This is a genomic window from Melioribacter sulfuriphilus (assembly GCF_052656625.1).
The window spans coordinates 315,254-372,924 of record NZ_JBQXXK010000004.1 but is presented as its reverse complement, the minus strand read 5'-3'; the positions used below and the strand labels follow the sequence as shown (position 1 = coordinate 372,924).

Annotated in this window: 37 protein-coding genes; 23 read left to right on the top strand and 14 right to left on the bottom strand. The window is 37.7% G+C overall.

Going from position 1 to position 57,671, the window contains the following annotated elements:
* Window positions 1-57 precede the first annotated feature (57 nt).
* From ACUN8G_RS07155 to ACUN8G_RS07130, 6 genes are read right to left on the bottom strand one after another with little or no spacing between them, the layout of a single operon-like run.
* Window positions 58-1,200: a response regulator gene (locus ACUN8G_RS07155; RefSeq protein ID WP_437347719.1), complete on the bottom strand. Its 1,143-nt coding sequence runs from the start codon at window positions 1,198-1,200 to the stop codon at window positions 58-60.
* A gap of 24 nt (window positions 1,201-1,224) precedes the next feature.
* The gene (locus ACUN8G_RS07150) at window positions 1,225-2,043 is read right to left on the bottom strand and encodes a response regulator (protein ID WP_437347720.1); all 819 of its coding nucleotides are present in this window, start codon (window positions 2,041-2,043) and stop codon (window positions 1,225-1,227) included.
* Complete coding sequence (locus tag ACUN8G_RS07145) at window positions 2,036-3,928, bottom strand: ATP-binding protein (protein ID WP_437347721.1); 1,893 nt, start codon at window positions 3,926-3,928, stop codon at window positions 2,036-2,038. The genes ACUN8G_RS07150 and ACUN8G_RS07145 overlap by 8 nt, the downstream gene beginning before the upstream one ends.
* Window positions 3,925-5,019: a cytochrome c3 family protein gene (locus ACUN8G_RS07140; protein ID WP_437347722.1), complete on the bottom strand. Its 1,095-nt coding sequence runs from the start codon at window positions 5,017-5,019 to the stop codon at window positions 3,925-3,927. The genes ACUN8G_RS07145 and ACUN8G_RS07140 overlap by 4 nt, the downstream gene beginning before the upstream one ends.
* Entirely contained in the window at window positions 5,019-6,254 is a 1,236-nt protein-coding gene (gene nrfD, locus ACUN8G_RS07135; protein WP_437347723.1) for an NrfD/PsrC family molybdoenzyme membrane anchor subunit, read from the bottom strand. Before nrfD ends, ACUN8G_RS07140 begins: the two co-directional genes overlap by 1 nt.
* A complete protein-coding gene (locus tag ACUN8G_RS07130) occupies window positions 6,254-7,156 on the bottom strand; it encodes a 4Fe-4S dicluster domain-containing protein (RefSeq protein ID WP_437347724.1) in 903 nt (300 codons plus the stop codon). Before ACUN8G_RS07130 ends, nrfD begins: the two co-directional genes overlap by 1 nt.
* A gap of 250 nt (window positions 7,157-7,406) precedes the next feature.
* Between ACUN8G_RS07130 and ACUN8G_RS07125 the strand changes: the two genes are divergently transcribed.
* On the top strand, window positions 7,407-9,455 hold the full coding sequence (locus ACUN8G_RS07125) for a bifunctional 3-deoxy-7-phosphoheptulonate synthase/chorismate mutase (RefSeq protein WP_437347725.1): 2,049 nt from the start codon (window positions 7,407-7,409) through the stop codon (window positions 9,453-9,455).
* Between the two features lies 1 nt (window position 9,456).
* Here the strand turns inward: ACUN8G_RS07125 and ACUN8G_RS07120 are convergent, their stop codons facing one another.
* Window positions 9,457-9,984, bottom strand: a complete 528-nt coding sequence (locus ACUN8G_RS07120; RefSeq protein WP_437347726.1) for a hypothetical protein — start codon at window positions 9,982-9,984, stop codon at window positions 9,457-9,459.
* A 78-nt stretch (window positions 9,985-10,062) separates the two neighbouring features.
* Between ACUN8G_RS07120 and ACUN8G_RS07115 the strand changes: the two genes are divergently transcribed.
* From ACUN8G_RS07115 to fucP, 13 genes are all read left to right on the top strand, one after another.
* Window positions 10,063-11,511: a PQQ-dependent sugar dehydrogenase gene (locus tag ACUN8G_RS07115; RefSeq protein ID WP_437347727.1), complete on the top strand. Its 1,449-nt coding sequence runs from the start codon at window positions 10,063-10,065 to the stop codon at window positions 11,509-11,511.
* A 187-nt stretch (window positions 11,512-11,698) separates the two neighbouring features.
* Complete coding sequence (locus ACUN8G_RS07110) at window positions 11,699-14,095, top strand: glycoside hydrolase family 94 protein (RefSeq protein WP_437347728.1); 2,397 nt, start codon at window positions 11,699-11,701, stop codon at window positions 14,093-14,095.
* An 8-nt stretch (window positions 14,096-14,103) separates the two neighbouring features.
* Window positions 14,104-15,063: a glycoside hydrolase family 130 protein gene (locus ACUN8G_RS07105; protein ID WP_437347729.1), complete on the top strand. Its 960-nt coding sequence runs from the start codon at window positions 14,104-14,106 to the stop codon at window positions 15,061-15,063.
* A complete protein-coding gene (locus ACUN8G_RS07100; protein WP_437347730.1) occupies window positions 15,047-16,147 on the top strand; it encodes a carbohydrate-binding family 9-like protein in 1,101 nt (366 codons plus the stop codon). The genes ACUN8G_RS07105 and ACUN8G_RS07100 overlap by 17 nt, the downstream gene beginning before the upstream one ends.
* A gap of 44 nt (window positions 16,148-16,191) precedes the next feature.
* On the top strand, window positions 16,192-17,475 hold the full coding sequence (locus ACUN8G_RS07095; RefSeq protein ID WP_445480920.1) for a glycoside hydrolase family 125 protein: 1,284 nt from the start codon (window positions 16,192-16,194) through the stop codon (window positions 17,473-17,475).
* 3 nt (window positions 17,476-17,478) lie between these two features.
* Window positions 17,479-20,061 carry a glycoside hydrolase family 3 protein gene (locus tag ACUN8G_RS07090; protein WP_437347732.1) on the top strand — a complete coding sequence of 861 codons (2,583 nt, stop codon included), beginning with the start codon at window positions 17,479-17,481 and terminating at the stop codon, window positions 20,059-20,061.
* A gap of 176 nt (window positions 20,062-20,237) precedes the next feature.
* Complete coding sequence (locus tag ACUN8G_RS07085) at window positions 20,238-23,201, top strand: TonB-dependent receptor (protein ID WP_437347733.1); 2,964 nt, start codon at window positions 20,238-20,240, stop codon at window positions 23,199-23,201.
* Window positions 23,202-23,253: 52 nt separating this feature from the next.
* Complete coding sequence (locus ACUN8G_RS07080) at window positions 23,254-25,032, top strand: T9SS type A sorting domain-containing protein (protein WP_437347734.1); 1,779 nt, start codon at window positions 23,254-23,256, stop codon at window positions 25,030-25,032.
* Between the two features lie 95 nt (window positions 25,033-25,127).
* Window positions 25,128-26,318, top strand: coding sequence for an MFS transporter (locus ACUN8G_RS07075; RefSeq protein WP_437347735.1), 1,191 nt, complete (start codon window positions 25,128-25,130; stop codon window positions 26,316-26,318).
* 25 nt (window positions 26,319-26,343) lie between these two features.
* Window positions 26,344-27,453: an ROK family protein gene (locus ACUN8G_RS07070; RefSeq protein ID WP_437347736.1), complete on the top strand. Its 1,110-nt coding sequence runs from the start codon at window positions 26,344-26,346 to the stop codon at window positions 27,451-27,453.
* Between the two features lie 18 nt (window positions 27,454-27,471).
* Window positions 27,472-29,814, top strand: a complete 2,343-nt coding sequence (locus tag ACUN8G_RS07065; protein WP_437347737.1) for a glucosamine-6-phosphate deaminase — start codon at window positions 27,472-27,474, stop codon at window positions 29,812-29,814.
* 228 nt (window positions 29,815-30,042) lie between these two features.
* Window positions 30,043-31,836: an L-fucose isomerase gene (locus tag ACUN8G_RS07060; protein WP_437347738.1), complete on the top strand. Its 1,794-nt coding sequence runs from the start codon at window positions 30,043-30,045 to the stop codon at window positions 31,834-31,836.
* A 5-nt stretch (window positions 31,837-31,841) separates the two neighbouring features.
* Window positions 31,842-33,140 (top strand): L-fucose:H+ symporter permease, encoded by a 1,299-nt coding sequence (fucP, locus tag ACUN8G_RS07055; RefSeq protein ID WP_437347739.1) that lies wholly within the window; start codon window positions 31,842-31,844, stop codon window positions 33,138-33,140.
* Here fucP and ACUN8G_RS07050 read toward each other — a convergent pair.
* Genes ACUN8G_RS07050 through ACUN8G_RS07040 form a run of 3 tightly spaced genes read right to left on the bottom strand, consistent with a single transcriptional unit; the run spans window position 33,127 to window position 39,015 of the window.
* Complete coding sequence (locus ACUN8G_RS07050) at window positions 33,127-35,337, bottom strand: alpha-L-fucosidase (protein ID WP_437347740.1); 2,211 nt, start codon at window positions 35,335-35,337, stop codon at window positions 33,127-33,129. The genes fucP and ACUN8G_RS07050 overlap by 14 nt on opposite strands.
* A gap of 1 nt (window position 35,338) precedes the next feature.
* Window positions 35,339-36,763, bottom strand: coding sequence for an alpha-L-fucosidase (locus ACUN8G_RS07045; RefSeq protein ID WP_437347741.1), 1,425 nt, complete (start codon window positions 36,761-36,763; stop codon window positions 35,339-35,341).
* Window positions 36,764-36,780: 17 nt separating this feature from the next.
* Complete coding sequence (locus ACUN8G_RS07040) at window positions 36,781-39,015, bottom strand: glycoside hydrolase family 20 protein (RefSeq protein WP_437347742.1); 2,235 nt, start codon at window positions 39,013-39,015, stop codon at window positions 36,781-36,783.
* A gap of 222 nt (window positions 39,016-39,237) precedes the next feature.
* On the opposite strand from ACUN8G_RS07040, the gene ACUN8G_RS07035 reads away from it, so the two are divergent.
* The 7 genes from ACUN8G_RS07035 to ACUN8G_RS07005 all read left to right on the top strand — a co-directional run bounded on the left by ACUN8G_RS07035 (window position 39,238) and on the right by ACUN8G_RS07005 (window position 50,394).
* Entirely contained in the window at window positions 39,238-41,166 is a 1,929-nt protein-coding gene (locus tag ACUN8G_RS07035; RefSeq protein WP_437347743.1) for a sodium:solute symporter family protein, read from the top strand.
* Window positions 41,167-41,177: 11 nt separating this feature from the next.
* Window positions 41,178-43,694: a carboxylesterase family protein gene (locus ACUN8G_RS07030; protein WP_437347744.1), complete on the top strand. Its 2,517-nt coding sequence runs from the start codon at window positions 41,178-41,180 to the stop codon at window positions 43,692-43,694.
* 8 nt (window positions 43,695-43,702) lie between these two features.
* The gene (locus ACUN8G_RS07025) at window positions 43,703-46,642 is read left to right on the top strand and encodes a GH92 family glycosyl hydrolase (protein WP_437347745.1); all 2,940 of its coding nucleotides are present in this window, start codon (window positions 43,703-43,705) and stop codon (window positions 46,640-46,642) included.
* Between the two features lie 62 nt (window positions 46,643-46,704).
* Window positions 46,705-47,886 (top strand): ROK family transcriptional regulator, encoded by a 1,182-nt coding sequence (locus ACUN8G_RS07020; protein ID WP_437347746.1) that lies wholly within the window; start codon window positions 46,705-46,707, stop codon window positions 47,884-47,886.
* 9 nt (window positions 47,887-47,895) lie between these two features.
* The gene (locus tag ACUN8G_RS07015; RefSeq protein ID WP_437347747.1) at window positions 47,896-49,791 is read left to right on the top strand and encodes a sodium:solute symporter family protein; all 1,896 of its coding nucleotides are present in this window, start codon (window positions 47,896-47,898) and stop codon (window positions 49,789-49,791) included.
* A 68-nt stretch (window positions 49,792-49,859) separates the two neighbouring features.
* Complete coding sequence (locus tag ACUN8G_RS07010; protein ID WP_437347748.1) at window positions 49,860-50,108, top strand: glutaredoxin family protein; 249 nt, start codon at window positions 49,860-49,862, stop codon at window positions 50,106-50,108.
* A gap of 13 nt (window positions 50,109-50,121) precedes the next feature.
* Complete coding sequence (locus ACUN8G_RS07005; protein WP_437347749.1) at window positions 50,122-50,394, top strand: co-chaperone GroES; 273 nt, start codon at window positions 50,122-50,124, stop codon at window positions 50,392-50,394.
* Between the two features lie 63 nt (window positions 50,395-50,457).
* Here ACUN8G_RS07005 and ACUN8G_RS07000 read toward each other — a convergent pair whose 3' ends face one another.
* Genes ACUN8G_RS07000 through ACUN8G_RS06990 form a run of 3 tightly spaced genes read right to left on the bottom strand, consistent with a single transcriptional unit; the run spans window position 50,458 to window position 53,171 of the window.
* A complete protein-coding gene (locus ACUN8G_RS07000) occupies window positions 50,458-50,781 on the bottom strand; it encodes a cupin domain-containing protein (protein ID WP_437347750.1) in 324 nt (107 codons plus the stop codon).
* 3 nt (window positions 50,782-50,784) lie between these two features.
* Window positions 50,785-51,948 (bottom strand): thiamine pyrophosphate-dependent enzyme, encoded by a 1,164-nt coding sequence (locus tag ACUN8G_RS06995; protein ID WP_437347751.1) that lies wholly within the window; start codon window positions 51,946-51,948, stop codon window positions 50,785-50,787.
* Window positions 51,945-53,171 (bottom strand): mechanosensitive ion channel family protein, encoded by a 1,227-nt coding sequence (locus ACUN8G_RS06990; RefSeq protein WP_437347752.1) that lies wholly within the window; start codon window positions 53,169-53,171, stop codon window positions 51,945-51,947. The genes ACUN8G_RS06995 and ACUN8G_RS06990 overlap by 4 nt, the downstream gene beginning before the upstream one ends.
* A 96-nt stretch (window positions 53,172-53,267) precedes the next feature.
* Between ACUN8G_RS06990 and ACUN8G_RS06985 the strand changes: the two genes are divergently transcribed.
* Entirely contained in the window at window positions 53,268-54,185 is a 918-nt protein-coding gene (locus ACUN8G_RS06985; RefSeq protein WP_437347753.1) for an EamA family transporter, read from the top strand.
* A 19-nt stretch (window positions 54,186-54,204) separates the two neighbouring features.
* Here ACUN8G_RS06985 and ACUN8G_RS06980 read toward each other — a convergent pair whose 3' ends face one another.
* The gene (locus ACUN8G_RS06980) at window positions 54,205-54,996 is read right to left on the bottom strand and encodes an alpha/beta fold hydrolase (protein WP_437347754.1); all 792 of its coding nucleotides are present in this window, start codon (window positions 54,994-54,996) and stop codon (window positions 54,205-54,207) included.
* 64 nt (window positions 54,997-55,060) lie between these two features.
* On the opposite strand from ACUN8G_RS06980, the gene ACUN8G_RS06975 reads away from it, so the two are divergent.
* Window positions 55,061-57,499 carry a sigma 54-interacting transcriptional regulator gene (locus ACUN8G_RS06975; protein WP_437347755.1) on the top strand — a complete coding sequence of 813 codons (2,439 nt, stop codon included), beginning with the start codon at window positions 55,061-55,063 and terminating at the stop codon, window positions 57,497-57,499.
* Window positions 57,500-57,671 lie beyond the last annotated feature (172 nt).

Below are 57,671 nucleotides of genomic sequence, written 5' to 3'. Positions count from 1 at the left end.
AGCAATAAAAATGTTGATTAAAAAATCCCGCAGATTATTTCCTGCGGGATTGAAGAATTATTTTTCGAAAAACGTGCCTACAACCAGATACCAGTCTTTATCTTCCAGATTTTCAATTCCGCTAAAAGAATTCTCTTTCCCGTTAGCGCTTTTGACTTTATCCTTGAAAGTTTCGAGATATCTATCGATTTCCTCCTGATAAAAAGCCACCGCGCTTTTCCCGATTTTTAGTTCGGCAAGTTCGGATTCGAGATTATCTGCATCGAGTGTACAAATCCAGTATTTGCCGTAGGGAGTAATATCGAGCAGTTCGATATTTTCTCGCAATTCGTTATTAATTGCTTTTACCATACCGCTTAAAGGCGAAACAAATTTGATAACGCGGTTTTTCTGAATCAGGCTGAATAATGTTTGCCCTTTCTTGATATTCATACCAAGATTCGGAAATTCAATATTATCAATTCTTCCTACAATTTTTTTTGCAAAATCATCAATTCCAATCCGAGCTTCACCGTTTTCGGTAATGGCAGCCCAACAGTGATTATCGGAAATAAACACTCCGCCGGGTATCGAAAATTCTCCCTGTCCAATTTTTTCGGTTTCCGGTAGGTGAGAAATATGAACTCGAGGTTTGAGCTGTTTCTTTATCCGCTCCTGCCTTTTGATAAGACATTTTTTTGTGAAATCAAGGAGCTCATCTTCGGTAAATGGTTTTTGAACGTAATCCATTGCTCCGTATTTCATACACTCGACAGCCGATTCAACAGTTGCATAACCGGTTATGATAATTACATCGATATCCGGTCGTAAGTGTTTAATTGTTTTTGTTACCTCGACTCCGTCCATTTCCGGCATTTTAAGATCGGTAAAAACAAAATCGTAATGATGACTCTGTACAAGAGTAGTTGCTTCGTGACCTGAATTTACTGTATCGACGGAGTAGCCGTCAAGTACCAGTATTTTCCGAAAACTGTCGAGCACTACGTCTTCATCATCGACACAAAGAATACGAGCTTTCGGGTTTGGAACTTCTGCTCTTTTTAACGTTTTGACTTCTTTGCCGTAGTCGACCTTTATGACTTCAGCAAGCACCGCTTCTCTTTCTTTGCGGAGTTTTGCATCTTCATATTTTTTGATAAATAATCTGACTATTACATCCACAATTATCAAAATGATTAAAAGTAAAACGAATAACGACATATCTATTTCTCCTGTTGTTAAAAATTATCTGTCGGAACTACACGGAATTAAGTTTTCGTTTTCCTCCTTCAAATTCAGCGGAATCACTTTATAAAACCATCCTTCGAAATATGGGTCTTTTTCGATCAATTCAGGATTTTCAATGAGCTTTTCGTTGCAGTCAATTATTCGACAGCTTAGCGGCATGATAAAAGAATGGGTTAAACCGTCATTGTCTGTAATATAAGCTGAGACAGCCGCCTGGGAAATTTTATCGTTTATTTGAAACAGCTCAATTTTTCTAACCCCTCCTGTTAGTTTTACAAACAAGTCCGTCACACCTGTAACAAAACTTCCATAGCTAAATTCTTCGCTGATAATATTAACCGGCAAATCGGGTCTTATCCACGAGCCATACCCGAAACGGTAGTACGTAGAAGGGCACTGCACATAAAGTAAATCGTTTTTGTAATTAGTTCTTCTGTATTTAAGATTGCAATAGGCTATGCCTCTTTTTATAGCGGCCGAAAGTTCATCAATAGTAAAGGGCTTGGGAAGAAAGTCAAAAGCTCCAAGCTTAATCGATTTGACTGCCATCTCGGGCGTAGTATAACCCGTAATCATTATAACAGGCGCTTCGTACCTGATTGCATTGAGCGACATTAGGACTTCAAAGCCGTCTTTGTCGGGCAGCATAATGTCGCAAATAATCAGTCTGTACCGATTACTTTTTATTTTTTGAATTGCTGTATCATAAGTCTCGGCGGAATCAGCCGTTAGATTATTAAGTTTGGATATTTTAAATATCGAGTCAATAATGACGGTCTCATCGTCAACTATCAATATGTCGAAATCACTATTCATAATTTTCGGCCGGAAGTTTAATTGAAAAAGTTGTCCCTTTGCCGGTATCGCTTTTAACCGAAATAGCGCCGTCGTGATTGTCGATAATTCCCCAGACTACGGATAATCCGAGACCGGTTCCCTTTTGTCCCTTAGTTGTAAAAAAGGGTTCAAATATACGATTTAAATGTTCAGGTGGAATACCGCATCCATTGTCAGAAATTTCGATCTCGACGAATTTTCTATTGCCGGCATTGTCGATTCTTTCCCACCTCTGCCAGTCATCGTTGAACGAAGCGCACATTTCTACATAGCCTTTACCGGGTACTTCGAATTTGAATACGGGTCCGCCACAAACCGGACAGCTTAAATTCCGATCTATTAATGAGACGTCGCAAATTGGACAATGAATACTTATGCGAGAATTTTTTTCGATTGGAATTCCGAAGTAATGCTGCGACCTGCCGTAAATTGGGTCGATGAATACATTGCCTTCGTTATCGCCCGATTTCATTTTTACTCGAATGGACGACATTCCGGCTATTTTATTTTCGTTGTCGATCAAATTGTGATTCTTTGGACAAAGTGCCCCTTTGATGTGCATGTAGCCTTTAGGTGGAAGTGTCATTTGTTTTGTTTTTATTATTATTTCACCGCCTTTACTACCGATGGCGTCGATTGCGTTCAAAATAAGATTTAACAAAACCTGCTGTATTTGATTCTGGTCGGCGGCTATTTGTGGTAAATTATTTTCGAGTATTTTTGTCAGTTTAATATTGTTGAGAGCAAGTTGATTATGAACTACCGATTCTGTCCTTTCGATTATCTCATTGATATTAATAAGATTTTTTCTGGGCGAGGACTGCCTTGAAAAATCGAGTAGGCTTTTTACAATGTCCCTGCATCGCATCGTTTCCCTTACAATTACCTGCAGATCTTCCTGCAATTCGGGATTATCTTTAGCTCTTTTCATCAAGTAACTGCTGTAAGTAAGCACTCCGGTTAAAGGATTGTTAATTTCGTGTGCTACGCCTGCTGCAAGCTTGCCCAGAGAAGCCATTTTATCCGATTGGAATAATTGCTGTTGCGTTTCGTAAAGTTTTTTTGTCATGTTATTGAAAGATTTAGCAAGATATCCCAATTCGTCGTTACTTATCTCTTTAATTTCATAAGTTAAATTTCCGGCGGCAATCTGATTGGTCGCTTTTACCAGCTCTTTAACGGGATGGTCTACCCATCTTTTGACAAAAATGCTTATGATAATCCCAATTGAAAGAATTGAGACGATTGTAAAAATTAATTCCTGGATTTCGTTTCTTTTTATAGTGGCGTCTATTTCCTCGAGTGAGATCGTAATGTCCAGAACGCCGAGAACCGAAGCTTCTTTAGGGTGAGCATGACATTCGGCTTCGTAACACGATTTCTCGTTATAAATTGGATTAATTATCCCCATGATTCGCTGTGAATTATCGCCGAGTTTGAAAATACGCGTTCTTTGTTTCATAGGAAGGCGCTCGAGCGGTTTATTTTCAGCATGACATGCATAACAACTCTCGGCTTTTTTATCGAGCATTTTGCCCAGATCTTCCGGATTACTTGAATAGATGATTCTCCCTTCTTTGTTGTATATTCTGATATTGTGGATTGTTTTATCCTGTCCGATCGTCTTTACAATTTCGTCCACATAATCTCTTTGATTGAGCATCATTCCGTATCGTGTACTGTTTTTAATAGTTTCGCTCAGTTGATTTGCATGACGTTCCACTTCGGCAAGAAGACGATTAGACTGAAAATTTATTTTTATATAAGCGTATACCCCTATTATCGAAACGACAGTTAGACTTACAATCAAAATTAATTTCAATCCAATTTTTCTAAAAAAATGTATTTCATTGAGTCCGTTCATTTTTTAATTACCTTTCCGGGTTTATCGTTGGGATACGATTTATCGTCGTGACAATTTTCACATGTTTTATTCTGGTACGACGTATCCTGATGACAGTTCTCACATTCGAATTCAACGTGAACCTCGTCGAGAATTAATCCTGTTACCTTGTGGTCGAAATTATCAGTTGTCCAGATACCGTGGCAGTTTTTACATTCTTTATTAAGTCCAGTATATTTACCTTTGGTTACGTGACATCTGGAACATTTTAAGTCGGAATGGAATTTTGAAATATCGAAACCGGTGCGTTGTTTATGATTGAACATCGTTTTTTCGACGTTCGAGTGACATAAGTAACATGATTTTTGATTCTCCGTATCGTGACACTTATTACATTTTGAATGCAGTATTGCTGGCGATTGTTTAAGCGCGGATTTATTAATAGCATGGCATTTTACACAACTCTCGTTTTTATGGCAGTCACTACATTCGAATCCGAAGGTTTTATTGTGTTCTTCATGGTAAAACGTAACCAGTTTTCCTTTTGAAAAATTTGTGTTATAAACTTTCTTGACAGGGGCATTGATTTCCGGGTGAATCGATTTTTTCTCGTAAACTTTATATGCCTGATTCTTTTGCGAGCCGACAGGCGCATGACAGCTGATGCATTCGACGTTACCACTCCACTCTCGATGACATGAGATACAAAGTCGATGGTAGGCAGCTTTGAGATCAGGTTTACTGATATCGTTTCTCTTGCGCTGTGGACTATGACATTTTGAGCAACTAATTATATTTCCAGGCGGATTATAATGGTGACAAATTCTGCAGTCACCGGACATAATTGACATATCCGAATGTGCATAATGGTCGAAAATAGACGGCTCGTAAAGATTTGTTTCTTTTATCTTATCAATCTTTATTATTCGTGAAGTTTCCTCGGGCTTCTGATCTATTCGTATTAACTCTTCTCTCGGACAATCTATCAAACATGGATTCTCTTTGGTAGGAATATCACATGAATGACATGTTTTACATTCTAAATTCAATTTAGAATGTTGTGCATACAGAAATAGAGGCGTCAACAATAAAACTACTATTATTTTTTTCATTATTTACCTCTGATAAAAAATTTGGTTTTGGATGCTATGGGTTGAGGCACCGATACTATTGGGAATACCATCACAAAAGCACGGAACAGAAGTATTTCGAGTGCCACAAAACCGAGAGTTACAAATATTTCCCCAATTGAAGGGAAGTATGGTGTGAATTTATACGGTGGATTGTAAGCTATTATAAAATTATTTATTCTGTTCAGGAGTACTCCGAATATTACGAGCGCAGAACCAATAAAAAGACCCGTTCGAGTTTTCGTGAGCTTAGGAGAAATAAATATTCTGAGTGGAACTATAATGCCAAAGAAAATTTCTATTAGGAAGAGAATACTTGCGGTGTTAATTTCATTTAGATAAACAAAAGTTTTACGAATTACCATATCGCCGAGTTTAAAAGCCAGATAGATACCAAGCAAAGGAGCAACCATAGTACCGAGGTTTGAAAGGATTTTCATTTCAGGTTTTAGGCCGAAAGACTTGGAGGTAATTAGTGACTCGAAAATCACCATTGGAAAACCAACCGAGATTGCCGAGAGGAGAAAGAGCAATGGCAGAATAGGAGTTTGCCAGAGGGGATGCATCTTTGGGCCGGCAATTACCATTAATGTACCGAGTGACGATTGATGCAAGCACGAAAGAACTACACCAGCAATTATAAATATAAACATAGTTTTATTGAGAGTTTTGTCGAGTATTCTCAACAACGAATCAATCGGTTTATTAAGTGATGAGAGGAAGCCCGGCAGATTAACCCTGCCAATAAATCTTTCAGTTACAATCGGTATAAATTCGATATAGAGAACGGTAAGATATGCCATTACGCACATACCTACTTCGAACAAAACAGAATTTCCGTTCCACATAATGAGTGGATGCCATATATAATACCAGCGACCGAGATCCATAGCAACGCTGAGCGCAACGAAAGTGTAGCCCAGTAGAGCTGTCAGCAGAGCGGGACGAACAATGGCATGATATTCCTCTTTGTGCATTATGTGACCCAGAGCAGCTGTAGTAAATCCACCCGCAGCCAGTGCCACTCCAGCTGCAACATCGATTCCAATCCAGATGCCCCACGGATACTGGTTACTCAAGTTGGTCACAGCTCCAAGTCCGAAGAATAATCTTGCAAGTAAAAAGAGAATTCCTATTGTCGCAAATACAAAAATGACAATTACACCGGGAGTAAAATATTTTGTTTTGAGTGCAGTCGGTTTCATAAAATCTTCCATTATTCTTCCCCCTCCTCAGATTTTTTACGATTTTTATTAATCCACATTACGCCGCCGAGCAAAGCATAGAGTGCAATTGGAGGTAGAAAATAGGCGAATATGCCGTGTTGAATTGCTTCTGTAACACCTGGTGCAGGGCTATTCCCCAGTTTAGGAAATTGTAAATCCTCAAATTTTCTGCTTGCAAGATAGAGCCAGGCAGTGCCTCCAACTTCTGTTTCGCCGTAAATATGATTGATATATCTGTCGGGATAGAGTTCAATTTTTCGCCGTGCAACGTCAATCAAATCTTTTCGCCTGCCATAGGTGAGGGCTTCCATCGGACAAATTTCGACACAAGCGGGCAATTTCCCTTCTTTAGTTCGACTGAAACAAAAGTCGCATTTTTTAATTTCGGGTTGGATTGCTTTATGAAATTCAAAAGATGGAATTTGGAATGGGCAGGCAACCATGCAATAGCGGCATCCAATGCATTTGCTGGAGTCCCAGATTACACTTCCGTTTTCTTCTTTCGAAAAGGCGCCAACAATACATGCCGATACGCAAGCGGGATGATCACAATGCATACATTGGACTTTTACGTCGATTGGGAATTTTGGATAGTCATCGAATTCATATTCATTTACAACAGTCAAAGAAGTATGATCGGGTCGACGCATTTTTTTCATTACTTCTCTGTTATCGTAAGTTTCAAGGGGAGCAGTAGGCATATCATGAGCTGTTTTGCAAGCCCATTCGCATTTTCGGCATCCTACACATACAGTCGTATCAACCAATACACCCATCCGATCATCAGATAAAATGTTTTTAGGAGCGGCATCCGTCTTTTTGGGTAATCCTGCAATTACTGACCCTGCAACAGCTGCTGTTTTGATGAAATTTCTTCTTGTTTGCTTTGACATTTTTCCTCCTTTTGATTAAAAGCCGCATTGAACGACTTTTAAAATTACTAAATGGAGTTTATTATCTTATTCTAAATTAGATTTTAAAAAAAATTAAGTCAATGAAAAAATGATATTAAGGATATTATTGTACCTTTATTCTCTTTGATAATCTAGAAATAACTCGTTTTTTGAACGATTCTGTTAAAATATCTTTTTTAAGGCCTGAATTTTTTTTAGATTCGCATTCAATAATTTACCGGTCAAGGAAATGCCAGCAAAAATAAAATATGATCTGAATACAATCCGAGAAAAAATCAACAAGATCGACGAGAATATTATTACTTTGCTTGCTGAAAGAAGGCAGCTGAGTAAGGAAGTAATACTTGCCAAAGAAAGTAACAAAGCACCCATCAGGGATCAAAAAAGAGAAGAAGAACTTTTAAAGAGACTCGTAAAACTGGGTAAAAAAGCCGGGCTGGACGCTAATTACGTGACAAAAGTTTATTACGAAATAATAGAAGATTCTGTACGGCTGCAGCAATCTTATATCCAAAAACTTCTAAATAAAGAAGAGGGCAAAAAAAAGCAGATAACAATTTCGATACAGGGAATTGAAGGTTCATACAGCTACTTAGCAACCCATAAATATTTCGCAGGGAGTGGATATAAACTTAACTTTTTATTTAAACGTAGATTCGACGAAGTAATTGAAGCAGCAGAAAAAGGAGAAGCAGATTTTGCCGTACTTCCGATTGAGAACACAACTTCGGGTGGAATTAACGAAGTCTACGACCTTCTGCTCCACACAACGCTTTCAATAGTTGGTGAAGAAAAATTTCAGGTTAAACATTGTTTCGTTGCACTGGAAGACGTACAACTCCAAAAAATAAAAAAAGTTTACGCGCATTATCAGGCTGTAGCGCAGTGCAGTAAATTCCTCGAACAAATCCCTAATGCTGCTCTGGAGTATTTCGACGATACAGCAATGTCGGTACAAAAAATTAAAGAAGAAGGAAATATTTATCACGCTGCCATTGCAAGCGAAGAAGCTGCCCGGCATTTCAAACTGAAAATTCTGAAAAAAGATATAGCCAATCAGCCCGGAAATTATACCAGATTTCTAATTGCTTCGAGAAAACCTTTGACGGTGGACGAAAGAATACCGTGCAAAACTTCAATTGTAATAGCTACTTCTCACACGCCCGGTTCGCTCGTAGACGCTCTGAGCGTATTCAGAAAGTATAATATCAATTTAACAAAACTCGAGTCCCGTCCCATTATTGGAAATCCGTGGGAAGAAATGTTCTATCTCGATTTCGAAGGAAATACGGCTAATGAAACAATACAGAAAGTACTGGACGAACTGGGGCAATACACCCGATTTATGAAAATACTGGGAACCTATCCTTCACAGGAGCTACAAAAAACACAACTTAATTTTGCCTTTATTGACAAAGATGAAAAAAGGGATCCTGCTGTCGCTCCAGCAGAAAAAAAGAGTGCTCCGATTATTAAAAAAACTTCCAGAAGTTATCGCCTTGCAAGCCGTGACTACAAAAATGAAGACACTATTATAAAAGTAAAAAATGTTGTAATTGGTGGAGATAATTTTGTTGTGATTGCCGGTCCCTGCTCGGTTGAAGGCGAAGAGATGATAATGAAATGTGCACTCGAAGTAAAAGAATATGGGGCTAATATTTTACGCGGTGGATGTTTCAAACCGCGCACGTCACCGTATAGTTTCCAGGGGCTCGGATATGAAGGACTTAAACTTCTTGAAGAAGCGGGTAAATATTATGGGCTTCCAATTATTACGGAAGTAATGGATACCGAACAGGTGGAAGAGGTTGCCAAACATTCCGATATACTTCAAATTGGCGCCAGGAATATGCAGAACTTTGCCCTGCTGAAAGAAGTAGGTAAGACTCACAAACCAATTATGCTCAAAAGAGGATTGAGCGCCTCAATCGACGAATGGCTCAATGCGGCAGAATATATCCTTTCGCAGGGAAACAGACAGGTAATTTTATGCGAACGTGGAATAAGAACTTTTGAAACCGCCACCCGCAATACTCTTGATTTAAGTGCAATCCCGGTTTTAAAGGAATTAACGCATTTACCTGTTATAGTCGATCCTTCGCATGCAATAGGTGAAAGAAATAAAGTCATTCCGCTTGCAAAGGCCGCCAAAGTTGTGGGAGCACACGGTATTATGGTTGAATTTCATCCCGACCCTCCGAACGCTTTGAGCGACCCCGATCAGGCGCTTTATTTTGAACAGTTCGAGTCGCTTATGAAAGAGCTTTATAAGCTTTGATTCAAAATTGATAAACATATAAAAGCAGCAAAGAAAAATAGACTGCATTAGTGCGGGTAAGTCCCAATCCGTAATCAATGCCGACCGCTAAACGTGAACGAGTTGTTGCCTTAATTCCTGCGTTTAAACTGAATGTAATTCCGGGTTCCCAGAAATCGACATCGGAAAAAGTGCGGTCGTTAATTGCTGCCAATCCAATTCCTTCCTCAACAAATGTGCGTCTGTAGAGATTTTGTTCCATTATAACTTTCAAGAAGAAAGATTTAATGAATGGATAGTACCTACCTTTACGATTTTCTGGCAGAAAATATTCGGCTTTTCTTGAAAATAAAATTCCTCCTCGTATGTTGATATAATCGGGCAAAAATATATCAGTATCGATAAATAAAGTGCTGCTTAAAGAACCAACAGAAACCGAATTCCCTTTAACTGTCCCACCGCCAGCACCGACGCCTATTTTAGTAATTTGAGCATGAATTGATGCTGCACTTAATAGGATGCAAATTAAGGAAAGTTTAATTATTTTCATTCTGTCTTCCTGTATATACTCTATCGATACCAATTCCGATTAAAAATTTGACTGTAAATTAATAAGAAAGGGGCTGATATGAAAAAATGGCTTTATTTATTTACCGTCGTGCTGTTTCTTTTGGGATGTGGCCAGAACAAAGCGCAGCTTAAAATTGAGCTTGCTTTTCCAAATATCGAAGTGGATTATCCAGTAGATATTCAAAATGCGGGCGATGGAAGCGACAGGATTTTTGTGGTTTCGCAGCCGGGAATTATTTATTCATTTGAGAACAAAAAAGATGCAAATTCCCCTAAAATTTTTCTCGACATAAGTCGAAAAGTCTTATTTGGCGGCGAGCAGGGATTACTGGGACTTGCTTTCCATCCCGACTTCGAGACCAATGGAGAATTTTTCGTGAACTATACGACAGATAACCCGAGAAGAACTGTGATATCGAGGTTTAAAACAAACGACGCACGTACTGAAGCAATAACCTCAAGCGAAGAAATTCTTTTAGAAATTCTGCAGCCATATTCGAACCATAATGGTGGTCAAGTTTTGTTTTGTAACGATGGTTATCTTTACATATCAACTGGTGACGGAGGTTCAGCCGGTGACCCTCAAAATAATGCCCAAAGCTTGAAGTCGCTACTCGGTAAAATATTACGAATTGATGTTGATAGAAAAGATGATGGGAAGAACTATTCGATACCTGCGGAGAATCCTTTTGTAAATAATCCCGATGCGCGCGGAGAAATCTATGCATACGGTTTACGCAATGTCTGGAGATTCAGCTACGACCCAATTACGAATTTACTCTGGGCTGCGGATGTGGGACAAAACAAATGGGAAGAAATTGATTTGATTGAAAAAGGAAAGAATTATGGCTGGCGTATTATGGAAGGTTTTCATTGTTATAATCCTTCGACTAATTGCGACACATCCGGCTTGACGACGCCAATATGGGAGTATGGTCACAATGAACAAGGTGGATGGTCGATAACTGGAGGATTTGTTTATCGCGGAAGCGACGCCGAAGAACTTATAGGGAAATATGTCTATGCCGATTTCGTTTCTGGAAATATCTGGTCTCTTGAATTTAATAATGGAGCAGTAAAAAATGAGTTGTTATTTGATACCGACTATGCCATTTCTACGTTTGGAGTAGATGAAAAGAATGAACTCTATTTTGCAAATTATACGAACGGTAGAATTTACAAATTTACAGGCTCGCCAGTTTCCGTCGGCAAAAATAGAATTCCTGCTGAAATTCAGATCAGTCAGAATTACCCAAATCCTTTCAACAGCAGTACTATTATCGATTATTATTTAGACAGTGGAAGTTATATTTCCTTAAAATTATATGATTTGGCGGGCAAAGAGGTGTCTCATCTCATCGACGAATACAAGTCTGAAGGTTGGCACAGATATCATTTTGATACTCGTGACCTGAAGGTTAAATTAGCAAGCGGAGTTTATTTTTACAAATTCACCACTTCTCGTCAACAAAATGGTATCGTAAGGAAGATAGTTTTTTTGAAATAAGCTGTTAAAGAATATAATATTTTTTATTATAAAAATAACTCTCCTTAGTTTAATGACGCTTATGCTAAATAATTAACTAAAAAGTAAATTAATACTTGCTATTTTGTGAACTAAAGTCTAATTTTACAGTTAGTTATTTTTGCAAAAAAATATACTTAATTTTAATTTTCTTATTTGGAGTTCGGGAATGAATTATGGTAATTTTTCTGAAGACGGTAAGGAGTATATAATTACCAATGTTAAAACACCCACGCCGTGGATAAATTATATTTATAATGGCGAATATTTTTCCACTATTTCTAATAATGCGGGCGGTATCAGTTACATTAAAAGTCCATTGCATGGGAGAATAACAAGATATCGAATTAATGACGTACCATCGGACCGCCCCGGAAAATATATTTATGTAAAAGACGTAGAAACCGGAAAAGTCTGGACGCTAAGCTGGCAGCCCGCAGGTGAAAATCCAGAGAACTACAAAGTTATTCATGGTCTGGGATATACTACTATCGAATCGTTTGTGGAAGGTATCCATGCACGTGTTACTTATTTTGTTCCCTTGAATAATAATCATGAAATCTGGAATATCGTTCTTACTAATAAGTCGGGGAAAAAACGTCGTTTATCCTTAACGGGCTATGTCGAGTTTGCTCTGGGGCATGGGCTTATTGACCTTATCAATCAGTGCGACGACCAGCATTTTAATAGGGCATATTTTGATAAAAATTTAAATTCCCTTTTTGCTACAAAGACCTACTGGGTTACAGAGACTAATGGTACTCAACAACAAGAAAATAAAGAATGGAATCAATGGGCATTTTTTACGTCAAATTTCCCGATTGAAAAATATGAGACACTTCGTGAAAGATTTCTCGGCTTTTATAATAATGAATCGAATCCACAGGCAATAATGGACGATAAATTTTCAAACCTAAATACGGACTATGGAAATGTTGTGGGTGCTATTAATGTAAAAGTAGAACTTGATGCAAACAGCCAAGAGAACGTAGTCTTTTCGTTGGGTGTACTTCCTAAAGAAACTTTTGAAGAACGGAAAAAAGAAATTCCGAAAATTATACAAAAAAATTACATCGAAAATTCTTTCAAAGAAATTCAAAATTACTGGTTAAAATTTCTGCAGCATACTCAGGTTGAAACTCCCGATAAAAACGTAAATATCTTTATGAATTATTGGGTGCCGTATCAGGCTAAAGTTGCTTTTGATATTGGAAGAGTGGCAAGTTATTATTATTGGGGAATTAGCAGAGGGTATGGTTTCAGGGACACCTCGCAGGACGTAATAGCAGTTACAATTGCGCACCCTGAAAAGGCTAAAGAGCGTATCTTGCTCTTATCCAGGCAAATGTTTTCTGACGGAAGGGTATATCATCATTTTTATGACGATGGGAAAGGAGAATTGACCCGTCATTGCGATGATCCCGGCTGGTACATTCTTGCTGTAACAGAATATATAAAGGAGACGGGCGACTTTTCAATTTTACGAGAAAATGTTTCTTTCGTAGATAAAAAGGAAGGTACAGTTGAGGATCATTTACTGGTCGTCGTTAATTTCATGAAAAATAATCTGGGACGTCACAGTTTACCTATCTTCGGAAGAGGAGATTGGAACGATACACTCGATTACATTGGTGGTGACGATGGTGGAGAAAGTGTCTGGGGTGCTATGTTCTATGTCGCAATGCTCAATAAACTTATTGAACTTTTCCAATTCCTTAATGTAGATGATATAACGGATATTGTAAAACTACGTGATGAGATAAGAAAAAATATTGAGCAGTTTTGCTGGGATGGAGAATGGTTTATTAGAGCTTTCGGAAATGGAGGTATGGTCATCGGTTCAAATAAATCAAAAGAAGGGAAAATATTTATAAATACTCAAAGCTGGGCTGCTATTTCCAATTTAAACGACAAATCGAAAGTAAAACGATCACTCGAAAGCGTTAAAAAATATCTCGATAGCGAGTACGGTCCAAAAATTTGTGCTCCAGCCTTTAAATCAATTAATCCTAATATTGGTTTGATTACCAGATGTGTTGCTGGTAAAAAAGAAAACGGCGCTGTTTTCTGTCATCCCGTCACCTGGTTAATACAAGCTGAATGTATAATGAGAAACGGCAATAGAGCCTATGATTATTTCAGTAAACTATTGCCGAACCGCATTGACTCGGATATTTATCAGGCCGAACCGTATGTCTATTCTCAATATATTACGAGTGACGAACATTCTTCTCCCGGAAAAGCGAGCCATTCCTGGCAAACCGGAACGGCAGCGTGGATGTACCGAATCTTTTATGATTATATCGCTGGAATACGTCCTGATTACGATGGCTTAATTGTCGACCCTGTAATCCCTGCTTCGTGGGATTTTATCCGCGTTGAAAGGATCTTCAGAGGAACTAAATATATTATCGAGGTGGAAAATCCTGACGGCGTTCAATCGGGTATTTCTTATATTATGCTTGACGGTAAAGAAATTGTAGGAAATAAATTGCCTTTGACTAAAAATAAAATTTGTCGAGTAAAAGTTTTAATGGGAAAAACTATAGAAACCATAAATAAATAGAGACACTTATGCTTGTTCGATACGAACGAAATCCTATTATTACAAGAAAAGATATTCCTGCAGTCAACCGTCAACTATATGATGTATCTTCAGTTTTTAATCCCGGTGCGATTAAATTTAATGATAAGTATTTACTCATTCTTAGAGTTCAAACCAGGGGCAGAGAAACTTTTCTTATGAAAGCCCTTAGCGATGATGGAATTAATTTTGAAGTCGATCGTTCCATCATTAAGTTCGAGGGCATCGAGAAGGTTAAGGATAAAATCTACCACATCTACGATACTCGAATTACTAAAATTGGCACACATTATTATTTGATGTTTGCAATGGATATGGACGCTGGTTGCCGTCTCGGTTTGGCAAGAACTGAAGACTTCGATAATTATGAATTTTTAGGCATTGTTTCGCAAGACGATTCCAGGAATGGAGTCCTTTTCCCTGAAAAAATTAACGGAAAGTTTTTACGTTTTGAGCGCCCAAACAGTGTAAAACTGAAAGGTGGGCCAACAACGGGAAACACAATTTATTTATCTGAATCCGACGACCTGATTAATTGGAAATACGTAGAACCTGTTATGTCAGGTAGATTTCACTATTGGGACGAAAATATCGGATCGGGACCTCCACCAATTAAAACCAAAGAAGGCTGGATTCATGTTTATCACGGCGTAGCTACTCATTTTTCGAGTTCAAATATTTATCAAGCTGGTGTTTCTTTGCACGACCTGAATAATCCAGCAAAAGTTATTGCACGTGGCAGCTTGAATATACTTGAACCGAGAGAAATGTATGAAATGGTTGGTCAGGTCCAGAATGTTTGTTTCCCCTCAGGTGTGATAGTTGAAAAAGATAAAGACGGGTATGCTTTACCGGACAGCAAAGTATTAATCTATTACGGCGCGGCCGATACTGTTGTTGCACTTGCATTTACAACTATTGAGGAGCTTATTGATGCCGCTAAGATTTAATCTGAATATGTGTCTTATTCCTGTCGTAATTTTTAACTCATTCTTGTTTAGTCAATCACTTCCCCGCCCAATTATAGAATTTAATCCTCGACATTATATCGTCTATCGTACTGATGAAAAAATTACAGTTGACGGTTCGCTTGACGAAAAATGCTGGGCTTCAGCTCTCTGGACTGAAGATTTTATTGATATCGAAGGTACTATACGCCCTCATCCTAGATTCAAAACCCGTGTTAAGATGCTGTGGGACGATAAATATTTTTATATTGCCGCTGAACTGGAGGAACCTGATATTTGGGCGACATTAAAAAACCGCGACGACATTATATTTTATGATAACGACTTTGAAATCTTTATAGACCCTGATGGCGATAGCCATCGTTATCTGGAATTTGAAATGAATGCTTTAAATACAGTTTGGGATCTACTTCTTATCGAACCATACAGAGATGGTGAAAAAGTTGCACTGCACAATTACGATATTAAGGGACTCAAAACAGGAGTTAAAATATTTGGAACACTTAATAAACCGGGTGATATTGACAGTTGCTGGACAGTTGAAGTTGCATTTCCGTGGAGCGCTTTCAGTGAAATTACGGAATTAGAATTGCCTCCGCGCGATAAAGATCAATGGAGAATTAATTTTTCAAGAGTAGAATGGAAAACAACCATAAATGATAATAAGTATGAAAAGACAATTAATCCTGAAACAGGTAAATCTTATCCCGAAGACAACTGGGTCTGGAGTCCGCAGGGCGTAATTAATATGCATTATCCGGAAATGTGGGGTTTTATTCAATTCTCAACTAGCACCGCAAATACTAAAAATATCGAATTCTCATTTGATGAAATCGAGAAAATTAAATGGTTATTACGACAGATCTATTATGCACAGAGGGAATTTTATGAAAAAAACAAAAGGTATTGTGATGATCTCTCGCTTCTCCAGATAGCTGATATAAATCGTTATGGTGTGACTCTCGAAGCTACGACAAATTTATACGAAGTCTCAGTTAAACTTAACGCTAATTCTTTTCTGCGAATTACTCAGGATGGATTAATTAAAATTATTACAAAAAAATGATACGACGCCCGACCTATAATAACAGATGTTTTCACAGTGCTGCAGTGGATGAATTAATTGAAAACATGCGCAGTAAAATTGCTGATAAAGAGATTGCCGATTTGTTTGCCAACTGTTTTCCTAATACTCTGGATACCACAGTTAAATTTGAGATTAAAGACAATGTCCCGGATACTTTTATTATAACCGGCGATATAAATGCTATGTGGTTACGAGATTCTACTGCGCAGGTATGGCATTATTTACCTCTTGTTAAACAAGATTCGAGATTGGAACAATTAATTCTCGGACTTTTGAACAGGCAGTTAAAGTTTGTTCAAATAGATCCCTATGCAAATGCTTTTAATGATGCCGCAAAAGAAAGCGTTTGGAGCGGCGACCTGACAGAAATGAAATCCGAAGTATATGAGCGTAAATGGGAATTAGATTCACTCTGCTATGTTATTCGGCTTGCATACGGCTTTTATAAAACAACCAACAATAAAAAGTATTTTTCAAATGATTGGAAAAAATCATTCGAATTAATTGTTAGAACCTTCAAAGAGCAACAACGCAAACATGATAAAGGTCCTTATAAATTTGGAAGAATTACTTCCTGGAGTACAGATACCGTACCAGGAGACGGGTACGGAAATCCAATAAAACCAAACGGGATGATTGTCTCGATATTTAGACCCTCCGACGATGCCACTATATTTCCTTTTCTTGTCCCTTCGAATTTGTTTGCAATAAAATCGTTGCGACAGCTTGCTGAAATTTATAGAGAAATCTATGGAGATTCTGAAGCAGCAAGTGAAGCGACTGAATTAGCTGATGAAATTGAAGTAGCTGTTTATAAATTTGCCGTCAAGGAGCACCTCAACTACGGGAAAATATTTGCTTACGAAATTGACGGATTCGGCAATTGTTTGTTCATCGACGACGCCAATATACCAAGCTTACTTTCTTTGCCATACCTTGGTATCGTTTCTTATAATGACGAAATATATCTGAATACCCGAAAATTTATCTTCAGTGAAAATAATCCATACTACTTCGTAGGAAAGGCAGGCGATGGTGTAGGAAGTCCCCACACACTGCTTAATAGAATTTGGCATCTTTCCATTATAATGAGAGCACTTACAAGCAATAATGAAGATGAAATTATTCATTGCCTAAAATTGCTAAAGGCAACACACGCCGAAACATGGTTTATGCATGAGTCCTTCAACAAGGATAACCCTTATGACTATACCAGATCCTGGTTTGCCTGGGCTAATTCACTCTTTGGAGAATTAATATTAAAGATTAACAACGAATATCCTGAATTGTTAAAAAAGACTTATTGATATATGAGAAAGTATTTATTCGTACTGGTTTTAATTTCAGTAAATTTATTTGCTCAGGATCTATCCGATTATTTGGACGTAAGTCTTCCTTTCGAAGAGAGAGTGGATGACCTTTTGAAGCGATTGACACTGGATGAAAAAATTTCGTTGATGGTACATCAATCGAGTGCAGTCGAACGTCTCGGAATTCCTCAATATAATTGGTGGAACGAAGCATTGCACGGAGTGGCAAGGAACGGAAGAGCTACTGTTTTTCCAATGCCAATAGGCATGGCTGCAACATGGGATAGAGATCTTATTTATCGGATAGCTGATGTTATTTCCACCGAAGCTCGTGCAAAGTATAACATGGCATTAAAAAAGAATCAAAGAGGTATTTATCAGGGCTTATCTTTGTGGGCTCCAAATATTAATATTTTTCGAGACCCACGCTGGGGACGAGGTATGGAAACCTATGGCGAAGATCCATACCTTACGGGTGAACTGGCTGTAAGTTTTATTAGAGGATTACAAGGCCAGGACGAAAAATACCTTAAGACAATTGCTACACCGAAACATCTCGCCGTTCATAGCGGACCGGAGCCAGAAAGACATCATTTTAATGCACTTGTAGACGACTACGACTTAAATGAAACATATCTACCTCACTTTAAAAAAGCAATTACTGTTGGTAAAGCTTATTCTGTAATGTGTGCTTACAACCGCCTCAGAGGAAAAGCATGTTGTGGTAACGATACACTGCTGATTGATATTTTGAGGAAGAAATGGGGCTTTAAAGGGATCGTTGTTTCAGATTGCTGGGCAGTATATGATATCTTTAACTCGCATAAAATAGTTGATTCGCCTGAAAAAGCTGCGGCTTTGTCTGTAGTTGCAGGAACTGATCTGGAGTGTGGAAATACGTTCCTCTCCTTAAAGAAAGCTTACGAGGAAGGATTTATAACCGATAAGGAGATTGATTCAGCATTAAGTCGGGTACTCCTTGCTCGTTTTAAGTTGGGCATGTTCGATCCACCCGAATTAGTACCTTATTCCAAGATCGACGAATCTTACATTGAAAATAGTTACAGTAGAGAACTAGCTCTGGAGGCTGCTCGTAAGTCGATCGTGTTGCTCAAAAACGAGAATAACCTGCTACCTCTGGATTCAAATATTAAAAAAGTTGCTGTCATAGGTCCTAATGCCAATAATCTGGAGTCGTTGCTTGGCAATTATCACGGCTTCCCTTCAGAATTTGTGACTCCTCTACAAGCAATTAAGAGTGTTTTAAGAAATGGTAAAGTTTTCTATGAAAAAGGATGTGACTTTGCCCCTGGAGTCCCATCATTTGAAGTGATTGAATCATCTTTCCTATTTAGCGACAGCAACTTAACTACAGTAGGTCTAAATGGAGAATATTTTAATAACGCCGAACTGAGAGGGGATCCGACATTAATAAGAAACGATAAAATAATTGATTTTCGCTGGCTGGATACTTCTCCCGCTGATGATATTAATCCTGATAGTTTCAGTGTTAGATGGACAGGATACGTTATACCACCGATTACTGGCAACTATCAAATAGCTGGATATGGTTATAATGACTTTAAGATTTTTATAGAAGATTCTTTGATTGCGAGTTTCAGAGGAGAGTTTGACCCCGAAATTACTTATGGAAGTTATAATTTTAAAAAAGGAAGACCGTATAAAATTAGATTAGAATTCGTAAGAAGAGAAAGATACGGCTTTATACAATTGCTTTGGTCGATTCCATATGATGACCTTGAAGATAAAGCAATTAAGGCTGCTTTGAAATCAGATGTAGTTCTAATGTTTATGGGCCTGTCACCAAGGATGGAAGGAGAGGCATTAAAAATCGATGTGGACGGTTTCAAAGGTGGCGACCGACTAAAATTATCTTTGCCAAATAATCAGTTGAACTTAATTAAAAAAGTTCATTCTACTGGGAAACCGGTAATACTGGTTTTGCTTAACGGTGGTCCTATTTCGGTCGAGTGGGAAAGTAAAAATATTCCTGCAATATTAGAAGCCTGGTATCCCGGTCAAGCGGGAGGACAGGCTATAGCAGACATACTATGGGGAAAGTATAATCCTTCTGGTAAGCTACCGGTTACAATTTATAAGTCTGAAAATGACCTGCCTCCTTTTGAAGATTACTCAATGCTTGGTAGGACTTATCGTTATTTCAAAGGGGAAGTTCTTTATCCTTTCGGTTGGGGATTGACTTATTCTGAAATTGTTATTTCAAAAGTAGAATTATCAGCTGATTATATTTCTGAGAGGGACAGTATTAAGGTTGTAGCCTGGTTGAAAAACAACGGCAAATATGAAGGTGAAGAGACAGTACAATTATACACCAAAGCGAAAAACGATAATCGTGCTCTAAAGACATTAATTGGTTTTAAAAAAATTAGATTGGAGTCTGGTAAGAAAGGCAAAGTGGAATTTAATCTGAGTAAGGAAAATTTAGTCCGTTGGGTTGATGGTCTTGGTTTTCAAGTTATGCCGGGGAAATATGAATTAATAGCGGGTTTATCTTCGGGCGATAATAAGTATATCAAAGAAATTAAAGTTAATTTAAAATAATAAAAAACGTTAAAGTTTATTCATAAGTAAAATTAATTAGCCCAATTATTACCCTGTACATAAAAAAATATTGTGTTTATTATTTTTATTGCTTCTTATTTTTAATAAGTTTATTTTTATTACGAAAAAACAAAGAGACAATATAAGGCACAGTTGATAATTATTAAGAGGTAAATATGAAGATTAAAACTTATCTTAGCGGGAGATTTGTAATCTTATTATTACTTGCCTTCTCAGGTTTTGCTTACGCAGCGGGTGGTAGAGTAAAAGGCAAAGTTCAGGATGCACAAACCAACGAACCGCTCCCCTTTTGCAACGTCATTCTTTTAGGAACAAGTTTTGGCAGTGCTACCGACTTTGACGGAATCTATCAAATTAATGCTGTTCCACCCGGTAAATATATCCTCAAGGCTACTTTTATTGGATATAAACCGGAAGAAGTATCGATTGAAGTTAAAGAAGGAAAGACTACTGAATATAATTTCCATCTTTCAGCAGAGTCGGTCTATGGCGACACTATTGTTATAACTGCACAGGCAGAAGGGCAGGCAAAAGCGATCAACGAACAATTGACCTCCATAACTATTAAGAATGTAGTTTCTTTTGCAAAAATACGAGAACTACCCGATGCAAATGCAGCAGAGTCCGTAGCACGTTTACCTGGCGTATCTCTAATAAGAACGGGTGGCGAAGGTTCGCGTGTTGTTGTTCGAGGTCTTTCTCCTCAATATAATAGAGTAACTGTCGACGGTGTCGAGCTGCCTGCCAATGTTACTTCGAACGATCCAAACGAACATCGCTCGGAATTTAAAGCTGGTGATGAACTCTCCCTCAGCGGCGACCGGGCAACTGACCTGAGTATGATTTCATCAAATATGCTCGGGGGTATTGAGGTGGTCAAAGCAATTACTCCGGATATGGATGCTACTCTACTTGGTGGAGTCATTAATTTCTCTATGCGAAAAGCTATTAAAACTACGACAGGTAAACCTTCCTTCGAATTATTTACACAAGGCTCTCACAACAGCCTGAAGAATACTAACGACGACTATAAATTTGTCGCATCCTATGAGCAAAGATTTTGGAATAATAGTTTCGGTATTTTCGCACAGGGCTCTGCTGAAGATAGAAATCTCAGCGCAAACGAACTTTCTGCCGATTATAACTTTGCTGGAAAACTGAATATTACAGATGAAGGCGAACCAGAATTTCGCTCTATGACTCTAACCGATGTTCTCAGAGATCGTAAACGATACGGCGCCACAGTTGTACTCGATTATAAGTACAGCAATGGCAGCATCGGTTTTATGAATTTCTTTAGCAGAAGTAATACGAAAACTATCTCAAGAAAGGAATCATACCACTTATTGGACGACGACCTTTTTTATTCCGCTACTAATTCTGAAAATAATCTCGACATTCTAAGTAATCTTTTAAGCATATCTCACTCTTTAGCAGGATTTGGTATTGAACTTCGCCTTTCGCATTCTTATTCAAAAACCACTTACCCCAACGACGTAAGTTTTAACTTCTGGCAGAATGGGGCAGGCTTCGAAAATAAATTTACTCTCTTGAGATATCAACGTCCCCAGGTTATTGCTTCAAATATTATTTACGACCCCGAAGATGCTGTCTTTTTTGATATTTACAATATCGATAATATTTCTAAGGATAGAACATATAACGGTACACTCGATATAATTAGAGATATAACGATCAGTAAATTAGTCAATGCAAAAATTAAATTCGGTGGTGCCTATCAGTATCGAAAAAGATCGTATGACTATAACCAGAGCAGTGGCTCAGTATTTTATGATGATGGAGGACAGGTTGCCGCAGCAGTAATGAACGCCTTTCCTCAATTTGGTACAAGTATTACTTTCGCCGATTTTATCGACTCGTCTTACAGTTACGGAGAATTCCTGAGCGGAGATTACCAGCTGGGGCCACCTTTGAATGTTGACCTGATGATGCAGGTAATCGAAGTTGCAAAGAAAAATCCTGGTGCTGGAAACGGAGGCGGGTATAAACCTCATAAATTATCTTCGATACTTTATGATTATTCCGGACATGAAGTCAAAAGCGCTGCTTACTTTATGACTTCAATAAATTTCGGTCAGAAAATCTCGTTTATCCCTGGCGTGCGATATCAGAATTTAACTACAACTTATCGGGGTATTCGAGGCGAACAAATTCCAGGCGATATTCAATATACCGAAGCCGAAGAAACTCAATCGCACGGTTATTGGCTGCCCATGGTTCATTTAAGGTACAAACCGACGGATTGGCTACAATTTCATTTCGCTTATACAAACACTTTGAACTATCCTGATTATAATTCTATAATTCCCAGATACTATATCGGTACGAATTATATCCTTTATAACAACTATAGATTAAAACCTGCACGGTCTGAAAACTTCGATGCTATTATGTCGATCTATGCCAACGAAATAGGTTTATTCTCAATTGGAGGATTTAAGAAACAAATTAAAGATCTCGTATTCCCTACAAAAACCTATCCGCAAGATTTCAGTGCTTACCCCGAGTTGCAAGAAAAACTTAAGAATAGAACCGAGAGCTTTGCGCTTTACACATATATAAACAATCCGATCCCAATTGATCTGGTAGGCATTGAAGGAGAATGGCAGGCACACTTCTGGTATTTACCCGAACCGTTAACCGGTCTTGTGTTTAATATTAATTACACACATATTTTCTCCGAAGCCGATTATCCGAAAACTTACTTAATAACGATTCTCGATGAAAATTACATCCAGCACACTGTAAGTGTTGATACCTCCTATTCTGACCGTTTGCTCTATCAGCCGAATGACATCATTAATGTTGCTCTTGGTTATGATTACAAAGGCTTTTCCTTCAGAGTATCAATGCTTTATCAGGATAACATTTTCAAGCGGCCCGACTTCTGGTATCAAAACCGAGTTCACTCTGACAAATATGTTAGGTTCGATTTGTCATTTAAACAAGAATTGCCCTGGTACGGAATACAAATTTATCTGAATATAAACAATTTGACGGGTGAAGATGACATCGATATAAATCAAAAAACAAAGTACGTAACAAATCAGCAAAGATACGGTATGATGGCTGATTTAGGAATGCGTTTAAGATTTTAGAAATTATGCCCATTAAGTGGCTTAAATTAAAACACATAATAGGAGGAATGATATGAAAAAGCTGTACGCTTTCTTGATTGCCATCGGAGTCCTTTCTCTCTTGGCATTCCAGGTTGAAGTTGTGGCACAATCAACTACCGATACTGTTTATATTCCTGGTTCCCAGTCTCTGCAGATCAGTAACATAATCAATGCTGACACTGCAGTTTCTGAGTATCGTGTCTACGTGCTCGACAGAGGCGCTATCTATTATATCGAAAAAGCTTTCGAAATTAACAGGTCATGTAAGTTTATTGCGAAGGGGGATGTTACAAAAAGACCACCAGTACTGGCACCTGCAATCCGTGCCGACGGTACTTCTGAGGAGTGGTTTTTCAAGTTTATTAAGAAGGGGATAAAAGTAGAATTAAACGACTTATATCTTCTTTCGATGAGGTCAGATGGCAAGACTTTAGGATGGAGCCGTGCAATTCATATCGGCGCAGATAGCATCTGGCTTAAACTTCGTCGCGTTGTATTCGACGCCTTTACAGAAGCCGGCATACGTGTTGACGGTGCAAAATTCGTTAAACTCGATGTTCAGGATTGTCATTTCAGAAACTTTATTCATTCGACTTCCTATTTCGGTGGCCAACCTTTCTTGTCAGGCGGGCTTGATCATCCAGACAGCACAATCTTTATTAACAATACTTTCTTCGCTTGCAATTCATACATCTTTTCAATACGCGGATACGATCCGTATTCAGTATTCGAACATAATACTGTTGTTTATTCTGTAGTTAATCCGTTCTTAATAAGACAGGCTTCAAACTTATACATGAAGAATAATCTTTTCTATGCTGCGCATGCTTGGGGTGGCGATCCTGAACAAGTAATACAGGGTTGGTTCTTTAATTATCCAGATACTGTATCTTCAAGTATTTATAGAATAAGAAAAAAAGGTGTTTATAACGGTCACGAAATGACTGGACCGGAAGCATACGTCGATTCCGCAAGAGGTATTTACATTGACTTGTTCGATCCCAGCAAACGTGTTCATGTTGCTCAAAACAATGCTTACTTCAATCCGCAAAAATTAGTTAAATTCTATAATGACTGGAACGATACAGTTACAATTGCCGATAGCGTCGTTATGTTAGATGATTCAAAACAATATCTGGTAAGAAAACTTACAATGGCAAGATGGATTAACGATCTGAGCCAATGGTGTTTGGATTCTCTGACAAATCCAGCTTCGTGGGATTATTCACCGTATATTTCTGTTCAGAATAATTTAGAAGCTGACCCCGTTTTTACAGATCAGGGAGTTGTAAATCATATTGACAGTTTAGTTGCTTATGTTCGTAGAATTGCTTCGAGAAAACTTGACAATCCCTGGCATTATGAATTGAATTTCCCACCCAAGTGGCCATTGCCAGAAAATCTTGCTTATTCGAATTCAATACTACAACATGCTGGTACAGACGGCTTTGCAATCGGTGACCTAAACTGGTTCCCTGAACAAAAAAATCTATGGCTTACAGGAGTAGATGAAATTAGTCCAGAAATACCAAATGAATTTACACTTTCAGAAGCATATCCGAATCCATTTAATCCGACGACAAAGATCAATTTCAGTCTTACTAAATCTTCAAATGTAACATTAAATGTATATAATATTCTCGGACAAAAAATTAGGACACTCATCGACCAGAAGATGTCACCGGGAACATATTCGGCCACCTGGAATGGAAGAGATGATTTTGGCAGACAGGTAGCAAGCGGTGTCTATTTCATCGGTTTGGAATCCGAGTCGTTCCGTGCATTCAGAAAAATTGTTTTGATGAAGTAGCCTCCTCCAAATGCAACAATAAAGCCAGCCGCAAAGCATTGACGGCTGGCTGATTATTTTTACAAATCGAATATATCAATAATGTGGATATTGCTATGAAATCAAGAGCGCTACCAGTTTTTCTGGCATTCTTATGTATGGGATTTGGCGATGTTGTAGGTCCCCTTGTTGGTTTGGCTAAGGACAGTTTTAGCCTTTCTTATACAATGGCTCAATTAATACCGTTTACTGGTTTTATCATGTTTGGAATTTTATCGATTCCAGTAGGAATAATCCAGGATAGAAAGGGAAGAAAGTATGTACTCATACTCGGTCTTTCGGTTGCATTAATTGGATTATTGCTGCCTGTATTTAACGGTATGTACGGCATGCCAGTAAGCTTGTCTTCGGTAGGTAAGTTTGATTTCTTTGTTGTATTGGCGTCGATATTACTTCTATGTGCTGGGGCAACAATTTTACAGGTGGTTGGGAATCCGATAATGAGAGACGTTTCACCTGAAGGGGCTTATTCGAGAAACTTATCGCTCGCACAATCATTGAAAGCTGTTGGTTCTTCGATGGGATTTTTAATCCCTCCTTTTGTAGCTTATGCTTTTAATATGGAGTGGACAATTTTGTTCCCTCTTTTTGCTTCTTTGATTTTAGTTACATTGTTAATAACAGCAAGAACAGACATTCACGAAAAAGAACATAAAGAAGTACCAGCATCAATTAAATCGTGTTTTGAACTATTAAAAAATCCGTATGTCTTAATGATGGTGTTTGCGATATTTCTTTATGTAGGTGCTGAAGTGTCGATGAGCGCTGGCGTTCCGATTTTGTTAAAAGAAAAATTCGAAATAGCTGGATTTAGTTTATGGATCAGCTGGTCTTTGTTTTTTCTACCAATTATCGTAGGCAGATTTTTAGGTTCTCTTATACTCAAAAAAATTGAAGCGCACAAGTTTCTCAAATTTACTGTAACCATTTCGTTTATTGGTCTGATGTTAATGTTTACTGGTATTACTCAATTTACCTTTACGGGCATTGTCCTTGCTGGATTGGGTTTCTCGAATATATTCCCATTGGTTTTTTCGATAACGATTGAAAGAATGCCCGAGAGATCTAATGAGTTGTCGGGGCTAATGGTTACTGCAATCGCTGGAGGTGCGGTTGTATCGTTAATAATGGGAGTTGTAAACGATCTAAGTGGGGTGCTTACTGGATTTATTGTCCCGTTGTTATGCATAATTTACATCGGGATTGTATCCGTTTTCAACACAAGAATAAATTTTGTTGTGAAATAATAAGAAGAATAAATAAGAGAAAATCATGACTTTTGAAAAAGACAACAGAATTATAATGACACTGGACGGTGGCGGTACAAATTTTGTTTTCTCCGCTTTTCAGTCCGGGAAACAATTGGTCGATGAATACCGCCTTGATGCATGCGGCGACGATCTCGATAAATCAATGGGCAATATTGTTGATGGGTTTAATTATGTTTTAAAAAAACTTGATAAAAAACCTTCGGCAATCAGCATAGCTTTTCCTGGACCGGCAGATTATCCAAATGGCATTCTGGGAGACCTTGGAAATTTGCCAGCATATCGAGGCGGCGTTGCCTTAGGGCCATTCTTGGAGTCTAAATTCGGTTTGCCTGTTTTTATTAATAACGATGGAGATCTTTATGCTTATGGCGAAGGACTTGCCGGATTTCTACCGTACATAAATAAATTGCTCAGCGAGGCAGGTAATCCAAAAAGATATAATAACTTGATCGGAATTACTCTGGGTACTGGATTTGGGTGCGGCTTATTTATCAATGGTGAACTTTACAGGGGAGATAACTCGATGGCTGGGGAAATATGGCTTTTACGTAATCGAATTTCACCAGAAGAATTTGCAGAAGAACATGCAAGTATAAGAGGAGTAAAAAGACTCTATAGCGAAGCTGCAGGTATCAACTTTTCGGATACACCTTCACCAAAAGAAATTTATGAAATTGCCATCGGAAAACTTGAGGGAAATAAAAATGCTGCAGTCGAAGCTTATAAAAAAATGGCACAAGTAGTGGGCGATGCCATTGCAAATGTGGTTACTATTATGGATTGCCCGGTAGTAATTGGAGGAGGACTGGCAGGTGCTTTTCAACTTTTTATGCCTTTCTTGCTTGACGAAATGAGGAGTTATTATAAAAAAACTTCCGACGGAGCTCAAGTAAAACGGTTGATGGCACAAATATATAATCTTACTGATAATAACGAATTAACAAATTTTTTGCGCAATGAAACTAAAGAGATAAATGTTTACGGAACAAACAAAAAAGTTAAATATGACTCTTCGAAAAAGATTGGAATTGGTATTTCACAATTAGGAACAAGTAAAGCTATAGCGTTGGGCGCTTATGCTTTCGCAATAAATATGCTCGATAAACAGTGAAATAAAAACAGGAGAATCATGGAACCAAATTCTAAAGTTGAAAATTTTTTTCTAAAAAAATCCGGCAAGAAATTTATATATAAACCGACTGAAAAAATACCAATTATTCAGGTGGGAAATATTCCCGAGTTGGGTGAATTAACTGCATTCCGTTTTGTAGAGTGGCTCCAGGCAAATCCCGAAGGTGTTGTTTCTTTGCCAACCGGTAAAACGCCCGAGTATTTTATCTACTGGTTTACTCATATAATGAAGAATTGGGATAAACCGGAAATCAAACAAAAGTTAAAAAGATATGAACTGGATCCTAATAATAAACCCGACATGAAAAAAATTAAGTTCGTCCAGATTGACGAATTTTATCCAATTGATTCGACGCAGCAGAATAGCTTTTATTATTACATAAAAAAATTTTATATAAAATCATTCGGAATTGACCCTAATAATGCGCTTTTAATAAATGTTAATAAAATTGGTACTGCCGAAAATCTTCCTTTATCGGCCATTTTCCCCGATAACAAAGTTGACTTGAGTTTACGCACTAAATTGCCGGGCAGTCGCATTGAAAGATTACAAAAAGAAACGATTGAAATTGTAGACGAGTTTTGCACTCAGTACGAGAAAAAAATAAGAGAAATGGGAGGAATCGGATTTTTCCTGGGTGGTATAGGTCCCGATGGGCATATCGGATTTAACGTTCAGGGTAGCGACCACTATTCTACTACAAGACTAACAACCACTAATTATCAAACACAAGCTGCAGCCTCTGTCGATCTGGGGGGAATCGAAGTTGCTTCGAACAGACTCGTAATTACAATTGGCCTTAATACCATTACATATAATAAAAATGCTACGGCTATAATTATTGCCGCAGGAGAAGCTAAGGCAAAAATCGTAAAAGATTCGATTGAAAACAGCGCTTCAAATAAATATCCCGCTACGGTATTGCAAAAACTCAAGGACTCTCGTTTTTATCTTACTAATGGTGCAGCTTCCCTTTTATCTGAAAGAATTTATGATGATATCGAAAAAGAATCAAAATTATCTAGAAAATCGCTTGAAAAAGTTGTGATAAATCTTTCTGTTAATACCGGCAAAGAATTACTATTATTAAATAAAAGCGATTATGCAGGGGATAAACTTGCAAATCTTGTTCTAAATAAATCCGGAAAGTCTGTTAAAGAAATCAATGAGCTAATTTATAATGATATTGTAGAACGCTTTAATAAAGGCATGAATACTCCACTCAATCAAACAATTCTTCATACTGCACCGCATCACGACGATATAATGCTGGGCTACTTAGCCTTTATTAATCATCTTGTAAGAACTCATTTGAACAAACACCATTTTGCAATTTTTACCAGTGGTTTTACTGCGGTTACTAATTCTTATATGCTTCATTTGATGACTAAACTTAAAGAGTATTTAACCGCTGGTTTGTTCGACGAAAGATATAAAACCGGATACTTCGAACCCGACAATACTGAAGCCAAAGACAGCGATATAAGCCTTTATCTTGATGGGATTGCCGAAAATAATATTTCCAAAAGAATTGAGGCAACTTCCAGAAGAATGCTCAGAAATATTATAGAGATTTATGAAGAAACAAGTTTAAGATATATCATCGACAGAGTGGACGAGTTGATTAATTATTTTGGCACTCAATACCCCGGTAAAAAAGATATTCCTCACGTACAAAAATTAAAAGGGATGTTAAGAGAATGGGAAGAAGAATTAACCTGGGCTTATTACGGCTTCAGATCCAAGGATGTTTCGCATCTCAGGCTCGGTTTTTATCAGGGGAATATATTCACTGAAAATCCCGAATTGCAGAGAGATGTTATTCCCATACTCAATTTAATTAGACAGATCAAGCCGACTATTATAACTGTAGCTTTTGACCCCGAAGGAAGTGGACCAGATACTCATTACAAAGTATTGCAAGCTGTAAGTGAGGCTCTTAAACTGTACGAAAAAGAGGAAGATATTTCCAAACTCAAAATATGGGGCTATAGAAATGTTTGGTACCGATTTCATCCCGCAGAAGCCAACATTTATGTGCCAGTTAGTCTGAATTCTATGGCTATTCTCGACAATGTTTTTATGAACTGTTATGGTTCTCAAAAAGATGCAAGTTTCCCAAGCTGGGAATATGACGGTCCATTTTCTCAACTGGCAAGACAAATATATGTTGAACAATATCAGATTATAAGGAACTGCCTGGGGAAAAAATATTTTCTGAACAATCCAATACCAAGAGCGCGCGCTGCTCACGGCATGCTCTTCCTTAAAGAGATGAACGTAAAAGAGTTCTACCAGTATTCAATGGAATTAAGAAAATCGGTTGAATATATAAAGTAAGTTCACGGTTAAATTGTAACATTAGCTTTTATAATGCACTATCATTAGGAAATTTGTTAATTAATTCTTATCATAAAATGAAACTTTGGGGCATGCTTACAAAACCGAATTCCTCGAACGTCAGCCAAAAAATTCTTGTAGTCGAAATGAGGATCGACGAGTTGATTAAGAGAGAAATCAATGTGGTGTAGAAAGATATTGGAGTAAATTAAATATAAGGGGGTAATTATGAATTTCAATGATCATCCAGTATTTCAACTAAACACAAAGCACGTTAAAGTTGGAATAAGACCTGTAATCGACGGCAGACGAAAGGGCGTTAGGGAATCGTTAGAAAATCAAACTATGTTAATGGCTAAGCGAACTGCCGAACTGATAGAGAATAATCTACGCCATTCCGACGGTATGCCCGTTGAGTGTATTATTGCCGATACGTGCATTGGAGGAGCGGCAGAAGCTGCGTTGTGTATGGAAAAATTTAAGGCAAATAACGTAGGTGTTTCGATTTCTGTTACTCCCTGCTGGTGTTATGGTACTGAAGTAATGGATCTTACTCCAATTATTCCAAAAGCCATTTGGGGCTTCAATGGAACTGAAAGGCCAGGGGCTGTTTATCTTGCAGCTGCCCTTGCGGGTTATAATCAAATGGGTATCCCCACCTTCGGAATTTACGGAAAAGATGTTCAGGAAAGCGATGATTCGACGATACCGGATGATGTTAAAGAAAAATTACTCCTCTTTACAAAAGCAGCTCTGGCAGCTATGGAAATGCAGGGTAAGTCTTATCTCTCCGTGGGATCGGTTTCTATGGGTATTGCTGGTTCTATAGTCGATACGCATTTTATGTATAACTATCTCGGCATGAAAACCGAATTCGTCGATATGTCTGAGTTAATTCGCAGGATTAACTGGAACATATTTGATAATTACGAATTTCAAAAAGCCTTAAAATGGGTTGAGAGTAATTGCCTGGAAGGTGACGATCCAAATAATCCTCCAGTTCCAGAAGAAGTGCGCAAGAGTGAATGGGAAACTGTAATAAAAATGACTCTGATTTTCAGGGATCTTATGGTTGGCAATCCTAAACTTGCCGAACTGGGTTTTGAAGAGGAAGCACTTGGACACAATGCTATTGTAGCAGGATTCCAGGGTCAAAGGCAATGGACTGACTTTATGCCTAATGGAGATTTTCTCGAAGCGATATTAAACTCGTCTTTTGACTGGAATGGAATTCGCAAACCGTACATTGTAGCAACCGAGAATGATAGCCTTAATGGCATTAGTATGTTGTTTGGACATTTGCTAACAGATACGGCTCAAATTTTTTCGGACGTGCGTACATATTGGAGTCCAGAAGCTGTTAAAAGGGTGACGGGTAAAAAGCTGAATGGAATAGCTGAAGGCGGAATAATACATTTAATAAATTCGGGTTCGGCTGCGCTCGACGGCACGGGCAAACAGCGTCTTAATGGTAAACCAGCTATTAAACCTTTCTGGGAAATTACTCAACAGGAAGTTAAGGACTGCCTTGACGCCACAACGTGGTGTCCGGCAATAAGAGAGTATTTCAGGGGCGGAGGCTTTTCGTCTCACTTTTTGACAGAAGGTGGCATGCCCGTAACAATGTGCAGACTCAATTTAATAAAGGGTTTGGGTCCGACACTTCAAATTGCAGAAGGTTATACAGTTGAACTCGAGCCTGAAATAGATCTTATTCTGCAGAAAAGAACCAATCCTACATGGCCAACAACTTGGTTTGTGCCAAAATTATCGGGTAAAGGAGCTTTCAAAGACGTATATTCGGTTATGCTAAACTGGGGTGCTAATCATGCCGCTGTTTCATACGGTCATATTGGCGATAAATTGATTACACTTGCATCAATATTAAGGATTCCTGTTTATATGCATAATGTTGAAGATGATCGAATTTATCGACCTTCTGTGTGGAATACATTTGGTACATCGGATAAAGAAAGCGCCGATTTTGCCGCCTGTAAAAATTTCGGCCCATTATATAGATAACTTTTATGAACGGTAAATTTGATAAATCAACCAGTCCTTCTCTTGTGCAGCGTAACCATTTAATTCCTTTTATTCTTATAACCAGCTGCTTTGCGTGGTGGGGGCTTGCTAACAATATGACAGACACTTTGCTGGCAGCATTTAAGAGAATAATGAGCTTATCTGACTTCCAGACCTCGTGGATTCAGATTGCATTCTACGGTTCGTATTTTTGTCTGGCATTGCCTGCTGCACTTTTCATAAAAAAATTTACTTATAAGGCTGGTGTATTACTTGGATTGGGATTGTTCATAGCCGGAGCTTTACTCTTTTATCCTGCAAGTAAAACGATGAACTATTATCACTTCCTGCTCGCACTCTATATATTAGCCGGAGGCCTCTCAATTCTGGAGACTTCTGCCAATCCCTATGTAATTGTTATGGGTGAACCATCAACTGCTACACGAAGATTGAATCTTGCACAATCGTTTAATCCCGTAGGTTCTATTGCCGGAGTCATTATTAGTCAGCTTTTTATTTTATCACAGTTAAACCACGCATCGAGTGCAGAACGGTTATCAATGGCTCCTGAACAACTAAAAAGAATTCAGTCGGCTGAATTGTCCGCCGTTATGGGACCATATGTAGGTGTTGCGATAATACTTTTATTATTGTGGATAGTTATTGCACTTACAAAAATGCCTCTCACAAAAGATGAAGTCGAATATGGAAATGTTAAACAATCCGTAAAAAGATTATTAAGAAATAAAAATTATCTATTAGGAGTTACAGCACAATTTTTCTACGTGGGAGCTCAGATAGGTGTATGGTCTTTTACAATTCGTTACGTGATGAGGCAGCTGGAACTGAATGAAAAAAATGCAGCCACTTTCTATCTTATATCATTAATTTTATTTGCATTATTTCGATTCATTTGTACGGGTTTGATGAAATATGTTTCACCTGCAAAATTACTCGTATACTTATCCGGTATAGCAGCGGTTCTTACGTTTACAGCTATAGTTTCCAGAGGGTATATGGGTGTTATCGCCCTTGTGTCGATTTCTGCGTGTATGTCTTTGATGTTCCCGACGATATTCGGATTGGCTGTAGAAGGCTTGAAGAATGATACTCAAATTGCAAGTTCTGGACTTATAATGGCAATTCTGGGAGGTGCAGTTTTAACTGCTTTGCAGGGTCTAATGTCCGATCTGACGTCCAATATCAACTTCTCTTATATCATCCCTTTTATTTGTTTTTTAATAATACTTTATTACGGTTTATACGTCGTCAAGCAGAAGAAGAAAATATCTATTCCACGGTAATTTCGTCTACAAACAACCAGGCTTTGCTTCCTTTCCCTATGTGCCATTCGGGACAAACTCCGATGTTTTTTGCCTCGATTTTTATATACCTGCATTTAATACCATTAGTATTAATGCTTATATTCTGAACCTCGGATTTTTCTTTTTCTTCACTCTCCTCGGGAAATTTCTTCCCTATCAGTGTGAAATTATCAACGTTTTCAGAAACGTAGAAATTAATTACTTTCGGCAAAAAAATATATGCATTTATATCTTTGAGAAACCCGATCGATATTTTATTTATATCTCGATTCTTTTCTAAATCGATTATAACTTCAAGGTCTTTACCATGATAACCCTGCCAATTGCCATCTTTAAAGTAGCTACTGCCGTGGACTCCATTTACAAGCGCATATTTACCTCCTCCAGAATACTCAGAAGAATATTCTGTAAGGGATACAATTTCGTATTTCCCTTTATAATACTTAGTTTGAACAGGTAAACTTTTTTTACCGTTTCGAGAGATTGCCATTGCTGTAATTGTAGTTGTAGAGTCGATAATAATTCTTCCATTGTAACAGGATGAAGAACTATCGGGCTGTGAACCGTCGAGCGTATAATATATTTTTGAGTCAGGGATGTCGCAATTTATTCTAACCTCTATCGAATCTTTGAAAGTTGTACCGGCAGTTGAAAAGGAGATTGACGGCGGACTAATATATAAACCAAAAGTAGATAATGTGGGATTTGTTCTACTCCGTTCAATAATGATTCTTACTTTCGAAGTAGTAACGGGACTGAATTTAAATAGTCTTTTATATCCGACTGTAGTACCTTCTGCAAACTTTTTCCAATGATTTTCATCCCAGTATTCAAGTGAAAATTTTTCAATTCTCTGGCCTTCCAGAATATTTTCCTGTAGCATGGCACAATTAAAGGTTCTTACCGTATCGAGAGAAATAACAATAACGGCGGTAGAGTCCGAACCGTTTGTTGTCCAGAAGGTTTCATTGTTGTTATCCAGAATTAAATTTGCTTCGTTACCTTTTTTTTCGGAGGAGATATAAATAATCTTACCGGTTGCAAGATTTTTTCCGAACGTATTTTCTATCAGGTATTTAAAACCATTAAGACTCATGATATCTTCTTCGGCAAAAAGACCTTCTTTATTGGGCGGAACATTTAAGAGTAACACACCGTTAAGTCCAACAGAATTAAAATAGATGTCAAAAAGCTTTTCGGGCGATTTAACGAAATTATCGTCTTCTTTATGATAGAACCATCGGGGGCGGATAGAAACATCAATTTCGGCGGGGTACCAGATAAGTGATCGGGCTTTGAAAATTTTTTCTCTTCTACCCAGGTCTTCTTCTGTAAGGTCACGTGGAATAAATGCATTATCCAATATTTTCTGCTGGGACGATGCAGCAATCGAATCCTGATTCAAAATATTGCCGGGTAGAACGCTCCATTCAGTTTTTCTTCCATAACCTGATTCGGTGCCTACCCATCTTACATCCGGACCCATATTTGCAATTATGCACTCGGGCTGAAGCTGTCTAATCAACTCATAATATGTATGCCATTCGTAAATCTGTTTCTTTCCATTTGGTCCTTCTCCGCATGCGCCGTCGAACCATACTTCGGAAATCTGCCCATAGTTCGTTAATAATTCTCTTAATTGATTTCTAAAATATTCATTATAATCATCGGTACCGTAGGTTTCTTCGTGTATGTCCCATGGAGAAAGATATATTCCGAATTTGATGCCTTCTTTGCGGCAGGATTCCGATAGCTCTTTTACAATATCTCCTTTCCCGTTTTTATAAGGCGTATTCTCGATATCGTAATTGGTATATTTACTTGGCCACAGACAAAATCCGTCGTGATGTTTGGCAGTAAGTATGATAAGTTTAAAACCAGCATCCTTTAAAGTTTTTACCCAATGATCGGTATTAATAGATACCGGGTTGAATATTGATAAATCAAAATCTTTTCGTCCCCACTCAAGATTCATAAATGTATTCATACCAAAATGGATGAAAGCTGTAAGTTCCAGTTTTTGCCACTCGTATTGACGTTTTGTTGGAACTACATTAGCAGCTTTATAAATAATTTCTGCGGGCGTATCGTCTTGATTAATAAATACGATATTGCTTTTGTACTGTGAAAAAATAACCAGAGGAAGAGTAAAGATTAATAATAATATCCTTCTCATATCATGTCCTTAATTTCATGGTAAATGTATATTGATCCTTTCCCACACTTCGAAGTTCTTCTGGAATTATGATTGTAATTTTTTGTTCCAAGCGTTTGTAATCAAGTATTCTGTCGTGTTCCAGAGTCGTGACGGTCGGTTCTGCTTTTATCTCTGGAATAACTAAGTTGATTTTTTTCGGTAAGGTAGTTTCTCCTTCTTTAATTCTGTAAAATACATAAAAGGTATTGCCACGACGTGTAAAAGAAATTTGATTCTGGTTATAAGGAAAGAGAGGTGCCGAATCATAAATTGCCTCGCCATGTATATTCATCCATTTCCCAATTTCGCTCAACCGCTGATAGGCTTCCGGTTCCCAGTCTCCCTCAGGAGTAGGTGCAATATTCAATAGTAAATTACCTCCTTTTGAAACTATATCGATTAATAGATGAATTAATTCTCTCGTAGATTTATACTTTAGCCCTGGTTGATAAGACCAGGAAGGTGTCATCGGCATACATGTTTCCCACGGATAAGGTAGGGTGTTTTCGGGAATCTGGTTTTCGGGTGTAAGGTAATTTTGATAAGGACCCGGCACTGCCCGATCGACAATTATTAATCCAGGTTGCTTTTTCCTTGCCTTCCTTGCAAGAAGTGGAATGTTAATGTCCTGGTTCTGAATGCGATAAATATTGAAATTTGCCTTTTTACGTTCTGACTCCAATTCTTCTTCCGTATAGTTTCGCACCCAGCAGCCGTCGAGCCAGAGGATGTCAATTTTTCCATAATCAGTCATCAGTTCCATAATTTGATTATGAGTAAATTCTACGAATTGATTCCATCTTTCCGGATATTTTTTTATGTCATAATTAACATTTCTGTCGGGAGTGGCAAAACGTCTCCACCAGTAATAGTCGGAGTGCCAGTCAGGTTTTGAAAAATATACGCCAATCATAAAATTATATTTTCTGAAAGAATCAAAAAGTGCTTTTGTAATATCTCCTTTTGGATTCTCTCTGAAAGGACAACGGCTTCCAGTAATTTTATAATCGGTATAATGGCTGTCGTACATGCAGAAGCCATCGTGATGTTTTGTTGTAAAGATAAAATATTTCATACCGGCAGAATGTGCTGCATCAGCCCATTTATCAGGATTGAATTTAAGTGGGTTGAAAGTAGTAATAAGGTTTTCGTACTGTTTTTTGTATTCACAGTAATCTTCGATATTACGTTTACACCAGTCTTCGTCTTCTGAACACAATGACCACGATTCAACTATCCCCCATTGGCTTGAAGGAGCCCAGTGCATTAACAGGCCAAATTTCAAACTCTGCCATTCTTTCAATTTTTTGAGAACTCGTTTATCTGTTTCCGGGTAATAAACTTTCAGTGCTTCGTCAATATTTACGGCACCGGCGTGCAACGATTTCTTTTTCTTTTCTGACATAAAATTCCTCTTTAGATTTATTCAACTACGATTTCATCTATAAAGAGCCAGGCTTTATGACCCGCTCCTGGATGCCATTCGGGGCATACTTTTATACTTTCAGCGAATACTTTTATAAAACGGGCTCTGGCTGCACTATAATCCACCTGAAATTCTTTTACGATTATTTCAGAATTTTGTTGTGGGGTAGTGTTTGTTATTACTTTTTCGTCTGTAAATTCAGTTCCGTCGTCTGAGATTGAAATAATAACTTTTTGTGGAAGGAATACCCACGAGTTTGAATTTAATATGAAACGAGGTACAACTTTCGAAATTTCCTTTATAGAACCTAAGTCAATAATTGCCTCGAAATCAACACCGTGGTACCCCTGCCACATACCATCGTGAAAATCGTTTGTCCCTCTTATTCCATCGACTAAAGAATTGTCGCCATTAGCCCTGTAATGCAGGCTGTAACTGTTAATTAATCTTATATCTTTTCCAACGGCCTTATGAAAAATGAAATCGAAGTTAATCTTTTTATCCAAAAAAACTGTATCTCTGAAAGCTGCGGCCACAAGCTTTGTCGTGTTGCCAATTAATATTGGTTCTTTATAAATATTTGCCCTGTACGTAGGCATTATTCCGTTCGTTGTATAACGGAGATCGATGCCTTCTTGATGGATGTCGAAGGTGACTCTATACTGGTTATTATCGCTGTCGTGGTCAATTTTATATGTAATCAGTTTTGACTCCCTTCCGTATTTAATGCCCAGTGCAGCAAGGTCATCGTATTTGAATTTAAGACGTTTGTAGAATTCGTCATAATTTTTCTGGCTGTTTGTCCAGAATACTTCTGAAAGGGCAAGAATACGGGGAAAAAGTTGAGTGTCTACTTTTTCCTGAGGGCAATGTTCTGTCCATAAATTGACTTCGCTTCCTATCACGTAAGCTGCTTCTTCTGCGTTAAGTTCTTCGGGGACTGGTTCAAATGAATATGCTATTTTGAGATCAAGATTATCCGGGTCATAGTTTAGATATGTATGCGAAGTAGGAGAACAAATAGTTGCATGTTTTTGATGCGCCGCTGCTATTGCACCGTCGTGTCCCTGCCAGGATTGAACTATTACTCCGGGGGCAAGTCCTCCTTCAAGTATTTCATCCCAGCCAATTGCCACCTTGCCTTTCGATTCTAAATATTTGACAATCCGTTTTACGAAATAACTTTGCAATTCTTTCTCATCTTTTAAACCTTCCGATTTGATTCTCGCCTGACAGCGGGGGCAGTTTTTCCATCTGTCTTTCGGAACTTCATCGCCGCCGATATGAATATACTTCCCGGGGAATAGTTGAATTACTTCATCCAGTATATTCTCCAGGAAGATAAAAGTAGAATCTCTGCCGGCACAATAAACATCTTTCATAACGCCCCACATATTTGTAACCTGGAAGGGTCCACCTGTACAGGAATTTTCAGGATAAGCTGCCAGTGAAGCGAGGCAATGACCTGGCATTTCAATTTCTGGAACCACATTTATATATCTGCTTTGTGCATAGTCTACAATTTCTTTTATATCCTCCTGAGTATAGTATCCCCCGTAAATTGAATCGTCGGCTTCTTTTCGCCATGCCCCAATTTCGGTTAATTTGGGATATTTCTTGATTTCGATTCTCCACCCCTGGTCGTCGGTAAAATGCCAGTGAAGAGTATTGAACTTGAAATACGCGAGAATGTCGATGTACCTTTTGATGAAATTTTTACTCATAAAATGGCGGCTACAGTCGAGATTCAAACCCCGCCACTGAAATCGTGGTTTGTCTTCGATTTTGCAAGCGGCTAATTTGAATGGCTGACCGTTCCGTTTCATTTTTACTTCGGGGGGGATAAGCTGGAATATTGTTTGAATCCCTCTAAAAATTCCTTCGTCTGTATTAGCATAAATATGAATTGTTGATTCGTTAATCTCGATGTTATACGCTTCCTCGTCGCTTTCAGATGGTAATTTACCCAATTCAAAGGTTATTGTTTTGTTTTTAGTTGTATTGTTGAGTAGACTAATACCTGTCAGTTCAAATATTCTATTTGTAAAATAAGCTGTTAATTTATTATTAGTTGATATGACGCTTATTTTATTGTCAAAGGTAAACATCCCTTTCAATGGAATAACTTTCTCCGGTTTAGGAATCAGCGATTGTAATGCGCTGTTTTGTCCATAATATTTAGGAGTTATAGATAACAGTAACCCAATCATAATTACGGCAGAAAGCTTCATAACTGCCTCCATTGTATTTTTTTATAAAAAATATACCTTTGACAATAATATGCAAAAAATCAAAAAAATACTAAAATTATTTTGGCAATTTATAAAAAAATAGTTAAAATAGTTTTATTAAATACGGCGTTTATTTTCATAAAATAAAAACGTTCTAAAAATAAAGTTACTTAAATTAAAGAATTCTGCTTTCACTTAAAATCTAAAAAATATGGTGATTTTATGGATTTAACTTTTTATGAATGGTTAATAGTAGCCGTAGTAATGAGCTTTTCTTTCTACGGGGTTTATCTAAGTAAAAGACATGTAAAAAGTGTGGCCGATTTTTTGTCGGCAGGTCGTTCTGCAGGCAGATATATGATAACAGTATCTCAAGGAATGGCTGCAATTGGAGCCATTACCATTGTTGGTCAGTGGGAAATGAATTATGTAGCCGGTTTTGTGCTGCGCTGGTGGGAGTTTATAATGGCTGTTGTACTCTTAATTGTAACCGTTAGCGGATGGGTTATCTACAGATTCAGACAGACAAGGGCATTAACTGTAGCACAATTCCTCGAAATGAGATACAGCCGAAATTTTAGAATTTATGCAGGTATACTGGCGTTCATATCGGGACTACTGAATTTTGGAATTTTTCCAGCTGTCAGTGCTCGCTTTATTATTTATTTTTGCCGACTCCCATTGAGTTTTCAATTCTTGGGAGTTGAATTTTCCACATTCCCAGTAACTATGGCTCTTTTGTTGGTAGTCTCTCTCTATTTTGTTTTTGTAGGTGGACAGGTGGCTATAATAGTTACCGAATTTATACAGGGCATTTTCTTAAACATAACATTTATTGCTATCCTCGTTTTTTGTCTTTTCTTCGTCAACTGGGAGCAAATAATGCAGGCTGTAAGTACTGTTCCAAAAAACGCTTCTTTGATTAATCCTTTTAAGGCGAGTGAGGTTCAGGATTTTAATTTCTGGTATTTTCTAATTAATGTTGTTGGAATTATCTATGGTAAAATGTCATGGCAGGGAGGACAGGGATATTATTCTTCTGCCAAAAGCGCCCATGAAGCTAAAATGGGTGAAGTGCTGGCAAACTTCAGAGATATTCCAAGGTGGTTATTCTATATATTCGTCCCGGTTGTGGCTTTTACCATTTTGCACCATGTGGATTTTTCAAATGTGTCGATGGCAGTCGAAAAAACATTGAATGGAATCGATAACAAAGCTGTTCAAAACCAGTTAAGAGTTCCTCTTGTTTTTTCCGAAATATTACCTTTCTACTTGAGAGGTGCACTGCTTGCGGTAATGATTATGGCGACTGTTGGTACAAACAGTTCATATATGCATTCATGGGGCAGCATCTTTATCCAGGATGTTGTTCTACCTTTCAGGAAAAAGAAATTTTCTCACGAACAACACCTCAAGGTTCTCCGTTATTCGATACTGGGTGTTTGTGTATTTATTTTTCTCTTTAGTTTATTTTTCCCGATGACCGAATATATTTTTCTCTACTTTGCTATTACAGCAGCAATTTTTGTTGGCGGCTCGGGTTCAGTCATTATCGGAGGGCTTTACTGGAAATATGGTACTACTGCAGCGGCTTGGGTCTCGCTCACTATCGGTTCGATTGTCGCTGTAAGCGGTATAATACTTCAACAAATTTATCCTGATTTTCCAATAAATGGACAATATTTCTGGGCAATTTCGATGGGAGTTTCGTCTCTCAGCTATATCCTTGTTTCGTTGTTGGGAAAAAGACAGGAATTTAATATGGATAAAATGTTACACCGCGGTCAATATGCAATTAAAGACGAGAGCATCGTTGTCAACGAGGTCCCTCTAAAAGGGTTTCGTATGCTCGGTATAGGTAAAGAATTTACGAAAGGTGATAAACTGATTTATATCATTTCGTATGTGTGGACATTTGCATGGGTAATGGTTTTTATTATAGGTACGATATGGAATCTTTTATACGATGTACCTGATTCGGTTTGGCTGGCTTTCTGGAGAAAGTATGTCGAAATAAATCTTGCAGTTTCATTCGTTATTATCATCTGGTTCATAATTGGCGGAACCGTCGATTTTAAGGATATGATGAACCGTCTGAAAACCATGACCAGAGATTATAACGATGACGGCACAGTTAACAACAATGAATAAACGAGGCTAATATGAAAACCAGAGTATTAATTTCATTTCTTGTGCTATTTTTTACATTGTTAAACTTAAATGCTCAGACCTCTGATACGATATTAATAAAAGACGGATTAGCTATCCAGATGGACTATCCCTATAGAGATAATGTAATTAGTCCCGATCCGATTGTCGGTTCAATTGTTACCGATAACTGGAAAGAGCCCACTGCAGGAGAGAAAATTAAAAAAGGTGATAAAATTATCGGACAATGGCGTAAAATTGATGCCGATGAGAACGGCTGGTTCAATGCCCCTGAATTACAAAACGGTTATGTCTATATGAAATATAATTCTGAAAGAGACAAAATCGTTTTACTTGAAGCAATGGGTCACTCTTTTGTTTTTGTGAATGGCACTATGAGAAGCGGTAATCCTTACAGAACAAAGGATATATATGAAGCGTGGGAACCCAGGTTTGATTATTCATTAATTCCCGTTGAATTTAAAAAAGGTGTTAACTATCTTGTTTTCCGATGCAATAGAAGTGGGGCATTAAAAGTAAAAATTCATCAAAATATTCCTCCAATTCTTTTCAGTAAAGAAGACCTTACTGTACCCGATTTGATCATCGATCAACCAACCTCGTCCTTCGGTGCCATTTTATTAATAAATGCTGATAACCGAAAATTGAACAACTTGTTTATTAAAACTTATGCAGGTAGTTCTATAGTAGGAAGTATACCAGCATATTCGAAACTTCCCGTAATTAATCCGCTTTCAGTTTATAAAGCACCTTTTAAGATTGAACTTCCTGCAGTAGATAAAAGGGACGTTATTAAGCTGACGATTGACCTTGTAGAAAAATCGAATCATGGAGAAAAAATTTTAATTTCAGAACGAATTGAACTGAAAGTAGTAGATAGATTTGAAACGAGAAGAGAAACATTTATCAGTAAACTAGATGGAAGCGTACAATATTATGCTGTTAATCCGCCGCTTGAGTTGAAAAACAAACCAGCTCTCTTTCTGAGCTTGCACGGAGCCGGCGTCGAAGCAATTAACCAGGCTAGTTCCTATGGTCATAAAAATTGGGGATATATTGTAGCTCCTACAAACAGAAGACCATACGGTTTTAATTGGGAGAACTGGGGCAGAATTGATGCTCTTGAAGTACTTGAAATTGCGCTGAAGAAATTTAACATTGACGAAGAGAGAGTTTATTTGACAGGACATTCGATGGGAGGACACGGTACCTGGCAGCTCGGTATTAATTATCCCGACCGTTTTGCAGCCATCGGACCAAGCGCTGGATGGATTAGCATCTGGTCGTATCGAATTAGAAATCTAATCGATACATCAGACGTAAAAGAAATGCTGGTTCGCTCATCAAAACAGAGCGACACTTATCAATTTGCCAAAAATCTCAGCAAAAACGGGATCTATGTTATTCACGGTGATGCAGACGACAATGTGCCGATATCTCAAGCTGAATCGATGCTGGAGGTGGTTTCTAAGTTTCATAAGGATTACGAATTCCATATTGAAAAAGGTGCCGGACATTGGTGGGATAATTCCGACGAAATTGGTGCAGATTGCGTGGACTGGATGCCAATGTTCGATTTCTTTGCGCGCCATTCCATTCCAAAAAAACAGATGATCAGAAAAGTTGAATTTACAACGGCTAACCCAGCTATTTCATCAAAATATTATTGGATAGAAATTATTAATCAGGAAAGACAACAAAAACCAAGCAAAGTAGATTTCACGCTGGAATACGGCAAAAGAGTTTTTAAAGGAGTAACTGATAATATATGTTATTTAATGCTTGACGTTTCGGTACTAAATTCAGGTTTGCCTTTTTCCGTAGAAATTGATGGACAGAAAATTGAGAATATCCATGTAACTCCGGACTATAAATTATATCTTCGTAAAAATGGCGGAATATGGGAAATCGCCACCAAACCGGATGCTGGAAATAAAAATCCTACGCGCCTTGGAAACATAAGAGAAGTATTGAATAACAATGTTTTATTTGTATATGGTACCCACGGAACAAAAGAAGAAAACAAATGGGCTTATGAGAAAGCTCGGTTTGATGCAGAGTATTTGTGGTATCAGGGAAATTCGGCAATCGAGGTTATTGAAGATGATCAATTCGATCCACTTGTTTATAAAGACAGAAATGTTGTACTCTACGGTAATGCTGCCACTAATTCGGCCTGGAATAAATTATTGAAAGATTCCCCTGTCAACGTTGAAAAAGGAAAAATTAAAATAGGAGACAAAATTTACTCCGGCAAAGATTTATCTTGTCTAATGATCAGACCGAGAAGAGACAGTGATATAGCCAGCGTAGCCGTTGTTGCAGGCACCGGAATAAAAGGAATGAAACTGGCAGAATTAGCTCAATATTATCACCCTTATCTTAGTTTTCCGGATATTGTGGTTTTTGACAGCAATATTCTCGATTCGGATGAAAATGGAATTCGTTATATCGGTTATTTCGGAAACGACTGGAGCATTGAAAATGGTGAATTTATAAATAAGTTTTAGGTACTTATATGAAAATCATTAAATATTTCTTTGCCATAGTTTTTACAGGTGCAGTTTGCATTGTCGCACAAAGTAAACTTACACAATTTGTGAATCCATTCGTCGGAACTGACGGACATGGTCATACATATCCAGGCGCCACTTTACCATTCGGTATGGTACAGCTAAGTCCTGATACGGATACTGAAGGATGGGATTGGTGCTCAGGCTATCATTATTCAGATAATTCATTAATTGGATTCAGTCATACTCACCTCAGTGGCACGGGCTGTGGCGACTACGGTGATATTTTATTTATGCCTACAACAGGTAAATTGAAAATTGAACCGGGTTCAAAAAATAATCCGGATTCCGGTTATCGCTCTCGTTTCAGACATGAATCTGAGATTGCTGAACCTGGTTTTTATTCAGTCTTTCTCGATGATTATAAAATTAAAGTGGAACTAACTGTTACAAAAAGAGCAGGATATCATAAATATATCTTCCCGAAATCCGATAGTTCTCATATTCTCATTGACCTGAAACACGGAATTCAGGACAGAGTAATCGATTCAAAAATAATTATTGTTAATGATACAATAGTAAAGGGATACAGAAGATCAACAGGATGGGCTAAGGACCATACAATTTTTTTCTTTGCAGTTCTCTCCAGGCCCATCGAATCTTACTCAATTTTTAAGAACGGAAAAACTGTCAATTCTAATAAAGCATCGGGCAATAACATAAAAGTCGCTCTCCATTATAAAACCGAAGCCAACGAAAAGATCTTTGTCAAAGTTGGAATCTCGCATACGAGTCTGGAAGGAGCGGAAAAAAATCTAAGACACGAGATTAATAACAAAGATTTCGAAAGTATAAAAAAAGAGGCTGAGAGCGAATGGGAAAAACGCCTCTCCTCAATTATCATTGAAGATTTAGATGTAACCAAAAAAAGAATCTTTTATACTGCACTATATCACGCTTTTCTAAGTCCTAATATTCAATCAGATGTTGACGGCCGGTATATTGGCATGGATGGAAAGATTCATAAGGAGGGAAATTTTACCCTCTATACGGTTTTCTCACTATGGGATACCTTTAGAGCGCTTCATCCTTTGTTTACACTAATTGCTCCAGAAGAAAATGTTGATATGATAAATTCAATGCTGCGTAAGTACGAAGAAAGCGGTCAATTGCCGATATGGGAACTCGCCTCGAATGAAACAGGCACTATGATTGGTTATCATTCAGTCCCTGTAATTGCAGATGCTATAATTAAAAATTTGCCTGGTATCGATATAAATCTTGCTCTAAAAGCCATGAATAGCTCTGCAATGTCCGATTTTCGGGGACTCGATGTTTATAAGGAAATGGGTTATATACCTTCTGATTACGAGCACGAGAGCGTGTCAAAAACTCTTGAATATTCGTACGATGACTGGTGCATAGCTCAAATTGCCAATCGAGCTGGTAATAAAGACGCATATCATTATTATCTCGAACGCTCAAAATACTATGTCAATCTTTTTGATCCGGTAACACGTTTTTTCAGACCCAAGAAGAATGGGAAATGGGTTTCTCCTTTTGATCCTTATGTTGTCAGCAGGGATTATACTGAGGCAAATTCATGGCAGTATAGCTTTTTTGTGCCTCACGATGTCAATGGTCTGATTGACCTTTACGGTAGTGACGAGAATTTCGAAAACAGACTCGACGAGCTGTTTAATGCCAATACAGAATTAAAAGGGCGACATCAGCCGGATATTTCGGGACTTATAGGTCAATATGCTCACGGCAACGAACCGAGTCACCATATTGCCTATCTTTATAACTATGTAGGGAAACCGTATAAAACTCAGGAAATTGTAGATAAAATTCTGAATACATTGTATACTGACAAACCTGATGGATTAAGCGGTAATGAAGACTGCGGGCAGATGTCCGCCTGGTATGTTTTAAGCAGTCTCGGATTTTATCCAGTTTGCCCGGGAAGTAACGAATATATTATTGGTAAACCTCACTTTGAAAAAGCAGTAATCAATTTCACAAATGGTAAATCGTTCGAAATTAAGACCGAGAATTTATCAGATAGAAATATTTATATAAAATCAGCAATACTAAATGGTTTGAACCATTCTGAATCGTATATAACCCATGAAGATATTATAAATGGCGGAAGTATAGTCTTTGAGATGACCGATAAACCAACGAATTGGGGATATAATAAATCCGACAGACCACACTCTTATGTCGATCTCCAGTTCATTCCGATTCCTTTTATTAAAAGCGGTGAAAAAGTATTTAAAGGCGAAACAGTGATTGAATTGGAAAGTATAGACGCAGCGGAAATTTATTATACCCTGGACGACTCTGACCCGATAACAAACGGCAAATTGTATAATAAGCCATTAATTCTAAATAATTCGAGTCAGCTTAAATTTGTATCGACTAAAAATGGCAAATACAGTAAAGTAGTAACTTCCGAATTTCACGAGGTACCGAGTGATTGGGATATTCATTATAATACTACGTTTGACAATCCATATACAGGAGGAGGAAAGTGGGGACTGATAGACGGTATTAAAGGAAATGAAAATTTTAATTCGGATGCATGGCAGGGATATGAAGGAAAAAATCTCGATGTAATTATAGATCTTGGAAAATCTATGAAAATAAATAAATTATCGGTAAGTTTTCTCCAGAATATCGGTTCGTGGATTTTTCTACCTGAAAAAGTTGATTTTTATTTATCCATCGATGGAATGAACTATGTAAATGTTTATAGCGGGGAATATAAGTTAGCCGAGTACGATAAATTCGAAGGAATTAAGAGTTTCAGTGTCGAACTCAAAAATAGTGAAGCCCGATATATTAAAATAATCGGAAAAAATATTGGATTGTGTCCTTCCTGGCATCCTGGAAGTGGTGGAAAAGCATGGATCTTTGTCGATGAGATCGACATTAATTAAAACTTGTAATTGATATCGATATGTATTATTTATATAGTTTAATTTCATAGGAACAAAAAAGAATGAGAAGTAAAAAATTAATTTCGTTCCATGCGAGAGTTGTTAAAGACATTAACGAGCAATTGGTTTTGAATTTAATTCAGGAGAATGAAGTTATTGCCAGCTCCGAATTAGCTAAAATTACCGGTATGAGACCCTCGACAATATTTAATATTTTGAAAGAACTATCGGCTAAATCTTTCGTGCTTTTTTATGGAAAAGGGGATTCCACCAGCAAAGGCGGCAAAAAACCGTATATGTGGACACTCAATAAAGATGCTGCTTATGTAATAGGACTGGACATCGAAGTAGGCGAAATGTCTTTGGTAGTTCTCAATTTTAAAGGCGAGCTGATTTATAGTCGCAATATAAAGATTGATACTGTAAATACTGTTGATGAGTTAGCCGAGAGTATAATTACTGCCGTAAATTTTGCCATCGAAGATAACAATTTAGAGACATCGAAAATACTTGGGGTTGGAATCGCATTTGCAGGTATTGTTGATTGTCAACGAGGTGTGGTTGTTATGTCGAGTATATTACCAGATCTTAATTTTAATCTTATTGAAAAATTGAATGTATTTCCTTTTAAAGTATTGCTTGAAAATAACGCAAATGCAGTAGCAGTTGGATATAAATGGAAAAACAATATTAAAGCCTCGAGAAACTATCTAACAATTTTGATTGAAATTGATAAAAATGTAAGCGGTCTTGGAATCGGAATCGTAATAAACGGCAATTTATACAGAGGTTCTTCATATTGCGCCGGCGAGCTTTACCCACATCTGCCCACACTCAAAGAGATACTGGCATCCTACAGAAGCCGCTTTCACGAAGGGAAAGTACTGAAAAATTTTTTGAATTCTATCGATTCTATCGATATTGAATTGTTGCTCCATGCTGCAAAAGAAGAAGATGAAATTGCAAAACTGATCTTTTCAAAGATTGGGAGTATTGTCGGACAGACAATTGCCCCTGCTGTTTCACTTTTGAATCCCGATACACTTATACTTACAGGAGTGGTTTCAGAACTTGAAGGTGTTATCATAGAAGCGGTTAGGAAAGAGATTGAAATGAGGGTAATCTCTATTACGAGCAATGCACTTGAGATCGTAGTAGATAGGTATCATCAATTCTCCGTAGCAGTTGGCGCTGCATCTCTTGTGCTGGAGAATTTCTTTAAACTACCTGTGGTCAAACAATAGTATTGACCGATGCATACCTTAAATTATATTGACATAGCTGTCATCTTGTTTTATTTCCTGGTGGTTTTTTTTATCGCATTATATTATTCCAAAAAAGCCGGTAAAAATACCGGTGAATTTTTTCTATCCGGCAGAAACCTCCCGTGGTATATTTCGGGTACAGCGATGGTTGCCACTACCTTTGCCGCAGATACACCACTGGCAGTTACCGAATTAGTTGCTAAAAACGGGATATCGGGTAACTGGCTCTGGTGGAATATGGCAATCGGTAGTATGCTTACTGTATTCTTTTTTGCGCGTTTATGGCGCCGCGCTCAAATTATGACAGACGTGGAGTTTATTGAACTTCGATACGATGGCAAAGCCGCCGCAGCCCTTCGAGGTTTTAAAGCACTCTATCTCGGATTATTTATGAATATAATCATTCTCGGTTGGGTACATAAGGCGATGGAAAAAATATTTGCTGTGATTTTTCCACAGTACGATTCGTTTGGACTTGTTGTAATTGCTGCAATCATTATTGGAATTTACTCGGCTGCCTCTGGACTATTAGGCACTTCAAGAACGGACAGCTTTCAGTTTGTATTTGCCATGATCGGATGCATTATCCTTGCCGTGATAGTGGTCTCGTTACCTGAGGTGGGTGGAATGACGAAATTGAAAGAAAAATTATCACCACAGGTTATATCGTTCATTCCAAGAATTGGAAGTAGTGAAGTAGTAAGTGGAATATTTTCAATATCAATTGGTTCGTTTTTTGCCTATGTGGCTTTACAATGGTGGGCAAGCTGGTATCCTGGCGCCGATCCAGGTGGAGGAGGATATATTGCCCAGCGAATGATGTCCGCCAAAGACGAAAAACATAGTCTTTTTGCGACTCTATGGTTTACGATTGCGCACTATGCTATCAGACCCTGGCCATGGATTCTGGTTGCACTGGCAGCGCTGGTAATTTTGCCGCGCACGGATAATCTTGAACAACTCAAAACGCAAAATCCTGATATGTATGATAAAGTCGTTGAAGCATATAATTCAAATACAGACTTAAATACTCTTCAATATGCTAATTCACCAGAATTTAAAGAAATGTATGAAGTTTATGAAAATACTGTAGACCCTGGAATGATGTATCCCAAATTGATGGTACGATTTTTACCAGCTGGTCTGCTTGGTCTGCTTATTGCAGTTTTTCTTGCCGCTTATATGTCGACCATAGCTTCGCAACTGAATTGGGGAACCTCGTATATTATTAATGACTTTTACAGAAGATTTATAAAAAATAATGCCGACGAACGGCATTATGTAATGATTTCAAGAGTAAGTATTCTCATTCTTACGATACTTTCACTTTTGATCACAAAATATTTTCTCTCTACTATTTCAGGAGCATGGGAATTTATATTGAATGCAAGCGCAGGTATTGGTGCAGTACTGATATTGCGTTGGTACTGGTGGCGGATAAATGCCTGGTCTGAAATCTCGGCAATGATTGCCCCATTGTTTATATATCCTCTTGTTAGATATTATCTCGGAATACCCTCGCCGATCTCTCTTTTTCCAATAGTTTTAATAACAACAATAATCTGGTTGATTGTAACTTATACGACAAAACCTGTCAATCAAAAAAAATTAATTGAATTTTATGAAAGAACTGAGCCGGGAGGCATTGGATGGAGAAAGATAACGGATTTGATGGGGATTAAACAATCAGGCAGTATTTTTGTTAGAATGTTCGTGAATTGGTTGGCGGGCATTGTTGTCATTTATTCGTTTTTGTTTGGAACGGGTGCACTGATTTTTCAGAATTATTTTAAGGGATTTATTCTTCTTTTAATTAGTTCGTGTGGTGCTTTTATAATTTATTATAATCTGAAAAAAATTGGTTTTGAGAAAATTATAAAATAATTTCCTCCTCCTTGAATCCTTTTCATCCCACTTTCATCATATGCTAAAAAAATTTGTGGTACTTTAAGATGTCTGCACAACCGAAAGTAATAATATTTTCAACACCAACTTGCAGTTTCTGTAATGCAGCAAAGAGATATTTCCGCGAAAAGAATATCCGTTTTAAAGATATCGACGTTACGCGGGATCAGGCTGCAGCCAGAGATATGATGAGACGGACAGGCCAAACTGGCGTACCGGTAATTTTAATCAATAATCAACCAATTGTGGGATTCGATAAACCCAAAATAAACCGTTTGTTAAACATAAAAGATTAGGAGTTGCTGGTTTATGAAAGTAAAACCATTGGACGACAGAGTTTTAATCGAACCTGTCGATGAAGTATCTAAGACGCCATCGGGCATTATAATACCCGATACTGCAAAAGAAAAACCGATTATCGGTAAGGTTCTTGCAGTTGGAACCGACGAAGACTTACGCCAAAATATTAAAGAAGGCGACCGCGTATTATTTGCCAAATACGGCGGCGAGGATATTAGTGTCGATGGCAAAGACCTCAAAATTATTCAGAGGTCGGATATTCTTGCCATAATTGAAGATTAGTAAATTTGCATATGTTCCTTTACTGGTAAAAGCGGTACTGACTTTAATGTCATTACCGCTTTTTTAATAAAAAATTGCCAGCCAGATCGTTTCTTTTTCTGCGGAAGTCTTATCCACACGGTGTTTCAACCGCGAAGGTATTATTAAATAATCCCCCTCTCTGAGCTCGACTTTTTTCCCGTCTTCAAATTCAAGTCGGGCGTATCCTTTTAAAAGTAATACAAATTCATTTTCATCTTGATCATACCAGAAACCTTCCGGACTTTTCTGTCCTTTCGAAATTATTCTTTCTATTCTTAGTTTGTCCGTTCGTAAAATTTCTTCAAAAATTTCATCTGGAATTTTATCGGGAATCTTTTCGTAAAGATTTTTTAATTCTGGCAACATAATTTATTCGGGATAGTTGACAATTATTATTTTCATTTCGTCTGAAACTGCGGCTTCATTTAAAACAGAATCGATTTCGAACATATCCTCAGGATTACTGATTTCGAGTATAAACTTTTCATAGCCTGCGAGAATTCTGAATAGAATGTTTTTACTGATCAATTGCCCTCCGGTTGCAGAAGAGCGGCGATTGTAGAAGATAACAATTTTCAAGGGTATATTTCTTTGAACAGCTTCGATCAATCCAAGATGACCTGCAGATATAAAAGCAAAATCGCCGGTTAATGCCCAAACATTCTTGAATCCTCCGAGATATGCACCCAATGCCAATGGGATCGAGCCGCCCATATAAGTAACAATGTCGATCGAGTTGTACGGTGGAAAAGCAAACGCACTTGACGAGCCTGTATCGCCTGTTGTAATATCTCTCTTAATGTTCTTAAATACTTCGAAAAAAGTGATATACTTAGATGCTCCCTCTTTAACTTTTGGGGTCAAACTTTCGGGCACAATCGGTAATTCTGGACGCGATACAGCTTCGAGATTACCGCCTTCTACTTTTGTCGTTAAAACTTTGTATTGATATTCTGCAAGTAATGGATGAACTACATGGAAATAGATATTTCTTTTATATGAAAAATTCTTTTTTAAATCCAGGCGTGGCTCAAATGTGCACGGTTCATTAATCGTCATGGCATCAATTAGAAGAGCCGCAGGAAGTTTTGTTTTCTCAGAGAGCTGATAAGCCGTGTGTACATCGTCGTAAATTTTTGTTTTATCCGCCTTGATTACGGGAATATTTATGGATCTTAGAATGGGATAAATATCGAGAATATTGTCGGAATGTTTGCCTGTAAAGTCTTCAAAAACAAACAAAACCAATCCTGCTGCTGGTGATGTGTAGAGCGAATCAGTAATACTGTTTGCTGCTTTCATTACACCGTGTGATTTGCAAAGTAGTGCAGAACGTTTCCCGATTATTGATGCTCCGTGTGATATTGTATAGGCAACTTCTTCGTGATACGATATTTTACCAATTTTGCCAGCAATTTCGTTGTACGACATAAACGTTTCGGATGCGCCGAAACCGGGCACAAAAGTAACTACTTCTACTCCGTTGTCGTGGAGTGCCTGACCTAATGCTTTATGGATCGGTTCCATCATCATTTGTATTCTTTTAATGAATTGATCGCTTCTTTAATATCATATCCCGTCGGATTCTGGAATACTCTCAATTCAAATTGGGGAATTACCGCAAGAATATGGTCAAATATATTCGATTGAATTTCTTCGTACTCGTTCCAGTTGGTAGTTTTAGTGAATACGTATATTTCGATCGGCAATCCTTCAGGACCGGGAGGTAAATGCCTTACAAGAAATGTCATCTCTTTGTTTATCTCTTCGCGCTGCAGAAGATATTCTTTGAGATATGCTCTGAATGTTCCGATGTTTGTCATTCTTCTTCCATTGACAAGGACAGAATCGTCGATGTTCCGTTCCTGATTATATTTATTAATTTCCTCTCTTTTCGTTTTTATATAATTTTTTAATAACTGAATACGTTCGAATTTTTCAATCATTTCTTCGCTGCAGAATTTTATACTTGACTGGTCAATATAAACTGACCTTTTGATTCTCCTGCCACCTGCAAGAGTCATTCCCCTCCAATTTTTGAATGAGTCTTCAATTAATTTGTAGGTGGGAATAACTGTAATTGTTTTGTCCCAGTTTTGTATTTTTATGACATTTAAGGAAATATCGATTACCTCGCCGTCTGCACCGTATTTGGGAACCTCGATCCAGTCACCTACCTTTACAAGGTCGTAAGATGAAATCTGAATGCTGGCAACGAATGAAAGAATTGTATCTCTGAAAACCAGTACAAGCACAGCTGTCAGGGCGCTCAGACCACCAATCAGTGCCCACGGCGATTCGCCAAGTAATGTCGATATGAAAATAACTCCACCGAAAATATAAACGATTATTTTTACAACCTGTATGTATCCTTTTACGGGCTTTTCTTTAAATCTTTCCATCCGATTTAAAACGCCCGTAAATCCCGTCAATAAACCATTAATAGTAAAAATGACCAAGAGTACAATAAGCGCATTTACAAAAACATGAATGAAATTTTCAATTGAAGGGATGGTATAAGCGAACAGTTTGATTATTATCAGCGGTGCAATGTAGGAAACGTTTTTAAGAACACGATCGTGCAGTAGAATATCGTCAAACTCAGTTTTTGTGTGACGTACGAATTTTTTTATTAGACGGAGCAAAATATATTTAGTAAGTGCATATACTATTACCGCCAAAAGAAGAATGCCTAAGAACTTAAGGTTCTCGGCAACAAAAGGAAATTTTTTCACAAATTTTTCTATACTTTCCATTATAACAAAATCCTTGAATTACGAAACTAATAAAATAGTTAAGACCGGAATTACCGTAAGAAAATATTATTTTTATATTCACTAATTTAATTGACTATGGTATTAGAGACAAAAACAAAAGCCTACCTGGCGTGGGCTGCAATTTGTATAATTTGGGGGACTACATATCTGGCAATAAGGGTTGGAGTGGAAGATCTGCCGCCTTTATTTTTTGCGGGTTTCAGATGGTTTTTAGCCGGTCCAATTCTATTTTTATTCCTCATGAAAAAAAACTACCGTCTGCCAGAGTGGAACGACATTAAACATTCCACAGTAGTGGGCATCCTGCTATTGGGATTTGGGAATGGATTTGTTGTCTTTTCAGAACAATGGATTCCAAGCGGCCTGGCTGCACTTTTAATAACTACTGTCCCTTTCTGGATTGTTGGCATCGAATCTTTTTATGTAAAAGGAGCGAATCTAAATTTACAAACTGTGATTGGTTTGTTGTCAGGAATGGTGGGTGTAATGCTAATTTTTGGTAGCAATATTATAAGTATTTTTGATTCTCATTATCTTAAAGGTGTGGCAGGACTTTTCGTTGCTGTAACGTGCTGGTCTTTTGGCACAATTTACTCGAAATATAATACGACGAAAGTTCATCCTTTAATGAGTGCCGCTCTTCAGATGACAATTGCAGGTACGTTGATGACTTTAGTCAGTATTATCATCGGAGAACATAGACATCTCAGTTTTACTACAGAAAGCACACTGGCTTTTATCTACCTCTTGATAATTGGATCGTTAATCGGATATGGTTCTTATATCTATGCAATCGAACATCTACCCGTCTCGTTCGTTTCCACTTATGCGTATATCAATCCTATAATTGCAATTTTTCTGGGATGGCTTATTCTGGACGAAGCATTTAATCTGGTATTGCTTTTATCGGCTGCAATAATTTTGACCGGGGTTTATCTGGTAAAAAAGGGGAGTGTGGAATTGAGAATGAAATTAAGCAGGACGGAGAAGTGACCGCCCTGCTAATTTGTAGTTAAATTCTCCTTTTTAGAAAACCTTTGATTAAATCGTTAACTGCTCCAGGATTTTCGACTGGCGACATATGACCCGAAAGTGGGATTATAGCAAATTCAGAATTAGGAATTTGTTCTGCCAGTTTGCGCATTGTTTGATGAGGTGTTAAGCTGTCGAACGAGCCACATAATACAAGAGTGGGAATTTTAATTTCGGGTAAAACATGGGTCGTGTCGGTACGACTCATAATCGCAATTATTGCACCTTTAACTCCTGTGGGATTGTTCCGGTAAGCTTTTTCGAGCGTTGACGTATAATAATTCGCTTTCTTTTTAACTGCCTCTGCAGCAAAGCATGTCGGGACGAATTTATTTATAAATGCCTCGAGTCCTTTTGTATTAATCATATCAATATTTGCAGAGCGTTTAATTTTGCCTTCGTTATTGTCCGCTTCTGCTCTGGTGTCGCAAAGTATTAATGCACCAAATTTATTTTGATTTCTTTCAATGGCTCTCAGGGCAATATAACCACCCATCGATAATCCGCACAAGACCGGTTTACGAAGCTTCAATTCCTTAATTACCATAAACAGGTCATCAACATAAAATTCCATTGTATATTGTCCATCGCCGATATGGCTTTTGCCAAGTCCTCTTACATCGTAAGTTACGCAATAATAATCTTTCTGAAGTTCTTTTACCTGTTCATCCCACATTGTATGGTCGTATGGAAAACCATGTACAAATACTATCGCGTTATTTTTGGGGTCGCCATAAGTATAAACCGCAATTCCGTTGATATTGGTTTTCATTACTATTCCTTTACTTATTTTTTCGTAAATTTATTTCTATTAAGAAACCAAAATAATATTTCTGATGGATAAAAACTATTCGACATTATCGAATTTATTTAAGTACGAAAAAATTATTCGTTTGTCGTTAATATTAGTCGGGTTGCTTATTGCTTTAGAATTAGAACTAATCCGTATCCCTGTAAATAAAGGTTATGAAGAATTGATGCGCTTTATTGGTGGTCCCAAGGAAACCGATAGTTCGATTGTTATTATTCATATTAATTCAGATGACATTGAACAGCTTGGAGGATGGCCTCTTAAAAGAAGTTATTATGCTTTGTTGGTTGACAATCTGAATCGGGTTGGGGCAAAAAAAATTGGAATCGAACTGATGTTTTCTTCAAGACTGGCGTTTCAGGAGATTTATAACGATTTGTTGAACGATGTTTTAGAGAAGTCAAATAATAATATAGTTTTATCTTCCATTATTACAAATTCCGATACGATTATCTATTCACAGCCAAAGTACGAAATCCCTTCGCTCAAAACGGGACACCTGAACTATATTGATTCTGACGGATATTACGTTCCTGAGTTTATATCTGTAAATCGTCGTTACGAGAAAGCTTTTGCAATTGAACTTGCAGGCAAAGACGATGCGGAAGCGAAAGATTTGCTTAAAGTTAATTTTTATAATTCATGGCACAAATTCAAAACTTACTCCTTGATTGAATTCTTCGGAGAATTTGAAAAAAGGCCGGAAAAATTCAAAAATAAATATGTATTAATTGGAGTGAGCGATCCTACCATTGCAAAAACGGTCAAGACTTATTACGATGATGAATTACCGGGTGTCGGATTTCATGCCTTTGTTCTCGATAATATTATTACACACCGATCATTGAATTACAAATACTCAAATTTATTGTCAGTACTTTCAGTGTTGTTCCTCATTGGATTCATTTATTTCTTCCACTTTGGCTCAAATGAAATACGGATTGTTTCATACCTGTTTTTTATACTAATTGCGTCATTTATTCTTTTTAATTACTTCTTCGTAATATTCAATTTTACGATGGCTTTCCTGCCTGCAATTTTATGTCTGGCATTCGAAGTTTATCTTAAAATAATGGTAAACAAACAGCAGGCGACGCATGCGTTGAGCGAAAGCGAGTTGTTGAAAAAAACTCTTGAAAGCAAAGAAGCTTTGCTCGAAAACATTTCTAAGATTTCTGAACAAGCTAAAGGTGAATTGCTAAATCAAATAGAAAAATTAAAAAATGAAATAACACAATTAAAGGAGCTCGAGCAGGATTCACAGCCAGTGGAGAAACACGCAGGAAGGCATCAATTCGAAAATATTGTTTATAAGAGCAGTGCAATGGACAAAGTAATTAAAACAATCGAAAAAGTTGCACCAACAGATGCAACAGTTTTGATCATTGGCGAAAGTGGCAGCGGCAAAGAACTGGTTGCAAGAGCAATTCATAATTTAAGTAATCGTAGAGAGCAGGAATTTATTGCTCTTAATTGTGCTGCTTTGACAGAAAGTTTACTCGAAAGTGAATTGTTTGGATATGTTAAAGGAGCCTTTACAAATGCTCTCAGCAATAAAAAAGGATTATTTGAAGCAGCAGACGGCGGTACCCTATTCCTTGATGAAATTGGGGAAACAAGCGATTCGTTTCAAGCAAAACTATTAAGAGTTATTCAGTTCGGCGAATTTCAGAAGGTTGGCTCCGCTCAAACGCAAAAGGTCAATGTACGTGTAATAGCAGCTACTAATCGAAATCTTGCACGTTTAATTGAAGAAGGTAAATTCAGGGAAGATTTGTATTACAGACTCAATGTACTTAATATCGAAATTCCTCCATTAAGGGAAAGGAAAGAAGATATTCCTGTTTTAGCAGAATATTTTCTCGAAAGAGAGGACGACAATTTAAGGTTTTCAAAAGCCGCACTCGAATGCTTGGTAAAAAATGAATGGAAAGGGAACGTAAGAGAGCTGGAATCGATTGTAAAAAGAGCGGCTATTTTTGCTAAAGCAGAAGAACGCAATATCATTTTGATTACGGACCTGCCCGACGAATACAGGCATTATCGTAAAGCTGACATGGAAAACTTTATTCTCGATTCCCTGCGTGCTAAAAAATTTTCACATTCTTCTGTTGTGGAAACAGCCCGGGAAATTGGAAATGTCAGCCGAACCATCGTAGGTGAAATTTTGCGAGGACTCTTTTTTAAGAATTATGTCCAAAACAATTATAATTTTGAAGCAGCTGTAAAAGCGATAGCCGGAACTGAAGACGAAGAAATATTAGACAGGTTAAAATCGAAGGCTTCCAAGTATATCGAAAATATTAATAACGACCTGAAAAAAATTAAAAGTAACAATTTTGAAGAGGTCAAAAAAGTCTTTGCATCTAAATATAAAAACCTGCCTGTACGTTATCACGATTATCTTGACGATGTTATTAAATATCTACTCTCGGATAAAAATCGGAAGTTAGGTCAATTTTAGTTCTTATGGTTACTTGTACTCGGTCGCTTCGATACGTCCTTACCAGGACTACTCAGCGACCGCACGATGAAAATTTAGAAGATATCTGAATAGACCGAAGAAGCGATTTCCCTTGAAAAATAGGAAAGACTTATCTGAAAGAACAAAAATAGACCAGAATTTGCTAAATCAG

What these genes read in the sequence shown, in the direction of transcription:
- ACUN8G_RS07155 (WP_437347719.1), bottom strand. Translation starts at nt 1,200, where the DNA reads ATGTCGTTATTCGTTTTACTTTTAATCATTTTGATAATTGTGGATGTA.
- ACUN8G_RS07150 (WP_437347720.1), bottom strand. Translation starts at nt 2,043, where the DNA reads ATGAATAGTGATTTCGACATATTGATAGTTGACGATGAGACCGTCATT.
- ACUN8G_RS07145 (WP_437347721.1), bottom strand. Translation starts at nt 3,928, where the DNA reads ATGAACGGACTCAATGAAATACATTTTTTTAGAAAAATTGGATTGAAA.
- ACUN8G_RS07140 (WP_437347722.1), bottom strand. Translation starts at nt 5,019, where the DNA reads ATGAAAAAAATAATAGTAGTTTTATTGTTGACGCCTCTATTTCTGTAT.
- nrfD (WP_437347723.1), bottom strand. Translation starts at nt 6,254, where the DNA reads ATGGAAGATTTTATGAAACCGACTGCACTCAAAACAAAATATTTTACT.
- ACUN8G_RS07130 (WP_437347724.1), bottom strand. Translation starts at nt 7,156, where the DNA reads ATGTCAAAGCAAACAAGAAGAAATTTCATCAAAACAGCAGCTGTTGCA.
- ACUN8G_RS07125 (WP_437347725.1), top strand. Translation starts at nt 7,407, where the DNA reads ATGCCAGCAAAAATAAAATATGATCTGAATACAATCCGAGAAAAAATC.
- ACUN8G_RS07120 (WP_437347726.1), bottom strand. Translation starts at nt 9,984, where the DNA reads ATGAAAATAATTAAACTTTCCTTAATTTGCATCCTATTAAGTGCAGCA.
- ACUN8G_RS07115 (WP_437347727.1), top strand. Translation starts at nt 10,063, where the DNA reads ATGAAAAAATGGCTTTATTTATTTACCGTCGTGCTGTTTCTTTTGGGA.
- ACUN8G_RS07110 (WP_437347728.1), top strand. Translation starts at nt 11,699, where the DNA reads ATGAATTATGGTAATTTTTCTGAAGACGGTAAGGAGTATATAATTACC.
- ACUN8G_RS07105 (WP_437347729.1), top strand. Translation starts at nt 14,104, where the DNA reads ATGCTTGTTCGATACGAACGAAATCCTATTATTACAAGAAAAGATATT.
- ACUN8G_RS07100 (WP_437347730.1), top strand. Translation starts at nt 15,047, where the DNA reads ATGCCGCTAAGATTTAATCTGAATATGTGTCTTATTCCTGTCGTAATT.
- ACUN8G_RS07090 (WP_437347732.1), top strand. Translation starts at nt 17,479, where the DNA reads ATGAGAAAGTATTTATTCGTACTGGTTTTAATTTCAGTAAATTTATTT.
- ACUN8G_RS07085 (WP_437347733.1), top strand. Translation starts at nt 20,238, where the DNA reads ATGAAGATTAAAACTTATCTTAGCGGGAGATTTGTAATCTTATTATTA.
- ACUN8G_RS07080 (WP_437347734.1), top strand. Translation starts at nt 23,254, where the DNA reads ATGAAAAAGCTGTACGCTTTCTTGATTGCCATCGGAGTCCTTTCTCTC.
- ACUN8G_RS07075 (WP_437347735.1), top strand. Translation starts at nt 25,128, where the DNA reads ATGAAATCAAGAGCGCTACCAGTTTTTCTGGCATTCTTATGTATGGGA.
- ACUN8G_RS07070 (WP_437347736.1), top strand. Translation starts at nt 26,344, where the DNA reads ATGACTTTTGAAAAAGACAACAGAATTATAATGACACTGGACGGTGGC.
- ACUN8G_RS07065 (WP_437347737.1), top strand. Translation starts at nt 27,472, where the DNA reads ATGGAACCAAATTCTAAAGTTGAAAATTTTTTTCTAAAAAAATCCGGC.
- ACUN8G_RS07060 (WP_437347738.1), top strand. Translation starts at nt 30,043, where the DNA reads ATGAATTTCAATGATCATCCAGTATTTCAACTAAACACAAAGCACGTT.
- fucP (WP_437347739.1), top strand. Translation starts at nt 31,842, where the DNA reads ATGAACGGTAAATTTGATAAATCAACCAGTCCTTCTCTTGTGCAGCGT.
- ACUN8G_RS07050 (WP_437347740.1), bottom strand. Translation starts at nt 35,337, where the DNA reads ATGAGAAGGATATTATTATTAATCTTTACTCTTCCTCTGGTTATTTTT.
- ACUN8G_RS07045 (WP_437347741.1), bottom strand. Translation starts at nt 36,763, where the DNA reads ATGTCAGAAAAGAAAAAGAAATCGTTGCACGCCGGTGCCGTAAATATT.
- ACUN8G_RS07040 (WP_437347742.1), bottom strand. Translation starts at nt 39,015, where the DNA reads ATGAAGCTTTCTGCCGTAATTATGATTGGGTTACTGTTATCTATAACT.
- ACUN8G_RS07035 (WP_437347743.1), top strand. Translation starts at nt 39,238, where the DNA reads ATGGATTTAACTTTTTATGAATGGTTAATAGTAGCCGTAGTAATGAGC.
- ACUN8G_RS07030 (WP_437347744.1), top strand. Translation starts at nt 41,178, where the DNA reads ATGAAAACCAGAGTATTAATTTCATTTCTTGTGCTATTTTTTACATTG.
- ACUN8G_RS07025 (WP_437347745.1), top strand. Translation starts at nt 43,703, where the DNA reads ATGAAAATCATTAAATATTTCTTTGCCATAGTTTTTACAGGTGCAGTT.
- ACUN8G_RS07020 (WP_437347746.1), top strand. Translation starts at nt 46,705, where the DNA reads ATGAGAAGTAAAAAATTAATTTCGTTCCATGCGAGAGTTGTTAAAGAC.
- ACUN8G_RS07015 (WP_437347747.1), top strand. Translation starts at nt 47,896, where the DNA reads ATGCATACCTTAAATTATATTGACATAGCTGTCATCTTGTTTTATTTC.
- ACUN8G_RS07010 (WP_437347748.1), top strand. Translation starts at nt 49,860, where the DNA reads ATGTCTGCACAACCGAAAGTAATAATATTTTCAACACCAACTTGCAGT.
- ACUN8G_RS07005 (WP_437347749.1), top strand. Translation starts at nt 50,122, where the DNA reads ATGAAAGTAAAACCATTGGACGACAGAGTTTTAATCGAACCTGTCGAT.
- ACUN8G_RS07000 (WP_437347750.1), bottom strand. Translation starts at nt 50,781, where the DNA reads ATGTTGCCAGAATTAAAAAATCTTTACGAAAAGATTCCCGATAAAATT.
- ACUN8G_RS06995 (WP_437347751.1), bottom strand. Translation starts at nt 51,948, where the DNA reads ATGATGATGGAACCGATCCATAAAGCATTAGGTCAGGCACTCCACGAC.
- ACUN8G_RS06990 (WP_437347752.1), bottom strand. Translation starts at nt 53,171, where the DNA reads ATGGAAAGTATAGAAAAATTTGTGAAAAAATTTCCTTTTGTTGCCGAG.
- ACUN8G_RS06985 (WP_437347753.1), top strand. Translation starts at nt 53,268, where the DNA reads ATGGTATTAGAGACAAAAACAAAAGCCTACCTGGCGTGGGCTGCAATT.
- ACUN8G_RS06980 (WP_437347754.1), bottom strand. Translation starts at nt 54,996, where the DNA reads ATGAAAACCAATATCAACGGAATTGCGGTTTATACTTATGGCGACCCC.
- ACUN8G_RS06975 (WP_437347755.1), top strand. Translation starts at nt 55,061, where the DNA reads ATGGATAAAAACTATTCGACATTATCGAATTTATTTAAGTACGAAAAA.